This is a genomic window from Dactylosporangium sp. NPDC051485 (assembly GCF_040682015.1).
Taxonomy (GTDB): domain Bacteria; phylum Actinomycetota; class Actinomycetes; order Mycobacteriales; family Micromonosporaceae; genus Dactylosporangium.
This window is the reverse complement of the sequence record NZ_JBFAZW010000015.1, coordinates 57,329-113,164: the sequence shown is the minus strand read 5'-3', so window position 1 is coordinate 113,164 and position 55,836 is coordinate 57,329. Positions and strand designations below refer to the sequence as shown.

The following is a 55,836-nucleotide window of genomic DNA, read 5'->3' as shown; positions in this document are numbered from 1 at the left end:
CGGGCGGGTCAACTGGCTCGCCGCCGCGCTGCTGTCCGGATGGCTCGTCGCGCTCCTGCTGCCGCTGAGCAAGGGCAACACGTGGGGCTGGGGCGCACCACTCACGGTCGGGTTGCTGGCGCTGGCCGTGGTACTGGCGGCGGCCTGGATCACGGTCGAGGTGCGCGCCGGCAACCCCCTCATCGACATGCGCATGATGCGCCTGCCCGCCGTGTGGACCACCAACATCGTCGCGCTGCTCTTCGGCGCCGGGATGTTCGGCGCCTACGCCTTCCTGCCCCAGTTCATGCAGATCCCCTCCTCCACCGGCTACGGCTTCGGCGCCTCCGTCGGCGAGACCGGCCTGCTCATGGTCCCGATGCTGGCCACGATGGCGGTCACCGGCATGCTCAGCGGCCCGATCGCGAGCTGGTTCCCGAGCCGCGCCCAGGTCGTCGTCGGCTCGCTGCTCATCACGGTGGCCAGCGTCGCGTTCGCCTTCGCCCACGAGCACCCGTGGCAGGTCGCCACCGCCGCCGCGGTCTTCGGCGTCGGCGTCGGCCTGGCCTACGCGGCCATGACGAGCCTCATCGTGCACTCGGTGCCGATGGCCCAGACCGGCGCGGCGAGCGGCATGAACGCCAACATCCGCACCATCGGCGCCTCCATCGGCACGGCGATCGTCAGCTCCGTCGTCACCGGCGACCTGCGCCCCGACGGCCTGCCGACGGAGTCCGCGTTCACCGCCGCCTTCGTGGCCCTGGCCGCGGCCGGCGCCCTCAGCGTGGCGTTCGCCCTGCTGATCCCCCGCCGTCGCCACGAGACCCCGGCGACCTCCCCGGCCGTACCCGCACCGGAGCCGGCCGCGGCCCGCTGATCCCACCGGCCTGCGCCACGACGAGCACCGCCGGCAGGTTGCCCCCTGCCGGCGGCCGGTCTCTGCCGGGGCCCGACCTTCTCGGACGTACCGCCCGTCAGTGATCAGCTGCCTCCGCGACGGCGGCCGCGAGGATCGCGGCGAACCTGCGCCGGCCGCGGGACGTGGTCGAGGCCGCCGCGAAATCCGGTGGGACGGGCATCCGGGTGCGGCCTACGATGCCGCGATGGATGCCGCACTCACCGTTCGCCCGGCCCGGGCCGGGGACGCCGCACAGATGGCACAGGTCCATGTGCGGTGCTGGCAGGAGACGTATCGGGGGCTCATGCCGGACGCGGTGCTCGACGATCCGGGCTTCCCCGCCGCCCGGGAGCGATTCTGGACCGTCGTGCTGACCGACGAGCGATACCGCGACAACCGGGCGGCCGTCGCCGAGCGCGACGGCGAGGTGATCGGGATCGCCATGTCGGGCCCGCCCCTGGAGGCCGCGGCGGCGCCGGCGAGGCAGCTGCACGTGCTCTACGTGCGCGCGGCCGACCATGGCACGGGCGCCGGGCGGACGCTGCTGGAGGCCGTCATCGACCCCGCCCAGCCGGCGGCGCTGTGGGTCACCGATCCCAACCCTCGCGCGCAGGCCTTCTACCGCAAGCACGGCTTCGTTGCCGACGGCACGACCCAGGTCGACGACGGCGTGCGGGAGATCCGCATGGTCCGCGACGCGCGGCACCCTCGGTAGCCCAGCCCAGCGCCGGACTCCCACCAGGCGGTACCGGTCCAGCGCTTTTCTCGGTAAAACCTATGTGTAATATAGCTTTTATGTCGACCGGCACATCCGATCCCGGCATCGCGCTCATCCGGGTTGAGGGCGTTGCGTGGGACGAACCGTCTGCGGTGGCGCTGCGCGACGCCATGACCGCGGAGATGCGGCTGCGCTACGCCGACCGGTTCGCGACCCGGGTGGCGGTCGAGGCGGCCACCGTCGCCTACACCTCGGTGGCGTACACGACCGAGGGGCTCCCGGTCGGCCACGCGGCCCTGCGGTGGCACGGGGCCGACCTGGAGCTCAAGCGCATGTACGTCGCCCAGTCGCACCGCGGCCAGGGGGTCGCGGTCGCCCTGCTGGCCGACGTCGAGCGGGCCGCCGCCGACCTCGGCGCGCCGCGCATCATCCTGCAGACCGGGGACCGCCAGCCGGACGCGGTGCGGCTGTACGAGAAGTCGGGCTACACCAGGATCCCGATTTACCCGCCGTACGAGGCGATGACCTTCTCCAACTGCTTCGAAAAGCTCCTGTAACGGGCGTCGATCAGGAGACGATGGTCGGTCAAAGCCTCGCCCGAGCCTTGCCGATCCGTTCAAGCCCTACCTGATCCAACGCGTCAACGAGGTCCGAAAGCGAGCGGCGCCGCGCAGCACCCAAGGCACCGAACCCGCCCGGACCGGCCGATTGGCGGACGGACGTCGTCAAGCGTCACCTCAGCGATCAGAGGCTGTCGCGCCGCGTCCTGCTCCACGTTGGCTTCGCCGGTGAGAACAGGCCCCGTTTGTCGGTGAGCTCGGGTCCCACCCAGCCACCGGCAGGACCGTGCGTTCGTCAATGCAGGACCCGGCCATGATGCCGACCGCCCCAGGGTGGTTCCTCGATGTCGTTGGCTTCCATCAGTGGTGCAGCATGATTGCCACGCCGGCGATCATCAGACCCACGCCGACCACGCCGCCGACCAGACCCACGAGGGCGGTCAGGCGGTGCGGCCAATGACGGGAGGCGCGCCAGGCCGCAACGCCCAAGGCCGCACCGGCCAGGCCGGTTGCCGGAGCCCAATTCCAGCCCGGAAACAGTGGAAGCCAGGCCCAGCCGCCGACCATGGAAAGCGCCGGCAGCAGCCACGGCTGAAGGTCCACCACGCCGGACTGGGGTGGCGGCAGATCCGCGACGAGCCGGGCCAGGTCCGCCTCAGTCCGTGACGCGTAGGCGAGGGAGGCTCGATCCTCGAACTCGGCAAACTCGAGGCGGCCTTCCGCGGCAGCCGCGCCGAGCCGCGCGACGACGGCCTCACGTTCGGCATCCGACACCCGGGTGACGCTCATCAATGCACGGTAGCAGCAGTCCCGTTCGGTCGGGTCGGTCGGCGCTGGTTTGGCCTGCGGCTTGTCGGCCAGTTTGGGGACCACCTCGTTCGGGTGTTTTTCAATGTTCGTGAGTTTCGGACCCGACCTACCGAGGGTTCCTCGCCGAACTGCTCATGGCCGAATGCGACGACCGCGCCCGACGCCGCTGCGAACGCCGGATCAAAGCCGCTGCGTTCCCGCGCGACAAGAGCCTGCGCGCGTTCGACTTCGACGCCAACGGCAACGTCGACCCCGCCACCATCCACACCCTCGCTACCTGCGACTGGGTCAAGAAAGGCATGCCGCTCTGCCTGATCGGCGACTCCGGCACCGGCAAATCCCACCTGCTCATCGCGCTGGGCACCGAAGCCGCCATGGCCGGCTACCGGGTCCGCTACGTCCTGGCGACCAAGCTCGTCAACGAGCTCGTCGAAGCCGCCGACGACAAGATGCTCGCCAAGACCATCGCCCGCTACGGCCGCGTCGACCTGCTCTGCATCGGAGACTTCACCGCCCTCACACCCCTACCCGACTGGATCGGCGCAGGCCCCGTCCCGCACACCCACTGGACGCTGCAAGCCATCCTCGCCCTCGCCGACACCACCCACCACGTCCGCTGGGACGGCGACACGCGCCACCTGCCCGCTGTCGCCGGCATTCCAGCCTCGGCTACCTCAGCCCCGCCGCCTTCGAGAACAGCACCAGCGTCCGGCCGTTGACCGCCCTCAGGGTAGCTTGAGGATCAACACATCGACCCTGTCTGTCGAATCGGGTCAAGCCCAGTTTTGTTCTACGCTTGACGATGGCGGGTCCGGGCTGTGACTTGTCCGAAGAGGCGGCTGTCGGGATTGGGCCGTCCGCGCTGGATTGCAGAGTCGCTCCCGAGTGTCCTCCCGGGCCCGTCGCATCGGTTCGGGCGCGTTTGGCGTCCTGGACCATCCGCTTGTAGACCACGTCGGAGAGGTGCCGTTTGAGCGCCCCCAGCGCCTCCATGGTGGTCTTGCCTTCGGTCAGGCGGCGCCGGTAGTAGACGCGGCCGGGGGTGTCGCGGCGGAGTTGGACGACGGCCATGATGTGCAGGACGCGATTGATGCGTCGGTCGCCGGCTCGGGAGAGCCGGTGGCGTTGCTGGTCACCGGATGACGCCTCGATGGGGGGCGGTGCCGTTCCAGGACGCGAAGTGCGCGGCGCTGCGGAACCGGTCGATGGAGCCGATGTCACCGATGAGCCGGGCGGCCCCGGACGGGCCGATGCCGTGCAGTTCGGTCAGCGTGCTGCCGGCCGCGGTCACGAGCTCGCGTAGGTGCTTGTCCGCAGCCCGGATCTTCTCATCGATGACGGTCAGGTCGTCGATGAGCTCGCGGGCCAGCTGGTGGCGGGTCTGGGCCGCGACGCCGATCGGCGCCGGCGCGGTGCGCAGCAGGTAGCTGGCCTGGCCGCGAGTGAGGAACTTCTTCGCCCCACCGGGGATCAGCTCGAGCAGCAGGTGGTGGATGCGGCTGACGGTCTCGGTCCGGATCCGGCCGAGCTCGTCGCGGCGGTCGACGAGCAGGCGGATGGCGACGGTGGCGTCATCCGCCACCACGGGACGCAGGTTCGGGCGGCGCAGCCCGGCGACAGCCACGCTGTGCGCGTCGACCGGGTCGGTCTTGCGGCCCTGTCCGGTGTCGAACACCCGCACCCGGGCGGAGAGCTTCGCCGGCATGTCGAGGACGGTTTCACCGTCGGCGACCAGCCGCTGGGCGATGTGCCGGCCGATCCCGTTGCAGCCCTCCATCGCCCACACCCGGTCCGGGAACTGTCGGCCGGCCGCGAGCATCGCCTGGTAGCCGTCGGTGTCCGTGCCGTACCGGCCCTGGGCGAGTACCAGCTCGCGTTCGTCGATGACTTCGATCGTGGCCGACCGCTTGTGCGGATCCATCCCGATCACTACACGGCCCATCTGTTGCGTCTCCTCACTCGTACACAGTGGACGTTGTGGGGAGGGCAACGCTACTTTGAGCTGGGCATACCCCTCTTGAGCCACTCCCACGGCGGTGACCGGCGGGCGCACGCCAGATGAGAGTCACACCCAAAGTGCCGTGGACAGCCGCTAGAGAGAGCAACCCGCCGGCCACCTCGACTCAGCCTGGCCGGGCTGAGGTCGTAGATCCAATTAAATAAGTAGCCGCGCTGCGCCTGCTGGCCAGCTGGACCGCCGCCCACGCCCCGGCGGATCCGTGAGCAGCCCTTCCCGCCGACGGTCTCGGGCCTGAACGCGGCGCCGCGCCCGGGGACGGACGCGGCGCCGGTTCACGGGTGCTCACGCCATGGGCACGAAGGCCATGGCGTCGTAGGCGACGTCGGCGCCGGCCGGTGCGCCGTCGTTGCTCAGCAGGACCCGGGCCCCGCGGCCCAGGACGTAGGTGCCGAGGTTGACCCAGTGGTCGGAGCCGAGCGCGCCGTCGGCCTCGGGCCCCTGGTCGATGACGGGGCTGTTGTACAGGGCCTTGTTGTTGGCGACCTTCTGGATGTTGTAGACCGCGGAGGCCCAGGTGCCGCCGTGGCTGGGCTGGTGGGCCCAGATGGTGTAGGTCTTGCTCTGGCCGGGCAGGAGCGGCAGCTCCGGTTCCCAGGCCCCGACGACCTTGTGCTTGGCCAGGGCGCTGCCGGACGCGCCGTGGGTGAACCACATGTGCCCGAGGTACCCGGCGCCGAGCTGGTGCAGGTCGATGTCGGCGTACGGTGCCCCGTCCTGCCCCGCCGGCGACCCGCCGCGCAGCAGGAACTTGCCGCCCAACGTGTTCGTGGGGATGGCGCAGCCGAGGTTGTACTGGCCGGTGTCCCGCAGCCTGTAGACCATGTTGATCTGCACGTTCGGGTCGCGGCCGGTGACCGCGGTGGCGTCGAACGGTGTGCAGCCGGTGGGGTAGGTCCGCACCACGCCCGGCTCCGAGCCGGACCCGGGCAGGTACTGCAGGTTCTCCGTCGTGCACCGGCCCGCGGTACAGTCGGCGAAGTCCATGTGCCCGTGCCACCAGCATGAGCTGTTGACCGCCGGGCAGCCGTTGTTCGCCTGGGAGCAGCCGAACTGCGTGTCGCAGAAGTCGTACAGGCCGGGCAGGGTCACGCCGTAGTGCGGGACCAGGTTGCGGAAGAAGATGTTCGGGTTGGAGCCGAAGGCCGGGTACTTGTAGGCCTGGCTGAACTGGCCGCCCTTGTTCTGCGGCGTCTCGACCCACCCCATGATCCGCTCGGGGTAGCTCCAGCGGTTCGGCGTCTCCGCGTCGGCCAGGGTGTCGCGCAGGAAGCCGTCGCGGCCGGCGCTGTAGTCCGGGTTGGCCGGGTTGTTCAGCCAGCCCAGGCCGAAGTGGCCGCCGCTGTCGGGTAGGTTGCGCTGGTCGTACGTGTGCAGTCCGCTGTTGTACGCCCAAAGCGCGAGGAACCAGTTCTCGATGTAGTCGGCGTTGTCGTTGTTCAGCGTGTCCTTGTACGGGTCGGGCTCGGCGTGCAGCTGGTTCCACTTGCTGACCAGGATGTTCACGCTCGCCGCGATGTTGGCCTCGTAGTCCACGGCCACGGCCACCTGCTGCGGGTGGGTGAACCGGTCGAGGGGGTTGTCGTTGCTGGACATGCCGGTGGTGACCTGGCCGATGCCGTAGCCGCAGTCGGCCTTGTCGTAGTCGATGGTGTTGATGTCGTACGTGCCGTAGTAGCTGGCGATCAGCGGGTTGCCGGTGTCGCCCGGCACCGCGTGCCAGGACGCCTGGCTGAGGTTCGTCTCCTGGGCCAGGATCGCCAGCTCCAGGTTGGCCGGCACCCGCCCGGCGCCGGACACGCTGCCGTCGCCGCGGCGCGCCGAGTCGAGCGGGAACATGCCCTGCGGGCTGTACGCCGGCTGGCCGGACTTCAGGTAGTTCGCCGGGCGGCTCGCGGTGAGAGTGCCGTGCACCGCGTTGTCCACGGCCCACTCGACCTGGTTCGGGCTGGGTTGTAGCGGCTGGACCGTCGGGTCGTTGCGCCGGATCATGCAGGGCGAGGCCGTTGCGGCGGCCAGGCTGGCGCCCGGCCGCTCGGCCTTGCCCGGCGCGAACGCCGCGAGGTCGACGTCGAGCGTCGCGGCGGCGGCGGTGTCGACCTGGGCGGTCGAGTCCACGTGCCCCGCGACCGCGCGGACCTTGAACTGGACCTGCCCGGCGGCCCCGGGGTCGACGGCCGTGAGCGGCTGGGCGGCGGCGGCCGCCGCCTGGCTCGTCAGCGCCTCCTGCACGATCAGGTGGCCCTCGCCGGACACCGTGTCCACCTGCTGGTCCTCGGCGAGGGTGGTCAGGTCCGACGGCAGGCCCGCGGCCTTGCGGACCTGGCCGACCAGCACGTTGCGGCCGCCGCGCAGGCCGAACAGCTGCACCCGGTTGCGGGGACCGGTCGCGGTGGTGGTGAACCTGCCGCCGCCGAAGCGCTGGGCGACCGCCGTCTCGCCGTCGGCCGACACCACGTCGATGCCGCCGCCCGCCGTGGCGCGCACCGCGAACGGCCGGCCCTGCGGACGGCCGAGCGCGCTCACCGAGCCGCTCGCGGCGACCTTGACCAGCTGCCCGGCCACGATGCCGTAGTCGCCGTCGGGTGCCGCCGCTGGCGTGGTGAGCTGGGCGGCGACGTGCCGGGTGCCGCTCACCTTGCCGGCCGCGGCGTCCACGGTCAGCAGGTCGGTGCTGCGCCCGGCCTGGGTGTCGGCGCCGACCGCCCGAGTCAGCAGGGCCCGGTCGCCGGGGCCGCAGGCCGGGTTGAAGTAGGAGAACTGCACCCCGGCGGCGACCGCCGTGGCCTTGCCGGTGGTGGTGTCGACGACGGCGGCGAGGGCGCCGGCCATCATGAGCTTCGGATCGTTGGACGCCTTCACGGGGGCGAACACGACCACGGCGTACCGGCCGGACCCGGTCACGCAGACCGAGCCGCCCCACGGCCCGACGTCGATGTCCGTCGACTTCAGCGTGGCGAGGGTCTGCCAGCCGAATGCGTCCTTCTCCCGGGCAATGTACAGGTGGTAGCCGTCGGCGTCACCGGCCCCGGTGACGACGACGTCGGACGAGGACCGCCACCTGCCGCCGAGCGCGTGGTCGGGATCGGCGATTGCACCCTGGCCGGCGTGGGGCACGGTCGGTTCGGCCTGCGCCCGGCCGGGCAGGAACCCGACGGCCAGGGCCGCGGCCACCGATACGGCGAGGAGGCGCCGCACCGCGGACTGACTGCGCATCGCGATCACCGCCAGCCCGTGCACTGGGACGTGAAGGAGTTGGTGTCGCCCGGATCGGCGACGACCGTCGTGCTCCGGCAGAGCTTCACCGAGTGACCGGCCGAGTTCCACATGTGCGTCTCCAGGGCCCCGTTGGTGGTCACGCCCGATTCGAGAATCTGCTCGGTGCCCCCGTACTCCGGAATGGCGAACAGCGTGCCGTAGATGTCCCCGTCGGGCTCCTGTACTTCACCCCAGAAGGCGTGGCAGCCCGGGCTGTACATGAGCTGGATGGCGATGCCAGTACCGACCACATAGTCGTCCCAGACCAGTTGGTTGGTCGCGCAATCGGTGCCGCTCAACGCCACGTTGTCGCAGGTTGCCTCGAAGCAGTGCGACGGTGTGGCCAGCGCCGGGGCGGCGGGGCCGACCAGGCCGGCCGCCGCGGCCAGGCCGACGACGGCAGCCCAGATCACCAAGCGTCTTCTCACGTGCCCTCCGTAAAAGCTGGGGACGGCCGGGCCCCGAGCACCGGCCGCCACCCATCCTCAGCATTAACATGCATCAATGAAATTGATTCACGGATTCTGATAAAGTTCGGTCCGCCAGCAACCGATCCGGGAGGGCGAATGGCGGTACGCAAGGGACTGATGCTCGCGGCACTGACCGTGGGCACATTGGCGGCGGGCTGCAGCCCGGCGGCGAAACCCGACCCGACCCCCACGACCAATGCGCCGGCCACCCGCGGCTCGACGGGCACGGCCCCGGCCGGCGACGCCGGCGCCTCGGCCGGCCCGGCGGACGGCCTTCCGCACGGCGAGGGCCCCATCCCCGGCATCGCGGCCGACGCGGTCGCCAAGGCATGGTCCGAGCGCTGGCACGCCACGCCGACCCCGTACGAGCAGCTGGGCGCGCACATGACCAGGCTGACGGTCGACTTCCCGGTCGTGCACGGCAAGCTGTACATGGTCGTCGGCCGGCCGAGCGCCGAGACCACCGCCGTGAACATGATCTACTGCGAGGTCAGCGACACCTCACTGGGCATGAATGGGTACATCACCATGACCCGCAAGGCCGCCGAGCAGGTCGTCGCTGGCTGCGCCGCGCCGGCGTTGCAGGACGACGAGCCGAAGCGGGTCACCGACTTCCTGGCCGGCCACGCCCAGCCCGACACGACGCCTTCGTGCGCCCCCGCCCTCAACGGCGCCTGCCCCCGCACGTCGGACCACCAGACCGACCTCGAGCGCTTCCAGCTCGTGGTCCGCACCGGGCCCGAGCACGTCAGCATGTGGCTAGTCGGCCACAAACCCTGAGCGGCGTCGCGCTGCCGATCACGGCGACAATCTCACCGGCGGCCACGCTTGAATCGCCGACCGCTGCCATCCGGGCCGGTCTCGCCTCGAGTACGTGGAACGCCCGTGTGGTCGTCCATCGTTACGAGCACGTCATTGGTGCACCGATCGTCGCTTGTTCCTACAACGGCGGCCTCGGCGCCGGCGGTCGCGGCTTCTGGGCGAGCTGTGGCCGCGCCTCGCCGATAGCCCGGGGTACGACACTTTCGGGGCGGGCAGGAGTGGATGCCCGTCGACGGCGGGGAGCCGGCCCGGGTCGCGCCGCCTCAGGGCGGGCAGGACCAGATTTGCAGCGTCGGGCCGTCGGCCGGCAGGGAGCCGGCCAGGGCCGCGCCGCCGTAGAGGTTGGTCGCCTCCGGGATGGCGATGGGCACCGGGGTGCCGGGGGCGCGGCGGACCAGCACCAGCAGCCGCTCGTCCGCGGTCTCCCGCCAGAAGGCCACGGCGTCGGCGGACACGTGCGCGAAGCGCAGCCCGCCGCCGCGCAGGGCCGGGTGCTTGCGGCGCAGCGAGAGCAGCGAGGCGTACCACGGCAGGATCGCGGTGTCGCGGCGCCAGGGCATCGGGGTGCGGGAGGCCTCGCCGGTGGCGCCGGTGAGGCCGAACTCGTCGCCGGCGAAGACCATCGGGACGCCGGGCAGGGTGGCGAGCAGGCCGGCGGCGACCTCCAGCAGCTGCGGGGAGCCGACGACGGTCGCGATGCGGGCCGTGTCGTGGCTGCCGAGCAGGTTCCAGGAGTGGTTCCACGACCGCCAGCTCATCGTGGCCATGACGGCGCGCATGGCGCGGACCATGGCGGTGCCGTCGCGGCGGGGCACGCCGCCGGGGACGCCGAGGAAGTCGGGCAGGCCGAGGTCGTCGCGGCGCAGCCAGGTCCACAGTGGGCGCAGGAACCCGGCGTAGTTCATGGTGCCCTGCCAGCCGCCGGCGTCGAGGTCCGCCCCGGCGCCGTGGGCGTGCTCGGCGACGAGCAGGCCGTCGGGGCGGGCGGCCCGCACCGCCTCGGCGACGAGGCGGGCGACCTCGAGGGTGAGGTCGTCGGCGCCGCGGCGGCCCGTCATGTTGGCCACGTCGACGCGCCAGCCGTCGAGGTAGCGCAGCCACCGTTTCACGATCGAGTCCGGGGCGGTGACGAAGCGCGAGCGCAGGCGGGCGGAGTGCCAGTCGAGCTTGGGCAGCGAGGGCACGCCGAGCCAGGTCTCGCCCTCGTAGTACAGGTCGGGCTCGTCGAACCACGGGTGCTCGGCGCCGGTGTGGTTGGTGGTGAGGTCGCCGACGAGGCGCATGCCGCGGGTGTGCAGGGCGTCGGCGAGGCGGCGCAGGGCCCGGTCGCCGCCGAGCAGCGGGTCGACGCGGTCGAAGGCGACGGCGTCGTAGCGGTGGTTGGAGCGGGCCGGGAAGAACGGGGTGAGGTAGACGGTGTCGGCGCCGAGGTCCTGGATGTGGTCGAGGCGGCGGGCGATGCCGTCGAGGTCGCCGCCGTAGCACTGCCGGGCCGCGAGCGGGCCGGTCCCGGCGACCGGCTCGTCCCATTCGCAGCGCACGGCCCAGTCCGGGGTGGCCGGCGCGGTGGCGGAGCGGGCGAAGCGGTCGGGGAAGATCTGGTAGACGATCGCCTCGCGGGTCCAGGGGGCCGGGCCGGGGTGGGCGACGAGCCGGAAGTCGGTGTCGTCGGGCACGTCGTGGCCGACGCGGCCGAGCGCGGTGTACCAGTCGCCGTCGACGAGGAACCGGTAGCGGGTGACCGGGTTGCGCACCAGCACGGCGGCACGCCACCACAGCGCGGCGCCGCGCCGCTCGGCGACGGCCGCGGTAAACCGCGGCTCGCCGTCCTCGATCGACCTGACGTGTACGGTGCGCACGTCCGGCGAGGACCGCAGCCAGACGTCCACAGTGGACCCGAGCCGCGGATGCTGGTCCGGCACGAACAGGGCGGAGCCGTCGTGGTGCAGCGTCATCCCTTCACCGCCCCCGCCGTCAGGCCCGACACGATGTACCGCTGCAGGGCCTGGAACACCACGACCGTGGGGATGGCGGTCAGCAGCGAGCCCGCGCAGAACATGCCGAAGTTCGCGTTGCGCTGCTCGGCGACGAGGCCGTAGAGGCCGACGGCGAGGGTCTTCGCGTCGTCGCTGCGCAGGAACACGTTGGCCAGCAGCACCTCGTTGATGGTCCCGATGAAGCCCAGCAGGCCGGTGACGGCGAGGATCGGCGCCACGAGGGGCAGCGTCACCCGGAAGAAGATCTGCGCGTGCCCGGCGCCGTCGATGACCGCGGACTCGTCGAGCTCCTTCGGTACCGTGTCGAGGAAACCCTTCATGAGCCACGTGTTCACGCCCAGCGCCCCGCCGAGGTACAGCAGCATGAGCCCCCACGGCGAGTCGAGTCCCAGCGCCGGGTAGTAGTCGCCGACCCGGGCGAAGACGAGGTAGATGCTGACGACCGACAGGAACTGCGGGAAGGTCTGGATGAGCAGCAGCGACATCAGGCCGACCCGCCGGCCGCGGAAGCGCATCCGGGAGAACGCGTAGGCGGCGAGGATCGACAGGAACACGCCCGCGGCGGCGGCCAGGCCGGCGACGAGGACGGAGTTGAGGTACCACTGCGGGAAGCCGGTCTTCGTGAACAGGGCGGTGAAGTTGCCCAGCCCCGCCCCGGCCGGGACGAGGCCGGTGGAGCTCAGGGTGCCGAGCGGGTTCAGGGCGGCCGAGACCACGAACACGATCGGGAAGAGGGAGAAGGCCACGGCGGCGAGGCCGCACAGATGGCGCCACCAGTGTTTCACGAGTAGACCTCCTCCTGCTTGCGGGTGCGGCGGAAGCCGACGATCGAGACGAGCGCGACGATGGCGAAGATGTAGGTGGTGACGGCGGCGGCGAAGCCGAGCTCGGCGCCGGAGCCGCCGAAGGCGAGCCGGTAGGTGTAGGTGATGAGCAGGTCGGTGGCGCCCGCGCCGGAGGCGCCCGGCGGGAACGGCGCGCCGTCGGTGGTGAGGTAGATGGCGTTGAAGTTGTTGAAGTTGAACGCGAACGAGGAGATGAGCAGCGGGCTCAGCGCCACCAGCAGCAGCGGCAGGGTGACCCGGCGCAGGCGCTGGGCGGGTGTGGCGCCGTCGACGGCGGCGGCCTCGCTCACCTCCCGCGGGATGGCCTGCAGGGCGCCGGTGGCGACGAGGAACATGTACGGGTACCCGAGCCACAGCTGCACCAGGATGACGGCCAGGCGGGCGGTCCAGGGCTCGCCGAACCAGTCGACGTGCAGCCCGGTGATGCGGTTGACGAGCCCGAAGTCCTGGTTGAACAGGTCCCGCCAGACGAGCAGCATGGCGAAGGACGGCATGGCGTACGGCAGCACGAGCAGCACCCGGTAGAGCGACCGCCCGCGCAGGCGCTCGGCGTGCAGGGCGAGGGCGCAGGCCAGCCCGAGGGCGAACGTGACGAGCACCGAGGCGACCGCGAAGCCGAGGTTCCACACCAGGGTCTTCAGGAACGGCCCGGACACCCGCGGGTCGGTGAGGACCCGGGCGAAGTTGTGCAGCCCGACGTTGACCTTCCAGCCCTGCGCGAGGCGCTCGCCGTCCGCCCCGACGAAGGCGCCCTCGGTGCCGGAGGCGACCCATTGCTGCCGCGACACACGATCGGTGATGCAGTCGCAGTCCGGCGAGTAGTACCGCGTCGCCTCGCCGGTGTAGGCCCGCGTCAGCCCCGAGGCCCTGATCGCCCCGCCCGGCGTCGGCACGGTGAAGGCCAGGATCTCGTCGTTGCGCTGCGTGGCCTGCCCGAGGTCGAGCAGCTGGAAGCCGTCCGCCGCGGTGATGCGCCCGGCGGTGACGGCGGCGCCGGGCAGGTCGTGCAGACCCTGCCCGTCGCCCACGAACGCCTTGCCGTCGGAGGACAGCAGCAGGAACTTCAGGCCGCCCTCGTCGAGCGCGACCGACAACGCGAACTGCGGGGAGCCCGGCACCTGCCGCACCGACGCCGACGAGATGGCCGTGATGGCCTCCTGCTTGGTGCCGCGGTGCCCGTCGCCGACGTTGGTGAACGCGGTGGCCACGGTGAGCAGCACCGGCACCACCTGGAAGGCCAGCAGGAACAGGATTCCCGGCACGAGGTACTTCGCCGGGACGGGCCGCGGCGACAGGTAGATCGCGAAGATCAGCCCGGTGACCGCGATGAGGACGGCGAGCCATCCCCACGCATGGGCGGCGGCGAGCGGGAAGGCGGCGTAGAGGGCGAGCGCCAGGGCCAGGCCCAGGACCGCGATCTTCGCGAGCTTCGTCATGGTGCGCTACTTGGCGATCGCGTCGCTGATCGTCTTGGCCGCGCCGGTGAGCGTGGCCGCCGGGTCCGCGCCGCCGACGATCGCCGACTCCGCCTTGCCGAACGGGTCCCACACGGCGGCCATGGCCGGGATGGCGGGCAGCACCGCGCCGCCCTTGCCGGCGCTGAGCCACTTCTCCAGGTCCGGGTCGCTGCCCTTGACCTGGTCCAGGGCCGCGGTGAGGGCCGGCGGGCGCGGGTTGGCCTGGTACAGCGCCACCTGCAGGTCGGGCTTGGTGAGGTAGTTGGTGATGAACTCGCCGGCCAGGGCCTTGCTCTTGCCCTTGCTGGCCACGTAGAAGGCCTGCACGCCGACGAACGGCTGGGCGGGCTTGCCGCCGGCGAAGGGCGGGACCGGGGTGATGTCGTAGTGCAGCCCGGCCTTCTTGATGTCGGCGACCGCCCACGGCCCGGAGATGAGGAACGGCGCCTTGCCGCCGGTGAAGGTGGGGATGGCGTTGTCGCTGTTCACGGAGCGGGTCAGGGCGCCGGCGCCCTTCTCGCCCAGGGCCGCGATCTTCTTGAACGCCTCGATCGAGGCGGGCTTGCCGACGCCGAGGTCGGCCGGGTCGTAGTCGCCGTTGGCCTTGGTGCCGAACAGGTAGCCGCCGGCCGAGGCGAACAGCGGGTAGACGTGGTAGGCGTCGCCGTTCTGGCCGACCTGCAGCGACATGACAGTGCTGACCTTGCCGGCGTCCTTGAGGGCCTTGCCGGCGGCGACGAGGTCCTCGATGGTGCCCGGCGCGGCCGGGGCGAGGTCGGTGTTGCGGATCAGGGCCAGGTTCTCGATCGCGTAGGGCACGCCGTAGACCTGGCCGTTGAACGTGACGGCCTTGACCGCGACGTCGGCGAAGCCGGCCTTCTGCTGCTCGGAGAGCTGGATCGGGTCGATGGTGCCGTTCTGCACCAGGTTGCCGATCCAGTCGTGGGCGCCCACGACGATGTCGGGGCCCTTGCCGGACTGGGCGGCGGTGACGTACACGGTCTGCAGGTCCTTGGAGACCGCCTGGACCTGCACGTCGACGTGGTTGGCCTTGCCGAACGCCTCGGCGAAGGGCTTGAGGGCGGCGGAGCGCTGGTCGTCGGCCCAGATGGTGAGCGTGGCGGCCGGCTGCGTGGAAGAGCTTGCGGGGGTTTTCGTCGAGCTGCAGGCGGTCAGTGACAACGCGACGAGGGCGCACGCGCCCACAGCGCGCAGGGAAATGCGCATGGGGAACTCCCAGGGGGAATGGTGAGACGGCACGGAAATGGGGTGTTGTCGATGCCGGTGGCGCAGACCGTAGCAAGGACTTGCAACAAATGAAAGAGCTTCCAGTTGACTTTCATTTTCGGCGCGCGGCCGCTTACCCTCGTCCCATGGCCATGGACGCACCCCGCGCACGCCTCGCCGACATCGCCCGCCAGGCGGAGGTCAGCGAGGCCACCGTCTCGCGGGTGCTCAACGACCGGCCCGGGGTCAGCGCCGACACCCGCCACGCCGTGCTGACCGCGCTCGACGTGCTCGGCTACGAGCGGCCCGAGCGGCTGCGCAAGCGCAGCGCCGGCCTCGTCGGCCTGGTCACGCCCGAGCTGGAGAACCCGATCTTCCCGCTCTTCGCCCAGGTCATCGAGTCGGCGCTGTCCCGGCACGGCTACACGCCGGTGCTGTGCACGCAGACCCCGGGCGGCGTCACCGAGGACGAGTACGTGGAGATGCTGCTGGACCGCGCGGTGGCCGGCATCATCTTCGTCTCCGGCCTGCACGCCGACACCACCGCCGACCACGACCGCTACCGCAAGCTCATCGACCGGCCGCTGCCGATCGTCATGGTCACCGGCTGGGCCCCCGGCCTGCAGGCGCCCTGCTTCTCGTGCGATGACGCCCGGGCCAGCGAGCTCGCCGTCGATCACCTGGCCTCGCTCGGCCACACCCGCATCGGGCTCGTCACCGGCCCGGAGCGGTTCCTGCCGGTGCAGCGCAAGCTTTCCGGGTACCGCGAGGCGATCCGCCGCCGCGGCCTCGACGAGGCGATCGAGCTGTCGGTGTTCAGCGTCGAGGGCGGGCACGCCGCCGCCGACCGGCTGATCGGCCGGGGCGTCACCGGCCTGGTCTGCGGCTCCGACCTCATGGCGCTGGGCGCGGTGCGGGCGGCCCGGGCCCGGGGACTGTCGGTGCCCGGGGACGTGTCCGTGGTCGGCTACGACGACTCGCCGCTCATCGCGTTCACCGACCCGCCGCTGACCACCCTGCGCCAGCCGGTGCGGGCGATGTCCAACGCGGCCGCCCAGTCGCTCATCGACGCCATCCACGGGCAGGCCAGCCCGCACTCGGAGTACCTGTTCGCGCCCGAGCTGGTGGTGCGCGGCTCCACCGGCATCGCGCCCCGCTGAGACACCCCAACCCCCGCTGCGAAGGGACCACCATGCCCGAAACACCCGACAAATGGTGGCAAAGTGCCGTCATCTACGAGGTGTACGTCAGGAGCTTCGCCGACGGCGACGGTGACGGCAACGGCGACCTCGCCGGCCTGCGCGGCCGGCTGCCGTACCTGCGCGACCTCGGCGTCGACGCGCTGTGGCTGACCCCGATCTTCCCCTCCCCCATGGTCGACGGCGGCTACGACGTGGCCGACTACCGCGACATCGACCCGCTCTTCGGCACCCTGGCCGACTTCGACGCCATGCTGGCCGACGCCCACGCGCTGGGCCTGCGGGTCATCGTCGACCTGGTCCCCAACCACACGTCCAGCGCCCACGCATGGTTCCGCCAGGCCCTGCAAGCCCTTCCGGGGCAGCCGGCCCGGGCCCGCTACCACTTCCACCCGCCGACCGCGCACGACCTGCCCCCGAACGACTGGGAATCCATGTTCGGCGGCGCGGCCTGGACCCGGGTGCCCGACGGCGAGTGGTACCTGCACCTCTTCGACCCCGCCCAGCCCGACCTCAACTGGGAGCACCCCGACGTGCGGGCCGAGTTCGAGTCCGTGCTGCGGTTCTGGCTCGACCGCGGCGTCGACGGCTTCCGGGTCGACGTCGCCCACGGCATGGTCAAGGCGCCCGGCTACCCGCACGCCGGCGCCGCCGACCAGATCGGGCTGCTCGGCCGCCGCCCCCTGCCCTTCTTCGACCAGGACGGCGTGCACGAGATCTACCGGGCCTGGCGCAAGATCCTCGACTCCTACCCGGGGGAGCGCATCGCCGTGGCCGAGGCGTGGGCGTCCACGCCGCAGCGCCTGGCCCGCTACACCGCGCCGGACGAGCTGCACCAGGCGTTCAACTTCGAGTTCCTGCAGGCCGACTGGGCCGACCCGGCGGCGGTGCGGGCCAGCATCGACTCGTGCATCCACGCGGCCGAGGCGGTCGGCGCGCCGACCACGTGGGTGCTGTCCAACCACGACGTGCACCGGCACCCGACGCGGCTGGGCTCCCTCGCCCGGGGCAACGCGGCCGCGCTGCTCATGCTGGCGCTGCCCGGGTCGGCGTACGTGTACCAGGGCGACGAGCTGGGCCTGCCGGAGGTGCTCGACCTGCCAGACGACGCGCGGCAGGACCCGCGCTGGTCGCGCACCGGCGGCGCCGACCCGGGCCGCGACGGCTGCCGGGTGCCGCTGCCGTGGACGGCCGGCGAGCCCGCGCTCGGGTTCTCGCCCTCCGGGGCGGCCTGGCTGCCCCAGCCGCCGTCGTGGAAGGGGCTCGCGGCCGACGTCCAGGCCGGGGATCCGGCGTCCACATTGGAGCTGTACCGCGCGGCACTCGCCCTGCGCCGCACGGTCACCGGGCCGCTGCGCTGGCACGAGTCCGCGCCCGGGGTCCTCGACTTCAGCCGCGACGGGCTGCGCTGCGTGGCGAACCTGTCCGACGCGCCGGTACCACTGCCCGGGGGCTCGCAGGTCGCGCTGAGCAGCGGGAACCTCGCCGGGACGATCCTGCCGCCGGACACCACGGTGTGGATCATTGCAAGAACTGTCAGATCTTCCTGATCATTTCCGCTGCTCAGGGGCCTTGCTCGCCGTACCGTCGCGGGAATTTCTGCAAGGTCCTTGACAGCTGGTTTCAGCCGGTATCACGATCTGCGTCAATCGTTCCTCCGCTACCGCCATTCCGGAGGCCCCTGTGCGCAAACCCCGCCTGTCCCTAACGCCCCTGGCGTCCTCGCCATCGGCGCGCCGAACGCTGTCCGCGGTCGCCGGGCTCCTGCTCGCGGCCGCCGCCCTCGCCGTGCCGCTGTTCTCGGCCAGCCGCAAGGCCGAGGCGGCGACCGGCGCCAACGACGTCATCGCCAACCTGTGGCTGTGGCCGTGGACCTCGGTCGCCGGCGAGTGCACCAACGTGCTCGGCCCGGCCGGCTACGGCGCGGTGCAGGCCGCCCCGCCCGAGGACTCGATCAGCGTCGCCGGCCACCCGTGGTGGGACATCTACCAGCCCGCCGCCTACGACCTCAACAGCAGGATGGGCACCCGGGCCCAGTTCACGGCCATGGTGAGCGCCTGCCACGCGGCCGGGGTCAAGGTGTACGTCGACGCCGTCATCAACCACATGACCGGCGCGAACCAGTCGAGCACGACGGCGTACGGCGGCGCGAGCTTCACGAACAACTACAGCTACCCCAGCGCCGGCTACTCCTCGTCGGACTTCCACTTCTACCCCGCCGACTGCCCGCAGTCCGACAACCAGATCCACGACTACAACAACTCCGCCGAGGTCTGGAACTGCCAGCTGGTCGGCCTGTCCGACCTCAAGACCGGCACGGACTCCGTGCGCACGAAGATCGCCGGCTACCTCAACGACCTCATCTCCGTCGGCGTCGACGGGTTCCGGGTCGACGCGGCCAAGCACATCCCGCCGGCCGACATGGCCGCCATCAAGGGCAAGCTCACCAACCAGGGCGTGTACATCGCCCAGGAGGTCATGCCCGGCGGCTCCGTCGGCCCGGCCGCCTACGAGGGCATCGGCGGCGTCCTGGAGTTCAACTACGCCACGAACCTGCGCAACCAGTTCAACGGCAGCATCGCCAACCTGCAGACGTTCGGCCCGAGCTGGGGCCTGGAGCCCAGCGCCAAGTCGACCGTGTTCGTGTCCAACCACGACACCGAGCGCAACGGCTCGACGCTGAGCTACAAGGCCGGCGCGACCGACACCCTCGCCACCGTGTTCATGCTGGCCTGGAACTTCGGCACGCCGAACGTCATGAGCAGCTTCAGCTTCAGCAACAACGACGCCTCGCCGCCGGCGGACGCCAACGGCTACGTGACCGCGGTGTCCTGCGGCAGCGGCTGGGAATGCCAGCACCGGCAGCGGGCGATCCGCAACATGGTGGGCTTCCACAACGCCACCCGGGCCGACGCGACCGTGGGCAACTGGTGGTCGGACGGCGGCAACGCGATCGCCTTCTCCCGCGGTACGAACGGCTGGACCGCCATCAACAACGGGGGCTCGGCGCTCGGGTCGCGCACGTTCGCCACCGGCCTGCCCGCCGGGGTGTACTGCGACGTCATCCACGGCGACTTCGACGCCGCCGCCGGCACCTGCTCCGGCCCGACGGTCACGGTGGACGGCAGCGGCCAGGCCTCCGTCGGCGTGGCCGCCAAGGACGCGGTGGCCCTGCACGCCAACGCCCGGGTGACGTCGGGTCCCACCGGCTCGCCGACCCCGACCACCTCACCGACCTCCAGTGCCTCACCGAACCCGAGCGGCGTCGCGTTCACGGTCACCGGCGCCCCGGCCGGCAACCCGATCTACCTCGTCGGCTCCGTCGCGCAGCTCGGGTCGTGGAACACCGGATCGGCGATCCCGATGACGGCGAGCGGCTCGTCGTGGACCACGACGGTGCCGCTGCCGGCGAACACGGCGATCGAGTACAAGTTCATCGCCAAGGACTCCGGCGGCAACGTGACGTGGGAGCCGGGCAGCAACCACACCTACACGGTCCCGGCCGGCGGCACGGGCACGATCAACACGACGTGGAACGGCTCGTCGACGAGCAACCCGGCGGTCACCTTCAACGCCAACGTGAGCACCATCTTCGGGCAGAACGTGTTCGTGGTCGGCTCGATCCCGGCGCTCGGCTCGTGGAACACCGGCAGCGCGATCGCCCTGTCCCCGGCGAACTACCCGATCTGGTCGGCGACGCTCACGCTGCCGGCGAACACGTCCGTGGAGTACAAGTTCATCAAGAAGAACCCCGACGGGTCGGTCATCTGGGAGAGCGGCGCCAACCGCACCCTCAGCACCGGCACGTCGGCCCAGACGGTCAACGCGACCTGGAAGTAAGCGCCCGCACGTCCCTCGCCCCCGGCGGCTGCCCGCCGGGGGCGTCCTACGCGGTGGCTGCCCGCACGGGGCGTGCTACGCGTCCGCGGCTCAGGGCTTGCGGGCGACGAGGCCGTAGATGCCGAGGTCGGGGCTGACCGGGCGGGGGTCGGCGGGGTTGTCGGGGCGCCAGTCGGCGACCGGGACGATGCCGGGCTCGACCAGCTCCAGGCCCGTGAGGTAGCTCTGCAGGGTGGCCTTGGAGCGGGCCCGCACGTCGGTGCCGCCGGCGGCGTACATCTTCTCGTAGGCGGCGACGCCCTGCGGGGTGCTGAAGTCCATCGTGCCGTGGCTGAGCACGAGGTGGCTGCCGGAGGGCAGGGCACCGACGAGGCGACGGACCACGGCGGCGACCTGCTCGTCGTCGGGGACGAAGTGCAGGATCGCAACGAGCTGCAGGGCGACCGGGCGGTCGAGGTCGAGGGTGGCGCGCAGCTCCGGGTGCTCCAGGATGGCGTCCGGGTCGCGCACGTCGGCCTCGAGGTAGGCGGTGCGGCCGCGCGGGTCCCCGACGAGCAGCGCCTGGGCGTGGACCATCACGATCGGGTCGTTGTCGACGTACACCACGCGGGACTCCGGCGCGATGCGCTGCGCCACCTCGTGGGTGTTGTCGGGGGCGGGCAGGCCGGTGCCGACGTCGAGGAACTGCCGGATGCCGGACTCGGCGAGGTAGCGCACGGCGCGGCGCAGGAACGCGCGGTTGGCCCGGGCCAGCTCGACCACGGCGGGGAACGCGGCGGCGATCGCGTCACCGGACTCGCGGTCGGCGGCGAAGTGGTCCTTGCCCCCGAGCCAGTAGCTGTACCGCCGGGCCGGATGGGGCACCGTGGTGTCGATCCGCAGCTGTCCGCCGTTGTCCACGAAACGAACCTACCCGATGGACGCGAGGGCATCACAGGCGCCCGCATCCCGCCCAGCGGACCAGCCGGGACGTCTGGGCGGGACGTCGGCGGGACAGTCAGGTGCGGCGGAATGCGTGTACGGACAGGGGGACGAAGAGCAGCAGCAGGCCGGCCAGCCAGGCCACGGTGTGCAGCACCGGGGCAGCCGGCGCAGCACCGCCGACGGTGAGGGCGCGGACCGCGCCGACGGCGGCGCTGACCGGGTTGGCCTCGGCGAAGGCGCGCAGCGGGCCGGGCATCGTCGCGGTCGGCACGAACGCCGAGGAGGCGAACGTGAGCGGCAGGACCCAGATGAAGCCGGCCGAGGAGGCAGTCTCCGGGTTGCGCACCATGAGCCCGACCCAGGCGCTGATCCACGAGAAGACGTAGGCGAAGGCGAGGACGAGCAGGAACGCGCCGGCGAGCCGCCAGGCCGGCCCGGTGGGGCGGAAGCCGACGAGCAGGCCGACGGCGACCATGACGGCCAGGGCGACGACGTTCATGACGAGGTCGGCGGCGGTGCGCCCGAGCAGAACGGCCGAGCGGGCCATCGGCAGGGAGCGCAGCCGGTCCACCACGCCGGCCTTGAGGTCCTCGGTCAGGCCGAGGCCGGTGACGAGGGAGCCGAAGACGGCGGTCTGCACGATGATGCCGGGCATGAGGTAGTTGACGTAGGACAGCGGGCCGGTGTCGATGGCGCCGCCGAAGACGAAGCGGAACAGCAGGACGAGCACGACCGGCTGGACGAGGGTGAACACGACGTACGTGGGGCGGCGCAGCGTCTTGCGCAGCTGGCGCACAGCCAGCACGCGGCTGTCGCGCAGGGCCATGGCGGTCATGCGGAGATCTCCTGCTCGTCGGTGGGGTGGCCGCTCGGGGTCCCGCCGGCAGCGCGGCCAGTCGCAGTTCCGTCGGCGGCGCGGCCGGTCAGGGACAGGAACACGTCGTCGAGGCTGGGCTGGGTGAGCTGGATCGCGGCCACCCGCAGGCCCAGGGCGTCGAGGCGGCGCAGCGCCTCGGCGGCGGCGTCGGGCCGGGCGACCCGCAGCGTGAGCTCGCCGGACGGGCCGTCCAGCGCGGGCGTGGCCCCGGCGGCGCCCAGCCCGGCCAGCACCGGCGGCACCGACGAGGCCGCGGCCGGGTCGGCGAGGCGGATGCGCAGCACGTCGGAGCCGGCGCCAGCCTTCAGCTGGGCCGGCGTGCCCTCGGCGATGACCCGCCCGGTGTCGACGACGGCGATGCGCTGGGCGAGGCGGTCGGCCTCCTCGAGGTACTGCGTGGTCAGGAGCACGGTCGTGCCGGCACCGCGCAGCTCGGCGAGGATCGCCCACAGCTCCTGCCGGGAGCGCGGGTCCAGGCCCGTGGTGGGCTCGTCGAGCAGCAGCACCGGCGGCCGCCCGGTCAGCCCGGCGGCCAGGTCGAGGCGGCGGCGCATCCCGCCCGAGTAGGTGCCGGCCCGCCGGTCGGCGACCGCGCCGAGCGAGAACCGTTCGAGCACCTCGCCGGCCCGGCGGCGGGCCTCGGCGCGGGGCAGCCGGTACAGCAGCGCGACCATCTCCAGGTTCTCCCGCCCGGTGAGCTCCTCGTCGAGCGCCGCGTACTGCCCGGCGAGGCCGATCGTGGCGCGCACCGCCATCGGCTCGCGGACCACGTCGCGGCCCAGCACCCGGGCCTGGCCGCGGGAGGGGCGCAGCAGCGTGGCCAGCACCCGCACCAGGGTGGTCTTGCCCGCCCCGTTGGGGCCGAGCAGCCCGCACACGGTGCCCGCCTCAACCCGCAGGTGCAGCCCGTCGAGGGCCTTGGTCTTGCCGTAGGTCACGCCGACGTCGGCGGCTTCGATGGCCATCTCCATGCCTTATACGTATACCTGTACGTAGAATGGTTTGCCAAGACTAGAGTGGGAAACCGTGCCGAACAAGACGATCTACGTGGCGGACGACGACCTGCCGCTGCTGCAGCGCGCCCAGGAGCTGACCGGGGCGACCCTCTCGGGCGCGATCGTCACCGCCCTGCGCCGGCTGGTCGAGGTCGAGGCGGCCAAGCGGGCCGGGTTCGACGAGATCGCGGTGAAGGTCGGCTCGGGCCGCACCGTGGTGAAGCGGTTCCTGGGCACGGCGCTGGGCGAGTTCCACGCCTCGACCGGCCTCGGCCAGGAGACGTACTCGCTGTTTCGCACCAGCAAGGGCCGCTTCGCCGTGCACCACGAGCAGTCCGAGCTGCACACCCCGGTCGGGCCGAACGCGGAGCGGTCCCGCAAGTGGTCGACCGGCTGGCGGGGCTGGCTCGGCGACTGGTCGCCGGACCAGGCCTGGATGCGGGTGCCCGCGCAGGCCACCTTCACCGTCGTGGACACCCCGGAGGAGCTGGAGCCGCTGCTGCCGCCGGAGCTCTACGCCGTCGCGCTGCAGGTCATCCGCGACGAGCCCGAGGTCGAGGACCTCGACATCTGACCGCCGCGCCCTCAGTCGAGCAGGCCGGCGACGAGCGCCTGCAAGCCGTGGCGGTACGTGTCCTCACCGGCCAGTTCCGGCCAGCGCTCCGCCAGCGAGGACAGCCGCGGGTGGGCGACCGGGTCCAGCCGGCCGAGGAGTTCGGCGTCGCTCGGGCGCCGGGCCGCCCGGACGACGATCTCGCCGGCCGTGTAGTACCAGATCGCGCGGTAGGCGCGCACGGCCTCGTCGGGCCCGAGCCCGCACGCCACGGCCGCGTCGACGATGGTCTCGACGATCCACAGCGCGGAGCCGGCGACCAGGTCGTCCGCGGTGAGCACCTCGACGATCCACGGGCACCGCGCCAGCACGTCGTGCACGGTGGCGGCGGCGGCAACCAGCCGGGCCCGCGGCTCGTCCGGCAGGCACGGGCGGTCGACGCCGCCGGCGTAGTCGTCGAGCAGCAGCAGGAGCAGCTCGTCGCGGTTCTGCACGTGGTAGTAGATGGCCATCGGGGTGGTACCCAGCTCCGTGGCGAGCTGCCGCATCGTGAGCCGTGCGATACCGCGGTCGTCGATCACCCGGCGAGCGGCGGCGAGGATCTCAGGCCGGGAGATCTTCGGCGGGCGCCCCTGCTTGACCCGCGGCCGCGTCGAATCGGACATGATCCGCACATCCTACGAGCAGCCGGCCATCCTTCGGCCCACCCGATCAGCTAGTGACATGGATCGATGGATCTGCTACACCCGGCGCGTGGCTGGACGCGCAGTTCGTGTGACCGCCGGTAGCGTGGGCGACATGGACGATCCGTACGAGCTGTCCCGTTTCGTCGCCGCCCAGGAGCACAGCCACGCCGAGGCCCTGTCCGAACTGCGCGCGGGCGCCAAGCGCAGCCACTGGATGTGGTACGTCTTCCCGCAGGTCGCCGGCCTGGGCCGAAGCTCGATGGCCCAGCGCTACGCCATCCGCTCCCTGGACGAGGCCCGCGCCTACCTCGAGCACCCCGTCCTCGGCCCGCGCCTGCTGGAGTGCGCCGACGCCCTGCTGGCCGACACCACCCACACGGCCGCCCAGATCCTCGGCGACATCGACGCCCTGAAGCTGCGCTCGAGCATGACGCTGTTCGCCCGCGCCGAACCCGCCGAGCGCCGCTTCACCCGGGTCCTGGACCGCTTCTACGATGGCCTGGAGGACACCGAAACGGTCCGCCGCCTGTAGGTACTGGATCGACTACGCTGCGCATAGACGGAGATCCGTAATTTGCGCCGCCGGTTACGGTGAGATGAGCGGAGCCGCACCGGGCCGGGGTTCCGCAACGCATCCGCAACTCGCCACCCACCAGCGCCGAGCAGACCCGGCCGACGCACAGGAGGAGGTCACGCGCACCGGCTCGGCGAATCGGCCAAGACGCCTATCGGCCGAGACGCAGGAGGGGCGCATAGCGGGCGACGTACTCGCGACCGGACAGCGCGGCGATGCGAGCCATCACCGCATCGGTGCCCTCACGGACCGTCCCCTCACCGACCGCGACCGGCGCCCCGAACCGAAACGTCACCCGAGCCCCGCGCACCAGCCGCGGCACCCGGGCATCGATCGGCTGGACGACATCGGTCCCGCTCACCGCGAACGGCACGATCGGCACCCCGGCCTGCCGCGCAAGGCGCACGGCACCGGTCCGCCCCCGGTACAGCCGCCCGTCGGGCGAGCGGGTACCTTCGGGGAAGACGGCGACCAGGCCACCGGCGCGCAGGACGGGCACGGCGGCATCGAACGCGGTGAGCACCGCCCGCCCGCCGCCCCGCTCAACCGGAATCGCACCCAGGCCGGCGACGAGCCTGGCGGCGACCGGGTGGCCGCGGAAGTACTCCGCCTTCGCCCAGAACGCGATGTGCCGGGGCACGACGGCGCCGAGGAACAGCTCATCGGCGACGGACAGGTGGTTGCCGGCCAGGATCGCGCCGCCGCCGGGGATGCACTCGAGGCCGTCGACGTCGGGGCGCCAGGCCAGGCGCAGGAGCGTGCCGGCCGTTGCGCGGGCCAGGCGGTACAGCGGCGGCATGGGGGCCCGCCGCGGGCGCCGGCCGCGCTCGGGTGCGCCGGCCGAGGCCGCCGCCGACGCGCTCCCGAACGGGTCGGGCGACCCTGCCGCCGCGTTGCCGCCCGGCTGGACCCGCGCGGCCGTCGCGCCGCCACCCGGCAGCGCGGGCCGCCCTGACCCTGCCGCGCCGGGTTCCGCCGGATCGGGGCGATCCACCCCTCCCACGCCACCAGCCGGCAGCGCGGGCGGCCCTGACCCCGACGGATCGGGATGATCCACCCCTCCCACGACGCTCGCGGGCGGGCCGAGCCGCTGCGCGGCCGGCGCGCCGGGCAGCCCGACGGGCGCGCCGCTCCCCCGCTGGCGCCTCGCCGCCGACATAGTGCTTTCGGGCGGATTTGCGCTGCTATTTCGTGAAATGTTGGGCACTGGCGCATTCTCCGGGTTTGTTACGAAAGTGTGGGTTATGACGGGCCGGCGTGGGCGGTTACGGCGGCGTCGATCAAGGCGGGCAGGGAGTCGGGGCCGGTGGCCAAGGGCAGGCTGCCCCACCACCACAGCTGGATGATGCCGTGCAGGTTCGACCAGAACGCGCCGGCGGCGACGGCGGGAGCGGCCGTCGGGCGCGCCGCGGCCAGCAAATCGGCCAGGGACTCGAACAGCGGCAGGCTCGTCTCGCGCAGGCCCAGGCGGTCCGAGCGCAGCAGGTCGTGGCGGAACATCAGCTCGTACATGCCGCGGTTGGCCGTCGCGAACTCCACGTACGCGTGCGCCAGCGCCGACAGCCGGGCCCGCGGCGAACCCTCCGCCGGGACCGCGGCCAGGCACGAACCGAGCGACGCGAAGCCCTCCCGCGCGATGGCCGACAACAGTTCCACGTGCGTCGGGAAGTAGCGGCGCGGCGCGCCGTGCGACACGCCGGCACGCCGGGCGATCTCGCGCAACGACACGGTGCCGCCCTCGGCCACCAACTCGACGCCGGCCCGCACCAGACGATCGCGCATAGACACTGTCTACCACGGGACGTAGACAGTGTCTACGGACAAGACTGGAAGCATGCAGCGACCCCTGGAGTCCGTCTGGGACTATCCGCGGCCGCCGCGGGTCGAGCCGACGCCGCGGCACATCGTGGTCCGGCACGCCGGGCGGACCGTGGCCGACTCACGACGGGCGGTCAGGGTGCTCGAGACGTCGAATCCGCCGGTGTACTACATCCCGCGCGACGACGTCGCGGCCCGCCTCGAGCCGTCGCGCACCAGCACGGTCTGCGAGTTCAAGGGCGTGGCCGGCTACTGGGACCTGCACGTCGGCGATTCAGTGATCCACGACGCCGCGTGGGAGTACCCGGCGCCGTCGGCCGGGTACGAAGTGCTCCGCGGGCGGCTGGCGTTCTACCCGGGCAGGGTCGACGAGTGCACGGTCGACGGGGAACGGGTCGTGCCGCAGCTCGGCGACTTCTACGGCGGCTGGGTCACGGCCGAGATCACGGGACCGATCAAAGGCGGCCCGGGAACCCAGGACTGGTAACCAAAGGCCAGGCAACCACAGCAGCGCCACGACACGCCCCGGCCGATGCCGAGAAGTTTGGGCAGCTGGCCGGTCAACGACCGGGGCGTATCGCGTTGCTGCACAGCACTGTGCCAGCCGATCCTGACGCGGTACTGAAACGACGCCCCCTCGCCGCATCAGCCCGGTGGCAGCGTCGCGCCGGCCGGGGTGGCGCACCTCATGCGCGGACCCTGGCGGCCAGCAGCAGCCCGCCGGCCAGGCAGTAGCCGAGCCCGTTGACGACGAGGACCGGCACGACGCCGACGCGGTCGCCGAGGAGCCCGGCCGCGAGGGCCCCGACGAGCATGGCGGCGGCCTCGACGGCGTTGAACGCGCCGAAGACGCGGCCGCGGTGGCTGTCGGCGGTGTGGGTCTGGAAGAGCGTGAACAGGCCGGCGAGCATGAGGGCGCCGGGCAGGCCGACGGCGAGCATGATCGCCACGGCGGGCCACCAGACGGGGGCGAGCGTCGGGTACAGGAAGAGGACGAGGTCGAGGGCGCCGAAGGCGAGCGCGCCGCCGCCGGCCAGGCGGCCCGGGCTCAGGCGGTGCCCGGCGGACGCGGCCAGCAGCCCGCCGGCGATGCCGCCGACGGCCTGGACGGCGACGATGAGACCGTAGATGCCGGGGCCGGCGTGCAGCACGTCGCGGACGAACGGGGCGAGCAGCGTGCTCATGGCGGCCTCCCCGACGCCGGTGACGAGGACGAAGACGAGCAGCAGGCGCAGGGCCGGCTCGGTGGTGGCGTGGCGCAGGCCGTCGGCCCACTCGCGCAGCAGGCCGTGGGTGAGCTCGGCGCCGGGGGCCGGGACGGGGCGCAGGCGCCACAGCAGCGCGGCGGCGGCGAGGAAGCTCACGATGTCGACGGCGGCGAGCAGGGGGATGCCGCCGGCCGCGGCGACGACGCCGCCGGCGAGGGCGCCGAGGAGGCGGGCGATGTCGCGGTTCTGGGTGTTGAGGGCGTTGGCGGCGACCAGGTCCTGGGGTGGGACCAGGTGCGGTACCACGGCGGCCTCCGCGGCGACGAAGAACTGGCTCAGCGCGCTCTGCGTCGCCGTGACGAGGTAGACGATCCACACCTGGCCGGGTTCGTGCACGGCCAGCAGCGGCAGCAGGCCGGCGGCGAGCAGCAGATTGGCCCCGATCATGACCCGGCGGCGGTCCCACCGGTCGGCGTAGACCCCGGCGATCGAGGCGCAGGCCAGCTGGGGCAGCAGGCCGGCCAGCAGCGTGGTGGCGGCGGCGAGGGTGGAGCCGGTGAGCTGGTAGACGGCGTAGGCGAGCCCGGCGCGCAGGATCCAGTCGCCGGTCAGCGACACCAGGCCCGCCGCCAGCAGCAGCCGCAGGCCGGGGTGACGAGCAAGGACGCGCACATCAACCTCCGAACGGGGTCGGCGGCAGCCGCAGGGCGAGGGCGCGCACGTCAGCCCCCGGACGGGGTCGGCGGCAGCGGGGTGCAGATGATGGTGAGGTCGACCGGCCGGGCCCCCTCGGGGCGGGCGGCGGCGTCGCCGAGCCGGCGGCGCTCGACGAGCGGGTCGATGAGCGCGTCGAGGGCGCGGCGCAGTTCGACCATCTCGTCGGCGGTGAGGTACACGAGGCTCTGCCCGATGCCGGTGTTGTCCCGCCAGACCGGCTCCTCCTCGCCGCGGCGGCGCTGCCATCCGGCCAGGTTGCCGGCCGCCCGCTGGACGAGCAGCTGCTCGAGCGCGTCGGCGGCCAGGCCGGCCTCGGCGTCCCACCAGTAGGAGGTGGCGGTGACCCGCCACGGCCGCTCCCGGTTGTCGGCGGCCTCGGCCTGTTCCACGAAGCCGTACTTCGCCAGCTGCCGCAGGTGGTGCGAGGCCAGCGCCTGGCTGACCCCGAGCTCGCGGGCCGCCTGCGCGGCGGTCATCGGGCCTTCGCGCCCGATGAGCTCCCGCAGCTTGAGCCGCAGCGGGTGCGCGAGCGCCCGGATCGCCACCGGATCGGACACCAAAGACATGCTTGGATTCTCGGCCGCGGCGCGAACAGATGTCAAGCACATGCTTGGAATACTGGTCGGGCGGCCGGTGTCTCGGGTCCGCGCCCGGATCGGGGGTATCTTCGGGCGGTGCGGACCGTGACGCGGCAGGTCGCGCTGCGGCGCGGCGATCTGGACGGGGGACAGTGCCCCGTGCCGGACGAGTGCGCCGCGGCACTGCACGACGGCGCGGCGGTGCTGCTGAACCGCCACCCGCAGGAGGCGGTGCTGGCCTCCGGCGTGCTCGAGGGCATCGCGTGGCCGCCCGACCTGCACCCCGGCGTGCTCGTCACCGTGTCCTGGTCGACGGCCCGCAACGAGGTGACGCTGCGCACGACCCCGCTCGAAGAGCCGATGCGGGTCGACGGCGTCGACTACTTCCACGAGTACGACCCCGCGGTCGCCACCCGGGAGTGCCCGCCGGGCACCTCGAACCGGGGGAAGGTGCTGCATGCGGTACGGCGGCTGGGCCGGGTCTTCGACGACGGCAACGCGGTCTTCCCCGAGTCCGAACTGACCCGCAAGGCCGGCCTGGGCCGCGGCACGAGGGGCCTGTTCCTGCTGCGCAACGCCGTCGAGCAGCTCATCCGCGAGGGCTTCGTCACCCGCGTGCCCGGCAGCGTCGACCGGGCCGGCGTCCCGTCCTACCCGGCGGTCGAGGGCGAGGAGCCCGCCGACATGCTCTTCTACGCCCCGCTGATCGAGCCCGCCCCGCCCCCCGGCGCCGAGCCGGGCGAGCGCCGCGAGCACTGGGTCAACGGCTTCCTGCGCCGCCTACCGGAGGGCTCCCAGCCGTCGCCGCGCCAGCGCGCCCTGCACGAGCAGGTCACCGAGGGCGCCGAGGAACTGACCCCCGGCTACACGTTCGTGAAGAAGCACCACCGCAACGGCTGACCTCAGCCCGTGCTGGAGCCGGCCGGCGGGAGGTCCCGGCCCACGCAGGCGGCGGGAGTGACGGCTTCGTCGGGTTCGCCGCCCTCGGTGCCGGTGCGGAAGGTACCCGGGGTGCCGGTGCAGGAGGTCGCGGTGTAGGTGATGCGCACGCCGCCGGCGTCCCAGGCGGGGTGGCTGCCGGTGCGGTCGCTGACCTGGTGCTTGGCGGTGCCGTCGACGTGCATGACCCAGACGGTGCTGTGGTGCAGGTAGGCGATCCGGGTGGCGTCCGGGGACAGGGCGGGCTGGGTGTTGACCCGGTCCCCAGTCACCCGGGTGCCGTCGACGTAGATCGCGCCGTGCCTGACCGACACCTGCGGGGTGGTGGTGCCCTGGGCGTCGGTGGTGCCGAACATGGTGACGAACCCGGCGGCCAGTCCGGTGACGGTCAGTACCTTGGCGAACGTCGTGGTGTGCATCTGTGCCCCCGTGGTGTCGCGCCCGTGTGCCGCGGGGACCATCGGCGCAACCCACCGGCACCTGAACAAATCCCGCCGGCCTGGATCACTTGAGTTCGCCCATAGGCGAACTGATGCACGAGCTGGCCGCCGCCTCGGGCCTCGCCACGGCGATCGTCCTGCGGCCGGACACCTCGTACGGGCTGCTGGGCGCGCTCGCGCTGATGCCGGCGCGGGCACCGCCGAGGGGTGACGGGCCGCGGGGAAGGCAGTGCCGGGGACAGGTTCCGCGGCACGGCGGGCATGTGCCACAGGCGGTCCGCGTCGGCCGCGGGTGCGCGGGTTCGCTCAGATCGGCTGCTCCCACGGCACGAGCGTGTCGAACGCCCGCCCCAGCAGCCGCCGCAGCGGCTCGGCGTGCTCGTGCAGGTAGGGCAGCAGCGGCGCCCCCGGCCGCGGCGGGTCGGGCAGCCCGCCGGGGTCGAGGCGGCACAGCCTCAGCAGCGCGCCGGGCCCCTGCCCGGGGTCGTCGAACGCGGCGAGGGCGGCGCGAAGGTCCGGCGGGTCGGGCGGCACCGGCCGGACGCCGTCCCACCACTCGACCATGATCCAGTCGTCGGGGAACCACTGCAGGGCCTGCCGCAGCAGCTCAGCGTGGGCGGCGACGGACGGCCCGAAGAGCCGGCCGAGGGCGGGCCCGGCGGCGGCGAGGTTGGCCAGGGCCCGCTCGCGCCCGGCCACCGGGGCGCCCGCCTCGACCCACTCCCGCTCGTCGTCGGTCCCGACGGGAGCCGGGCCGTGGCGCACGTCGCCCTCGCGGAACAGGGCCAGCCACAGCAGCGGTACGCCGCCCTCGGCCACCGCCACGATGTGCTGCGCCTCGAAGGCGCCGTGCTGCTCGCTCGGGTAGACCTCCGGCCAGGGGCTGACGCACAGAAAGGCCTTCTCGTCCACCCCTGCACCCTAACGGCGGGGCGTCAGCACTTCGGCGCCGGCGGGAGCGAGGAGGGGCCCGCCGAGGCGACCGGGGCGGGAGACGGCGCCGAGGACTCCACAGTGGACGGCGACGGGGAGTCGGACGGGGACGGGGACGGGCCGCCGTACAGGACCGTCCCGGTGGGCTGGAAGTCCTTCGGGCCGAGGGTGAGGCCGGCGACCGTGGCCTGGTGGCCGTACATGTCGGCGATGCGCAGCGTGACCGGGGACGTCACCGCGCCCGAGGGGGCCGTCCACGTGTTGTCCTCGCCCTGGCGCATCGGGGCGAAGCCGGACGGCGTCTGCAGCTCCACGGTGGACAGCGGGTTGCCGTGGTTGTTCAGCACCGCGGTCAGGGCCGAGTAGGCGGTGCCGCCGGTGAGCTTCACCTGCAGCGGGCCGACCTGCGGGTCGCGGGTGGTGCCGTAGGTGACCGGGATGATGCCGGCGCTGAGCGCGCCGATGCGGGCGAAGGCGCCCTTGCCGAGGTCGATCTTGCCGGCCGGGCAGCTCGGGCACAGGTCCACGACCTGGACGCGGACGGTGCCGTTGGGGCCGGTGACGTCGAGGTAGGTGCCGCAGGCCTTGCCGCCGGCGTACTCCGCCCTGCCGACCGCGGCGTAGAGGCCCTCGGCCGGGGTGCCGAGGTTGCACATGCCGTTGCGGCCGGCCGAGTAGTACGACGCCGAGCCGCCGGCCGCGCAGGCGGCGCTACCGCCGACCTGCGTGAAGAGCACGATGGCCACCACGGAGGCGACGAAGACGGTCACGGCGGGCACGGTCCAGCGAAGGTGGCGGCGGTTCACGCCGCGGATTGTACGGTCTGGTGATCCAGAGACCTGGACCTCCCGTCGCACCCCGCAACGATGCCGATGCACGCGATCACCGAGATCTATGGCGAGCCGGGGCGGCACCACCGGGCAGGCCCTCGCGGTGCTCGCCGCGCGGTTCGGGGCGCGGACCGCCGGGCTCGTGGCCGCGGTCACCAATCCCGAGTACGACCCGTCATACGACCGGCACGAACAGTACCGGGAGCACGTCAGGGCCAGCCTCGACCGGGGGCCGTGGGCGCGGGTCATCAAGGTCTCCGACTTCACCGACAACGGCGTCGGTGTGATCCACACCACGGGGCCGAAAGTGCAGCGGTCGGCAACGAAGTACCGCCCCATGGTGCCGGTGCTGCGCGAACTCGTCGCCCGCCCGGACACCCCGCTGTCGCGTCCGGTGCAGCAGCACATCTTCCGTCAGCTCGACCTCGCCGAGGAGCGGTTCGCGGCCATGCTTGACGGGAGGTAAATATGCGAAGGTATTCATTGTGACGATGGTGGAACTCGCGGTCGGGTGGCTGGCCTCGCACCTGTGGAGCCGGGAGCGGGCCGAGCCCCAGGAGCCGGCCGTCGAGGAGCAGCTGCGCGGGCTCGCCGGGCTGGTGTGGGCGAAGCTGGAGGACGAGCCCGCCCTGGCCACGCTGGAGCGCGAGGCGGCCGGCTCCCCCACCCCGACCGCCGGCACCCGGCGCCGGGTGGTGCGGGCCATCGAGGACGCCGTGTGGACCGACCCGCACTTCGGCGAGGCCCTCGCCGCCGTCGTCGACCGCCTGCAGCCGGTCATGCCCCTGCCGGCCGACTGACGTCGCCGAGCAGGACCGCGCCGCCGTCGCCGGCGGGCCCAGGCTGACCGGCGCAGTGCCGAAGCGCCGCAGCCGGTAGGCGCAGCGGCGCAGACCAGATCCCCGGCCAGCAACGTCTGACCGACGTTGTCCTCGAACCGGGCGCACGCGCTGCACAGCAGGTCGCGGCCGCACTCAAGCAGTGCGGCGGGTGCGCCGTGCCCGCACGTGACGAACCGCACCGTGCTGCAGCGCGGGCGGCGGGCACGCCATCGACCGTGCAGCCGATCGGCGTCACACAACGCCGTAGCCGGGCGCGGCTGGCCAGGTCCCGCCCGTGCGCGACGGCGGCCTCCACGACCGCGCCGGCCGCCCTCGGCGCGGTGTGTCACCGATCTGACGACGCCCCGGAGGATTGACGATTGCGGCTCGGCTATACAGGCGTACAGTCGGCAATACGCACGTATAAGGAGGCGGATGCCATGCCGGAACCGGAATTCGAGGACCTCACCGCACGGGCGCGCATCCGCGACGCCGCGATCGCGCTGTTCGCCGAGCGGGGCGCCGGCGCCACCACGGTGCGCGACATCGCGGAGCAGGCCGGGGTGTCGCCGGGGCTGCTGCGCCACCACTTCGGGTCCAAGGAGGCCCTGCGCGAGGCGTGCGACGCCTACGTGCTCGACCGGCTGGTGCAGATCAAGGAGAAGATGCTCTTCGACAACCCGGGCTTCCTGCCGGCGGTGCACCCGACGGTCGTGCGCTACAACAAGTACGTCACCCGCGCCCTGCTCGACGGCTCGCCCAGCGCCGCGGCGATGTTCGACGACATGGTGCGCCTCAGCGCGGACTGGATCGAACAGCACATTCCCGGCCTGACCAAGGACTACCACAGCTACGCCGCCGTATTCACCGGCATGCAGTCCGGCCTGCTCGCGATGCACGAGCACGTCTCCCGCGCCCTCGGCGCCGACATGTTCACCCCCGAGGGACACGTGCGGCTGGCCGCGGCGCTGATCGACTTCTATTCGCACCCGCTACTCACCCCTGACCTGGCCGCCAAGGTCCAGAGCGCGCTGGACGCGCTGCGGGCCAAGGCAGAAGGAGCATGAGAACCATGACCGAGGCGATCCGCGCAGACGCACTGGTCAAGACGTTCGGGCGCGCCCGCGCGCTCGACGGGCTCGACCTCACCGTGCAGGCGGGGGAGGTGCACGGCTTCCTGGGGCCCAACGGCGCCGGCAAGTCGACCACCATCCGCATCCTGCTGGGGCTGCTGCGCGCCGACGCCGGGACCGCCCGGCTGCTCGGCGGCGACCCGTGGCGCGACGCCACCGACCTGCACCGCCGCCTCGCCTACGTGCCCGGCGACGTCACCCTGTGGCCGAACCTGTCCGGCGGCGAGGTCATCGACCTGCTCGGCCGGCTGCGCGGCGGCCTGGACGCCAAGCGCCGCGCCGAGCTGCTCGAGCGCTTCGACCTCGACCCGACGAAGAAGGCCCGGACGTACTCCAAGGGCAACCGCCAGAAGGTCGCGCTGGTCGCCGCCATGGCCTCCGACGTCGAGCTGCTCATCTTCGACGAGCCGACCTCCGGCCTCGACCCGCTCATGGAGGAGGTGTTCCGGCAGGTGGTCCGCGAGGAGCAGCGCCGCGGCAACCGCACCGTGCTGCTGTCCAGCCACATCCTGTCGGAGGTCGAGGTGCTGTGCGACCGGGTCACCATCATCCGGGCCGGCAGGGCCGTGGAGACGGGGACGCTCGCCGAGATGCGCCATCTGACGCGTACGTCGATCCAGGCCGACCTGGCAACCCCGGTCGACGGCCTGGGTTCCCTGACCGGCGTGCACGACCTGCACACGGACAACGGCACCGTCCGCTTCGACGTGGACAACGCCGAGCTCGACGCGGTGCTGCGCCGGCTCGCCGCGGCCGGCGTGCGCAGCCTCACCAGCCAGCCGCCGACCCTGGAGGAGCTCTTCCTGCGCCACTACGACGGCCACGCCGCCGCGACGGAGGTGGCGAAGTGAGCACGTTCACCGGCACGCGGGCCCTGGCCCGCCTGGCGCTGCGGCTGGACCGCGTCCGGCTCACCGTGTGGGTGCTCGGCCTGTCGGTGATGCCGATGGGCACCGCGGCGAACTACTTCAAGCTGTACCCCACCCAGGCCGACCTCGAGGCGGTGCGCGGGGTGCTCAGCAACCCGTCGCTGGTCGCCATGGAGGGCCCGCTCTACGGGGTCTCCATCGGCGGGCTCACCGCCTGGAAGATCGGGGTGACCGAGTTCATCCTGGTCGGCCTGATGAGCCTGCTCACCGTCGTGCGGCACACCCGCACCGAGGAGGAGACCGGCCGCCTCGAACTGCTGCGGGCCACCGTCATCGGGCGGTACGCGCCGCTGAGCGCCGCGCTGCTGGTCACCACGCTGGCCAATGTGCTGATCGCCCTGCTGACGGCGCTGGGTCTCATGGCGACCGGCCTGCCCGTGGCCGGATCGGTGGCCTTCGGCCTCGCCACCGGCCTCGTCGGCCTGCTCTTCGCCGGCGTGGCGGCCGCCGCCGCGCAGCTCACCGAGAGCGCCCGCGCGGCCAGCGGCATCGCCGGCGCCGTGCTCGGCGGCACGTACCTGCTGCGCGCCGTCGGCGACACCGGCCCGACCTGGCTGAGCTGGCTCGCCCCGACCGGCTGGGGCCTGGCCCTGCGCCCGTACGCGCACGAGCGCTGGTGGGTGGCCGCCCTGTTCCTGGTCTTCGCCGCGCTCTTCACCGCCGCCGGCTACGCCCTGTCGGACCGCCGCGACGTCGGCGCCGGCCTGGTCCCGCCCCGCCCCGGCCCGGCCGCCGGCTCCCCGGCCCTGCGCAGCCCCCTCGCGCTGGCCTGGCGCCTGCAGCGCGGCCTGCTGCTGGCCTGGTGCGTCGCCCTGGCCCTCACCGGCGCGGTGATGGGCGGCGCCGCCCACGGCATCGCCGGCCTCGAGTCCCCCAGCCAGCAGCTGACCGACGTGCTGGAACGGATGGGCGGCAGCGGTGCCCTCACCGACGCGTTCCTGGCCGCCATCTACGGCATCATCGGCATGCTGGCCGCCGCGTACACGATCCAGGCCACGCTGCGGCTGCGCCAGGAGGAGGCCAGCGGCCGCGTCGAGGCGCTGCTGTCCACCCCCGTCGGCCGGGTGCGCTGGGCGGCCGGCCACCTCGTCTTCGCGCTGCTGGGCACCGCCCTGCTGCTCGCCCTCGCCGGCGTCACCGGCGGCCTGGTCTACGGCGCCCAGTCCCACGACGTCGGCGGCCAGGTCGCCCGCCTGCTCGGCGCCGCCATGGTGCAGCTGCCGGCCGCGTGGGTCCTCGCCGGCCTGGGCGTGGCCCTGCTCGGTCTGGCCCCGCGCCTGAGCACCCTGACCTGGGCCGCGCTCATCGTCTCGGTGCTGCTGTTCGAGCTCGGCGCGCTGTTCGGCCTGAACCAGTACCTGCTCGACCTGACCCCGTTCGCCCACGTGCCGAAGCTGCCGGGCGAGGCCTTCACCATCGTGCCGATCCTGTGGCTCACGCTGGTTGCGGTCCTGCTCGGCGCCGCGGGCCTGGCGGGCCTGCGGCGAAGGGACATGCCGGTAACCTAGGCGCAGTGAAGCCCGTGGATTACGACGGACGCCAGCACACCGTCTACGCCACCGGCCGGGCCCTGCCCGGCGAGACGACCCGGACCTGGGCGGAGGCCTTCTCCGCCCGGGCACCGGCGCAGCGCCCCCTGACCGTGCTCGACCTGGGCTCGGGCACGGGCCGCTTCACCCCGCTGCTCGCCGACACGTTCGGCGGCCCCGTGTACGGGGTGGAACCCTCGTCGGGCATGCGCGAGCAGGCCGCGGCGCATCCCGCCGTGCGGTACCTGCAGGGCCGGGGCGAGACCGTCCCGCTCCCGGACAGCACCTGCGACCTGGCCCTGCTGTTCCTGTCCCTGCACCACTTCACCGATCCCCCGGCCGCCGCCGCCGAACTCCGCCGGGTCCTGCGCCCGGGCGGCCGGGTCCTCATCCGCAGCACGTTCAGCGACCGCATGCCGGATCTGCTGTGGCATCGGTACTTCCCCAGCGCCCGCGGCATCGAGGAGCGCACCTTCCCGTCGCTGCCCGCGACGCTGGACCTGTTCGCCGCGGCGGGCCTGGAGTTCGTGGCGCTGGACCGCATCCGCGAACTGTCCGCCCCGAGCCTGGCCGCCTACGCCGAACGCCTGCGGCTGCGCGCGATCTCCACCTTCGAGCACCTGTCCGAGGCGGAGATCGAGCAGGGCCTCGCCGCCCTGGCCACCGACGCCGCCGCCGAACAGGTGCCGCACCCGGTCTACCTGGACTCCGACCTGCTGACGCTCGCGCTCAGAAGGGCAGAGGCTTCGTGTGCAGGATGACGAGCTCGGCGACGGCCCGGGTCAGGGCGACGTAGAGGCGGCTCATCCCGCGGGGCTCGGCGGCGACGATGTCGGCCGGCTCGACCAGCACCACCCGGTCGAACTCCAGGCCCTTGACCTGGCTGACCGGCAGCGCCGACAGCGACTCGGCCAGGTGGTCGGGGGCGATGACCGTGCCGTGCTCGGCCGCGACCGCCTCCGCCAGGTCGTCGACCTCGCGGATCCGCAGCGTGCCGCCGGGGCGGAACGAGCGGGTGGGCTCGATCCCGGGCGGCAGGGCCAGGGCGGCGTAGTCGGCGATGGCCTGCGGCACCCGGTAGCCGGTCGGCAGGTCGAGCGTGCGGACCAGGCGCTTGCCCAGCCGCTGCATCAGCTCCGGCCACGACGCGGCGGCGAGGGGGTGGGTGGCCTGGCCGAGGTCGCCGACGACGGTCATCGAGGCGTGCGCGGCCCGCCGGGCGATCATCCGGCACTCCATCGGCGAGAGGTCCTGGGCCTCGTCGAGGATGACGTGCAGGTACACGTCCTCGGCCGGCTCCTCGGCGGCGGCGACGGGCAGCGGCTCCTCGAGGACCGGCACGTAGCCCTCCTCGCCGTAGGGGTCGAAGCCGTCGGTCCAGCCCGTCACCTGGTGACCCTCGCGCAGGATGATGCCCGCCGCCCAGCGCTGGGCCGCCCAGAAGCCGTTGTGGTCGATCGCCTGGCCGGACTGGGCCAGCGGCGTGGCCAGGCCGGGCGCGAAGAGCTGCCAGCCGTCGTTCAGGCTCCAGCTCAGCACGAACGTCTCCGGCAGCCGGGCGCCGCTGCGCAGCTCGCGGGCCTGCCATTCGGGGATCCGCCGGGCCGCGCGCACGGGCGGGCCGAGGATCTCGGCGAGCTCGTCGAGCAGCGGCACGTCGTCGACCGTCCACTCGCCGTGCTGGGCCGGCAGCACATCCTGCGGGGTCAGCGGCGGCCACCACGCGTCGAGGAACGCGTCGGGGATCTCGCGGCCTTCGAGGAGCTGCGACAGTACCGCCGCGGCCTCCTGACGACCGGCGTTGGGCTTGACGCCCCTGGCCTCGCAGCGCCTGCGGACCTCGGCGCGGGCCCGCGCGAGGTCGTCGGCCTTCAGGGTGCCCAGCCGGTCCGGGGCGCCCGGCGGCGTGTCCCAGGCCAGCTCGGTCAGGGCGCGGACCATCTTCAGGTCGCCCTTGGCGCGGGCCACGCCGGCGGGGTCGCGCCGGGTCGCCACGACCCCGTCGAACAGCTCGCCGAGGGCCCGCAGGTGCACGCTGTCCTCGCCGAGACCCGGCAGGACCCTGCCGATGTACTCCGTGAAGACCGTCGACGGGCCGATGACCAGCACGCGGCCGTCGGCGAACTTGCCGCGGTCGGAGTAGAGCAGGTACGCGGCGCGGTGCAACGCGACCTGGGTCTTGCCGGTGCCCGGGCCGCCCGTGATGAGGGTGACGCCGTGCGCGGGGGCCCGGATCGCCTCGTCCTGCTCGCGCTGGATCGTGGTGACGATGTCGCGCATGTGCTCGCCGCGCTCGCGGGTCAGGGACGCGAGCAGGGCGCCCTCGCCGACCACGCCCTCGACGTGCTCGCCGGTCAGCACGTCGTCGTCGACCCCGGCCACCTTCGGCCCGTAGCAGGTGATGACCCGGCGGCGGCGCACGCCCAGCGGCGCGCCGGGCGTGGCCCGGTAGAACGGCGCGGCGGCCGGCGCCCGCCAGTCCACGACCAGCGGCTCCCGGTCCTCGTCGCGCACCCCGAGCCGGCCGATGCGGAAGGTGTCGTCGTCGTCGAAGTCCAGCCGGCCGAAGACGATGCCGTCCTCCTGCGCGTCGAGGTCGGTCATCGTCGCGGCCGCGCGCAGCACCATGGCGTCGCGCTCGACCAGCCCGGTGCGCGGCCCGGCCGCGGCCCGCCCGTGCCCCTCCGCCTTGAGCTCCCGGGCCTGCTCGCGCATGACCTCGAGCCGCGCATAGACCTTGTCCACGACCTGCTGCTCGATCGCGATCTGCTGTTCCGCCTCGGACACCGTGTTCCCCCCTCGTTGGCCCGTTGAGAATATGCACAGGTCAGAGCCGCAAAATCAGCATCCGGGACGATTTGGCCGACTTGACGGGCCGATATGATGAAAAGGGCGAGGGGGCAGAAAGAAGCGGCTCACGAGGTCTGCTGCACGTGGGCGAGCTGCCCGCCTCGATGGTGATTGACGGCCGGCGATCGGCCGACGGTGGCTCGCATCGGTTCGCGCCGATACTATCGGTGGGCTGCCTACTGAACGGATCGTCCATGTCCATTTGGGTCGCCCCGTGAGCGGTGCGGTGGTCGGGCAGGTCGCCGCGTGTGTGGCGGTGACCGCGATATCCGGTTGGCTGTTTCGGCTGGGCTCAGGGCTTCGGCCGGTTGCGGTTGCCGCCTGGGCGCCGCTGCTGCCGTTGCTCGTGCTGGCACCGAGAGTGCCGTGGTTTGCGGCGGTCGGCGTGGCTGGCGGTGCCTGGTTTCTTGGCCAGCTCGGGTTTTGGTCGTTCTACACCCGCGATGTGCACATGCCCCGTCTCCTGGTGGCGGTGCGGTTCGTCGGTGGTGGTGCGGGGGTGGCGTCCGTCGTGGCGCTGGCGAGGGCGCACCTCGTCGCCGGTCACCTGGGGCTGGCTGCGTTGGCCGTGCCCGTGGCGTGGGTGGCGCTGGAGTTCCTCGTGGCGCTTCGATCCCCGCATGGTGTGTCGTGGAGTGTGGCATATTCGCAGGCGGACGTTCCGGCCGTCACGCAGGTGGCCTCGCTGACCGGGTTGTGGGGCATCACAGCGTTGCTCGCGCTGCCGTCCAGCGTTGCCGCCGCGGTGACGGCGCCAGCGGGGACGGGCGGCGAACGGGTGGCGGTGCTCCTCGCCGCCGCGGCAATCGTTGCCGCCCTCACGGGGTACGCCGTCCGGCGCGGCCGACCGGCCGCGCCCGGAGCGCAGGTGCACGTCGGCCTGGCCGCAGTCGAGCAGTCCGATGGGCCGGTGCCGATCGACTCGCCGGAGGGCGCGGCGCTGGTGTCACGGTACGTCGAGAAGGTGCGTCTGCTCGCCGGTCGTGGGGCAGCTGTCATCGTGTTGCCCGAGGTGATCTTCGCCGTCGACGAAGCCCGGATGGTTGAGCAGCTGCAGCCGCTGGCCCGGGCGGCGGTCGACCTTGGCGTAGACGTCGTGGCGGGAGTGGCCCGCCTGAGCGAGACCGCGTCGGCGAATGTCGCGGTGCTCTTCAGCGCCGGCGGAGAACCGCCAGGCGTGTACCAGAAGCATCACTTGGTACCGGGGTTGGAGGCCGCCTACCGCCCGGGTCGCGACCTGCAGTACCTGCCCGGTGACCGGCGCCTGGGTGTGCTCATCTGCAAGGATCTCGACTTTCCCTCGCTGGTTCGCGCCTACCGGCGGGGCGGGGCGCAGATGCTGCTTGCTCCGGCGTGGGACTTCGTCCGTGACGGTTGGTTGCACAGCCGGATGGCGATCGTGCGAGGCGTGGAGTCGGGCGTCGCGGTGGCGCGGGTTGCCCGCAGTGGCCGAGCCACGGTCAGCGACGCGTTCGGCCGGATCGTCATCGAGGCCGACGCCACGCAGGGCGTGGCGGTCGATGCCAGGGTTTCGCTCGCCGCAGCCACGACCGTCTACAGCCGGCTCGGCGACTGGTTCGGTTGGTGCTGCGTGGCACTCACCGCCCTGATCGCGGCGGCGCCGATCTGACGCTGTCAAGCAGCGTCGTCAGGTCGAGTCCGCCGTTGCCGACCCCACGCTGCTCGATCGGTGGATGCCCGCCACGGCCTGACGCACCGGCCACCGCGTGCCGTCGATGGGGAGGACTCCACAGCGTCTCGCGCCGCGGGCCTACCACGGGTCGTAGCCCTGCGCTTCCTCCGTCACCTGCACGTACTCGTCCACCGTTGCCAGGCGGAACACGGCCGACGCCAGGGCGAAGATCCGCGGCGACACGGCACCGACCTCGGCGGCCAGGTCGCGCAGCAGGCTCGGGTGGCCGGACAGCTCGCGGGCCGGGGCGTCCTCGGCCAGCGCCACCGTCTCGGCCCGCAACGGGTCGACGACCGGCCCGGGGCGCGGCGCGTGCCGGGCGATCCGCAGCAGGCTGGTGAGCAGCACGAGGTGGCGGGTGCGGGTGCCCGGCTCGATCGGGCCGCCCCGGGCCCGCGCGGCCCGCTCCAGCGCGGCGAGGGGCTCGAGGAGGTCCCAGGCCTCGTCGAAGCGGCCGCCCCGCTCCAGGATCCGGGCCTGCTGCACGATCAGGTCGCGGACCCGGGCGTCGTCGCCGAGCGCCGAGGCCCGCCGCAGCTCCTGCTCGCACAGCCGCAGCGCGTCCGCCTTGTGCCCGAGGCGCTCCAGCGCCTCGATCTCCAGGTCGGGCAGCAGCGACCGGTCGTCGCCGCCCCGGCGCTCCGTGATCAGGGCCAGGGCCTCGTCGTACTGCCGTCGCTCGATCATCGCCGCGGCGGCGGGACGGGCCGTGCGCGCCCACTGCTCGTCGCCGGCCCGGGCGCGCACGGCGGGGTCCAGCCGCAGGCCCCTGATGCGGCCGGCGACGTACACCTGCGACTCCGGCGGCAGCTCGTCCAGCACCGCGGCCAGTTCGGCACCGGCCGGCTCGTCCCACCGCGCGTCCAGCTCGTGCGCGGGCCGCGCGAGCATGAGGCGGTGGTAGAGCTCCTCGCGCCGGGCGACCGGCTCCGGGCTGTGCTCGTAGTAGTCCACCGCCGCCTCGTGGATGGCCCGCGCGGCGGCCGGGCGGTCGCGGGCGATGGCCGGCAGCATGATGGCGCGCACGTCGGGGCGGTGCACGAGGGCGCCGTCGCCGTCGGGCGACGGCTCGCACAGGGTCGCCTCCCACTGCAGGGCGCGGAAGATCTGCGCCGCGTCCCCGGCGGTGAGCGGGGCCAGGCCGCAGGGCTCGGCCAGGACCGCCCGGATGACGTCGGGCGTGATGCGGCGCACGACCAGGCCGGGGTGGGCGACCGCGCGGGCGCGCCGGTCCCGGACGTGTTCGAGCAGCCTGGAGTACAGCTGGCCCTGGATGTCGCCCTCGCCGAGCGCGATGAGCCGGGTCGGGTCGGTCCCCGTGCGGCGCAGCACGTCGGCCGCCAGGTGCAGGCTGAGCGGGTTGCCCCGGGTCAGCCGGGCGATGCGCGCGAGCAGCTCGTCGTCGCCGGTGCCAGCGCCGAGCAGGTGCAGCAGCATGACGCTGTCCTCGGGGCTCAGGCCGGTCAGCGGCCACACCCGGGCGGCGTCGAAGCCCGAACGGGGGCGGGCGCGGCCGGCCGCCACCACGCGCAGGCCCGGCACCAGCGCCTGCAGCACGTCCAGGAAGGCCGACAGGTCGCGGGCCACGTACTCGTCGCGGCGGGCCAGTTCCTCGAGGGTGTCGAGCACGAGCAGGAGCCGCCGGCCGCCGAGGATCCGGCCGAGCCGGACCATCAGCTCCTCCGGCACCCGCTCGATGCGCTGGCTGCCGCGGGAGGCGATGTCGGTGTAGCCGTGGCGCCCGGCCGCCTCCTGCAGCCGCGCGCGCAGCCCGGCGACCTGGCCGGCCACCGGCAGTTGCAGGGCGACCTGGCGGGCCAGCTCGTCGAACAGCGACCAGGGCCCGCCGTGCAGCAGCCACGAGCGGTCGAGGCCGGCGTAGCAGACGAGGTGACCGGCGGCGATGCTCTGCTCGGCCAGCCGGGCGAGCACCGTCGACTTGCCGCTGCCGCCGACCCCCTCAACCACGAACGGCGGGGCCGGCTCGCCCCCGGCGTGGCGGGTCAGCGCCTCGATCAGCTCCGCGCGGCCCAGGAAGCCGGACGCGAGCAGGCGCCGCAGCGGGGCGAGCAGTTGCCGCCACTCCAGCAGCGACTGCACCTCGGCGGCGGCCGGCAGGGCCGGGTCCGGGCCGAACCAGCGCTGCAGCTGCAGCACCGCGGCGAGCTCCGCGGTGCCGGCGTCGTCCGGCAGGACCGGGGTGCCGCGCAGGTACCGCTCCATCAGCCGCTGCACCGGCTCGTCCGGCCGCCCGGACGTCTCCCCGAGGGCGGCCAGCAGCTCCTGCCTCGGCGTGCCGCGCAGCACCCGCAGCCGCTCGTCGTCGCGCAGGCGCCACCGCGGGGTGCCGCCGGCGTCGACGACCCGCTCGCAGGTGGCGGCCAGGAAGGCCGCGAGGCGCTCGCCGTCGTCGTGCGGGACGGGCCCGAGCCAGTCGACGTCGAACACCGACAGGACGGCGGCCCGGGTGAGCCATGGCTGCTCAGGCATCGGCGCTCACCCACCGGGTGGTCACGAGGCGTACCACGGACTCCTCCACGAGGGCCAGGTCGGGCGGCTGCGGGCCGGGCCCGAGGATCTCGGCGACGCAGGCGTCCAGCTCGGCGCCGGTGGTGTCGCGGCCCAGGTGGCCGGCGACGTCGGCGAGGAAGCGGCGCAGCACCGCGCCGTCGATGGCCGGGATCTCCTCGACGCGCACCGCGTGACGGCCGGGCAGGCCGAAGGGGTCCAGGCCCGTCACGACCAGGCGGGTGTGCGGCAGTTCGGCGTCCTCGACCCGCGCGATCAGGCCGCGGGCGAGGTCCCGGGCGCTCTGCTGGACGCCGGGGCGGTCGAGGCCGTCGAGGATGATCCAGCGGGTGGCGCCGTCGTCGGGGTATGCGCCGACGAGCCTGTCGAGGAACTTGCGGACCCAGGCGTCGTCCAGCTCGCCGCTCGGCGTGAGGTCCACGTCCAGGCCGAGCTTGGCCGCCAGGGACTCGGCGAACGCGGGGCCGGTGACCTCGCCGGTCCAGTAGTGCGTGGTCACGCGGGCGAACCGGTGGCCGGCCAGGCCGCCGGCCGAGCGCAGGTGCTCCAGCAGCAGCCAGGTGTGCGACTTGCCGGAGCGGGGCGGGCCGTGCACGACCAGCACCCAGTAGTCGGCCCGGGCCAGCTGGCGCAGGCTGGCGCGCAGCTCGTACCGGTCGATGACGGCGCGGACGGTCCGCGGGCCGACGAAGCACCACGCGAACGGGTCGGCGTGGCGGTACCAGCCGGCGCCGGGCGCCTGCTCGAGGCGCCGGTCCAGCTCCCGCCGGAACGCCGGCTTCAGCTCGCTCACCGCGTCGACGAGGGCGCCGAGGCGTCCCTGCTGGAAGGCGTCGGGCACGGCGTGGGTCCAGGCGAGCCACGCGGTGCCCAGCGGGTAGATGCCCGGGTTGAGCCCGGCCCGCTCCAGCGCCAGCGGCACCGCGTCGCCGTAGACCGTGCGGGCCAGCAGGTCGATGAGCAGCTCCGTGCGCGGGTGGCGCAGGTCGGCGTACACCAGGTCGTCAGGGCTGAACACGGCCCACCTTGATGCCGCGGGCGGACAGCCCGGCAAGGACGCGCTCGATGCGCCGGCCCTGGTTGCGGTACGAGATGCCGTACTCCTCGGCGGCACTCACCCAGCGGTGGTGCAGGCCGACCACCCGCCAGTGCCGGTCGAACACCGGGGCGCCCGACGAGCCGGCCTTGGTGTCCGTCCAGTACTGCACCACGTCGTCGTCGACGTGGCGGACCAGGTTGTGGCTCAGGCCGATCATCTTCGGGCCGCCGTCGGGGTGCTGGATGATGAACACGTAGTCGCCGGGCCGCGGCGGCTCGGCGCCGGTCAGGTCGAGCACCGCGGCGGAGGCGGGGGCGGGCGCGGCCAGCCGGACGACGGCCCAGTCGTGCTCGCGGTCGCCCTCGATGGTGTCCGGGGCGCAGGGCACGACCGTCAGCTGGCGGGAGACGCCGGCCGCGTCGAGCTCGTAGTCGAACCACGCCTCCACCGGCCCGGCCGGCCGGTCGCCCCGGCCCCAGTCGTGCAGCACGTGGTGGTTGGTGAGCAGCAGGTCCGGCCCGATCAGGCTGGCCGTGCCCTGCGCCGGGCCGCCCGCGAAGGTGGCGGTGACCCGGCACACCGACCGCGCCCGCTGCAGCCCGACCCCGAGGAACGCGATGCCAAGCAGCGTGTCGACGCCGTCGACGACCAGCCGCTCGTTCCCGGCGAACCCGACCCAGCCGGGCCCCTGCGGGTCGGACAGGCCGTCGGGCGCGCCGGTGCCCGGCTCGAGGACGGGCCGCGGGCCGACCAGCTCGTCGATGCGCCGGCCGAGCGGGGGCTGCCGCCGCCGTACCGCATCCAGCAGCTCGGCGACGAGGTCCTGGGCCCGCGCCTCGGACAGGACGCTGTACCACTGCTGGAACGCGCTGCCGGCGAAGTTGACGGTCGCCGGGTTCATCCCGGAGTCGAGCACCACCGCGAGCACGTCGCCGGGCTGGAACAACACCCGGGCGACGAGCGCGTGCAGCGCCCGCAGCGGCGGGCGGGAGAAGTCCAGCGGATACTCGTCCAGGACACCGCCCACGGGTTTCACGGCGTCCAGCCTCCCATCGTCCCGCGCCGGAAACCACCCCGCCGATCGGCGCTATTTCGCGGGCCGGGACCGGCCCGCACGTCCGCTGTCCATGGTGGACATCGCGAGCAGCGGGGCGCGGAGGCGGCGCATCCGTCTATCGTGTACCACGATGGCGCTGTATGAGCGGCTGCGCGACGCCCTGGGCGACCCCGACCCCGTGGTCCGGCTCGACGCGGCGCGGCGGGCCGGGGAGGCCGGGGACCAGCGGCTGGTCGACGCACTGCTGCGGGTGGCGTTGACCGACGGGGCCGGGGTGCGGGTGGCCGGGGGGCTCGGGGAGACCTTCGAGCGCGTCGGGGACGCGGCGGCGGTGGCGCTCGGGGAGATCCTGGCCCGGCTGGGCGGCATCGACGGGCGGGTCGCCGGGGAGGTGACGGACCCGGAGTACGACGACGACCGGGTGGCGACGCTGCTGTACTACCTCGGGCCCCGCTACGAGCCGCTGCGCCAGCGCCTCGAGGCCCATCCCGACCCGCGGGTGCGGCTGCGGGCGGCCCGGGCCGTGCTGTCCATCAACCGCACGGCGGCGTACGCGGCGAAGCTGCTGGCCGACCCCTCGCCGCTGCTGCGGCTGGAGGGGCTGCAGGTGCCGGCGGGCGTGCGCGACGACGACGTCTGCCTGCGGCTCATGGCAGGGGATCCGGCGCCGGAGGTACGGGCCGGGGCGGCCCTGCTGCTGCGGTTCGCCGCGGTCGGGGTCGAGCCGTTCGCCGCGGCGGTGCGGGGCGAGCGCGATCCGGGGGTGCGGGCGGCGCTGCTGGCCTGCCTGGCGCACCGGCGGCGGGACCCGGTGGCGGTCCGGGCCATCGTCGGGCTGCTCGGCGACGCCACCACCGCGGTGCGCAAGGCCGCGGCGGAGGCGCTGCGCGATGCCGCCGAGCCGGACGTCGTCGGGCCGGCGATCGGGCTGCGGGTGCTGGCCGAGCCCGACGAGGGCGTGCTGGCGGCGTTGCTGCGGTACCGGCCGCTGCTGCGGGAGGCGCCGCAGCTGCGCCCGGTCATCGAGCGGCTGCACCGCTACGCCAACTTCGACGGCGACCGGCACGCGCTGGGCGCGCTGCTGTCGGTGCCGCAGCGGGCCGCCGTCGCCGTGCGGCCCGGCGGCGACGCCTTCCTGCGCGAGGTGGCCCGCCAGGCCGCGGACGCCGCCCCGGCGCCCCAGCCGGGCATGGCCGAGATGGCGGAGGCGGTCGCCGCCCGCGACACGGAGCGGGCGATGACGGCCGGGGAGATGGTCGCCTACCGGGTGGCGCTGGAGGACCCGGCGCACGAGTACCCCGACCCGGTGCGCGGGCCGACGACCGCGGCCCGGCGGGCGCTGCTGCTCACGCGGGCCGCGCACACCCTCGCGGCGCGGCTGCTGGCTGCGGGCGTGCAGCCCCCGCCGGCGGCGCCGGTCGTGCGGCTGCTGCTGCCCGGGGAGGATCCGATCGAGGCGCTGCGCTCGGTGCTCGGCGTCGACGAGTGCCGGCGGGCCCGCAACGTGACGTGGCTGCGGCTGCTCATGCGGCCCGCGGACGAGACCTGGTACCTCGACCAGCTGCGCGCCGCCAGCCCGCAGGACCCGCCGTCGGAACTCGACGTGGCCGACTGGCACCTGGAACTCGCGGTCGCGGCCGCCGAGGGCCGACGCAGCAGGTAGTCACAGCCGGGTGGCGAGCTTGCGCAGGTGGGCGTCCACCTGCGCCGGGTCGTAGCCGCGGGCCACGACGAGCAGGTCCGGCTGCTGCAGCGCGGCGCGGGCCGCGGCCCGCGCCGACGGGTCGTCGCCGAGCAGGGCGTCGGCGGCCTGGCGCAGCAGGCGGTCGACCCGGCCGCGCTCGTAGCCGCGCAGCACGACCGCGAACCCGGGGCCGTCCCCGCGGCGCGCGATGCGGTTGTCGAGGCGGCCGCCGCCGTAGCGCTGCAGGGCCTCGGCGATCTGCTGCTGGGACTGCCTGACCTCGTCGAGCTTGAGCACGACCCGCTCGCCGGGCTCCAGCACGAGGTGCGGGCCGGAGGTGGCCGGCGGGGTCGGCTCGTCGAGCACGACCCGCTCGATCGCGGCCCAGGCGACGAGGGTGCCGTCGCGCAGGGTCACGCCGTCGGGGCCGATGGCGAAGCGGAACGGGCGCAGCTCGTCGCGGGCGAGGGCGGCGCCCAGGCCAAGGGCCAGGACGCCGCCCGCGAGGAAGATGACCGCGCCGAGGGAGCCGCGGGCGCCCCACGCGCACAGCAGGGCGACGACGCCGAAGGCGATGACGACAAGGGCGAGTCCGAGGGACCGCCGCCGGCGCTGCAGCTCCATGCGTCGTCACCTTAGCGGGGCCTACTCCGTGCGCAGGGCCCGGGCGGTGCTGGTGCGGGCCGCCCAGCCGGCCGGCAGCAGGGCGCCGGCCAGGGCGATGGCCAGGCCGCCGAGGGCGAGCGCGGCCAGCAGCGGCGGGTGGTACACGTCCAGGATGTGCGCCGGGAAGCGGGTGCCGGCGGCGTGGCCCATCCGGGGCAGGATCCAGTCGTGCACGGCGATCCCGGCCGGCACCCCGACCAGGCCGGCGAGCAGGCCGATCCCGGCGACCGAGGTGAGCACCATGGCCACGGTCTGCCGCGGGGCCATGCCGAGGGCCTTGAACACGCCGAGCTCGTGGACCCGCTCGCGGGTGTCGAGCACGACGGTGTTGAGCACGCCGAGGCCGGCGACGGCGACGAGCAGCAGGGTGAGCGTGCCGGCCAGGGAGTCCATGGCCACCACGGTGCCGCTGATCTCGCCGACGTTGACGTCGGCCTCGCCGCCCTCGTCCCGGACGAGGTTGTTCAGGGCGGCGGCGTAGGCGCCGAGATCGGTGCCGTCGGCCACGTCGATGTGGTAGGCGCCCTCGCCGCGGCTGGACTCCAGCCGCAGAGCGGCGACCGAGCCGGCGTCGGTGACGATCCGCTGACCGTTGGAGCTGAGGTCGAGGACCTCGCCGACGATGCGGACGGTGGCGGAGCGGCCGTCGTTGGTGATCGTGACCGTGTCGCCGATCTTCGCGCCGTCCCGGTCGAGGAAGGCGGTGGGGACGACGGCCTCGCCGGGGCCGGCGAACCAGCGGCCCGCGATGACCTCGTAGGTGCCCCAGCTTGCGTCGCCGGTGTAGGTGACGATTTCGGTGGTGCCGGTGAGGTTGGCGACGGTGGCGTCGAACTCGTTGCTCTGGAAGTACCGCACGGTCCCGGTCTGCGCCTTGATCGCCGCCTCGACCTTCGCCGCGTCCCAGTGGCCGGGCGGGCCGGAGTACACGATGACGTCCCCGGCGTCGCGCCGGTTCAGCGCGGTCTGCACGCCGCCGACGGACAGGGCCAGGCCGGCGCCGAAGGTGACGCCGAGCGTGCCGAGGGCGACTGCCGCGGCGACGGTGGCCGAGCGGCCGGGGCGAGTGAACGGGGTGCCCAGGCCGAGGCTCACCGGCCGGGGCAGCGGCAGCCGGCCGAGCAGCTGCCGGGCCCGCCGGCCGCGGCCGGGCAACGGGGTGCGGCCCACGGCGAGGGCGTCGATGGTGCGCAGCCGCCCGGCCCGCAGCGCCGGCCCGAACGCGGTGGCGGCGACGATGGCGAGGACGGCCAGCGGTACCGCCGCGGACACCCACCAGTCCAGGTGCGCCGTCCCGGTGCCGAAGGCCTCGCCCTCCTGCCGCAGCACCGGGAGCGCGGCCAGGTTGCCCAGCGCGATGCCGGGCACCGCGCCGGCGGTCGCCGGGACGAGGGCCTGCCGCACGTAGATCCGCACGACCTGGCCGGGCGTGTGGCCGAGGGCCTTGAGGATGCCGATGCGGCGGGTCGCGGAGCTGACCGATCCGCTCACCACGATGCCGATGATCAGCACCGACATTGCCAGGCCGAGCACGCCGAACGCGACGACGAACGGTGCGAAGGTGGCCGCCACCTTCTCCGCATCGGCCTTGACCAGCAGGTAGGAGGTGGCGCCCTGCAGGGCGCCCGGGGGCACGGCGGCGGCGATGGCGGCCCGGTCGGCGTCGATCGCGGCGTCGGTGCCGGCGGCGGAGAAGCGGTACAGCATCTGCAGCCCCGTCGGGTGCAGCGCCGCCACGGTGTCCGGCAACGCCCAGACCTGTGCGGTCCGGCCGATCGAACGGGCCGTGCCGACGATCTTCACGCGGGTGGCGCCGAAGTCGAACTCGTCGCCGACGCCGATCGGCGTCTTGTCCACCGCCCACACGATCTCGCCCGGGCCGGTCGGCCAGCGCCCGGCGACGAGCTCGAGCGCGTCCACGCCGCCGGTGCCGAGGTCCGGCCGGCCGACGACGGTGACGGGTGGCAGGTCGATCCCGGGCGGCAGCCCGAGGCCCTGCGCCTGGGTGACGGTGCGTGGGTGGACTGTCACGATCGGGAACGGTCCGGCGGTCGCGGTGACCCCGGCGGCGTGGGCGGTGGCGGCCAGCTGGCCCGGGGTCACCTTGGCCGGGTCGAACTGGGCGGCGAGGTGGGCGCCGTGCTGGCGGTCGAAGGCCCGGGCGAACGGGGCCGACGAGGCGACGAGCAGCCCGGCGGCCAGCACCGAGGCGGTGACCGTGAGCAGTGTGGTGAGGGCGATGACGACCCGCTTCACGCCGGCACCCCGCTGGCGGCGAGGCGACCGTCGACGAGGGAGATGGTGCGGGTCGCGCACGCCTCCGCGAGGGCCAGGTCGTGGGTGACCAGCAGCAGCGTCTGGCCGTCGCGGTTGAGCTCGGTGAGCAGCTTGCGCACCTCCTGGCCGGAGGCGGTGTCCAGGGCGCCGGTGGGCTCGTCGGCCAGCAGCAGCGGCGGGCGGTTCATCAGCGCCCGGGCCACCGCGACGCGTTGCCGCTCCCCGCCGGACAGCCGGCCCGGGAAGGCCTTCGCGTGCTTCGCGACGCCGAGGTACTCCAGCAGCTCCCCCGCCCGCTGCAGGGCCTTCGGCCGCGGCGTCCCGCACAGCTGGGCCGGCATCAGCACGTTGTCGAGCACGGTCAGGTCGTCGAGCAGGTTGAAGAACTGGAAGACCATGCCGATGCGGCGGCGGCGGTACTGGGCGGACGCCGCCTCCCCCAGCCGGTCCACCCGCACCCCGTCGACCGTCACCGTGCCGCTCGTCGGCCGGTCCAGCCCGGCCACCAGGTTGAGCAGCGTGGACTTGCCGCTGCCGGAGGGACCGAGCACGGCCAGGGCCTCCCCGGCCCCGACCCGCAGGGTCAGCCCGTCCAGGGCGGCGGTCCCGCCCTCGTATCGCTTCGTCACGTCGTCGAACTCGATCAGCATGCGGCGACGCTAGGCCCGCACACGCTGCGTGGTCGTCGCCCGCGCTGCCGGTTTCGGGCGGCCCCGTCATCACTGCGATGTACACACCGGTCGGGACGCGCGGGCGCCGGGCCGTCGGCGAGACTGGGCGGATGGAGGTGCGTGCCGCGACCGCGCGCGGCCGGCGGGCCGCGCTGGCCTGGCTGCGGGTGACGTCGCCGGCCCCGCCGCCGGTGACGGCGTGGGCGTGGGCGGCCGACGTCATCCTGGCGGTGCTGCTCACGATCGGCGCGGTCAACGGCGCCACGGAGCCCTACCTCCAGCCGGACCAGGCCGTGCACGTCCACATCGGCATCGGGGGCCACCCGATCGGCCTCCCTCCGGACGCGCCGGACGCGCCCGACTTCGTCTTCCCGCCGCCGCCCGGCGACGACGACCAGCCGGCCGGGTGGCTGCTGGTCGTGGCCGCCCTGACCGCGCTGCCCCTGGCGGCGCGCCGCCGCTACCCGCTCGCCTCGTTCCTGGTTATCGCGGTGTGCGCGTTCCGGGTGTACCGCATGGACGCCGACCCGACCTGGACGGTGGTGGCGTCGGTGCTCGCCGCCTACAGCGCGCCGGCGTACAGCCGCTACCGCAACCTGGCGCTGGCCTGCGTGGTCGTGGCCGGCGCGCTGGTGCTGGGCTCCAACAGCGACATCCTGCCGGGCCTGCCGTCGGGCCTGGCGATGTTCGTCGCCCTGTCGGCGGTCGGGCTGGGCGCCAACGCCATGCACACCTGGCGGCAGCGGGCCGCCACCCTCGAGCGGGAGCAGGCGGCGGCGACCCGGCTGGCGGTCGACCAGGAGCGGGCCCGGCTGGCCCGGGAGCTGCACGACGTGGTCACCCACAACGTGAGCGTGATGGTGGTGCAGGCCGGCGCGGCCCGCAAGGTGATGGACGCGGCGCCGGAGCTGGCCCGGGAGGCGCTGCTGGCGGTGGAGGCCGGCGGGCGGGCCGCGATGACCGAGCTGCGGCAGGTGATCGGGCTGCTCACCGTCGACGCCGACGGCGCCGACCTGGCCCCGCAGCCGGGCCTGGACCAGATCCCGGCCCTGGCCGGGCGGGTCCGGGAGACGGGGGTGCCGGTCACGCTGAGCGTGGAGGCCCCGGCGGTCTCCCCCGGCGCCGGGCTGGCCGCCTACCGGGTGGTGCAGGAGGCGCTCACGAACGCGGTGAAGCACGCCGCCGGGGCCCGGGTGCACGTCGGGGTGACGGCGGCGGGCGGGGTGCTGCGGGTCGAGGTCGTCGACGACGGCGGCGAGGCGTCGCCGGGCGCGAAGGGCAGCGGGCGCGGGCTCGCCGGGCTGCGGGAGCGGCTGGCGGTGTACGGTGGCACGCTCACCGCCGGGCCCCGGCCCACCGGCGGGTTCCGGGTGGTGGCCGAGATTCCCGTGCAGGAGGAGGGCGGTTGAGCGAGCGGCTGCGGGTCGTGATCGCCGACGACCAGGCGCTGGTGCGCACCGGGTTCCGGATGATCCTCACCGCCGACGGGCTCGAGGTGGTGGCCGAGGCCGCCAACGGGCTGGAGGCGGTGGAGGCGGCCCGGCGCACCCTGCCCGACGTGGTGCTCATGGACGTGCGGATGCCGGAGATGGACGGGCTGGAGGCGACCCGCCGCATCCTGTCTCCGGCCGCCGCCGACCCGCCGCGGGTGGTCATCCTGACGACGTTCGACCTCGACCGGTACGTCTACGCCGCCCTCTCCGCCGGGGCGAGCGGCTTCCTGCTCAAGGACGTGAGCCCCGAGCAGCTGGTGGCGGCCGTGCGGCTGGTCCGGGCCGGGGACGCGCTGCTGGCCCCGGCGATCACCCGGCGGCTCATCGAGCGCTACGCGGTCCGCGACGAGCGCGCCGCCACCCTGCACCGGGACCTGTCCACGCTCACGCCGCGCGAGCTCGAGGTGCTGGCGCTGCTGGCCCGCGGGCTGTCCAACGCCGAGCTGGCCGAGCGCCTGCACCTGAGCGACGCGACGGTGAAGACGCACGTGGCCCGGATCCTGTCGAAGCTGCGGCTGCGGGACCGGGCCCAGGCGATCGTGGTCGCCTACGAGACCGGGCTGGTCACGCCGGGCTCGGCGGGCGGCTGAGGCCTCAGCGGGCGGACAGCTGCACGAAGTCGAGGTCGCCGGCGTAGTAGTCGCAGCCCACCTTCACCTGGTCGCAGGCGGTCTTGCCGCCGATCGACAGCGGCCACGCGTTGGCGATGTAGCCGGTGCGCCCGGCCCGCCGCGCCTCCGTCGTGCCGTCCACGGTCAGCACCACGCCGGGCGAGCCGCCGGACTCGACGCGCTCGCAGCGCACGGTGTGCCAGGCGCCGTCGTTGAGCCGGCTGCGCGAGGAGACGATGATCGACCCGCGGGCGCCGCGGAAGAGGCACTGCACGATGCCGTTGGGGATCTGCAGCTTGAAGTTGCCGCCGTCGACGGTCGCCTGGCCCTTCTGCACGATGTTGCCGAAGCGGTACTGCGTGCGCAGCCGGATCGTCACCGCGTAGTCCCGCCCGCCGGGGTTGAGGTCGCCCGCGCTCGGCACGGTCGCCAGGTGCCGCGGGTGCGTCGGCGGGGTGTCCGGGTCGAGGCGGGTGAACCGGTAGCCGGTCGCGCCGCCGCCGGAGACGCCGGTGATCACCTCGCTGCCGATGGTGCCGTTGAGCCCGTGCCCGGAGCTGTCGAGCATCGTGCGCGCCGCCGGCCCCTCGTTCAGGTCGTAGCGGGCGATGAGGTGCCCGTCGCCGGGCTCGGCCGTGGCGCCGGCCCCGGTGGCGGTGCCCGCGAGGGTCGCGGCGGTGGTGAGGAGTACGGCGGCCATGTGCCGCGACCGTGTGCGCATGCCGTCATCCTAAATGCCCGAATCTTGGGCAATTGTCGACTTTCCCGCAGATGCCGAACCGTTATTTCGCCGGACCTCCTGGCATGATTCGGGCATGGACGCGTCTGCACACCGGGTCGCGCTGGACCGCGGCGAGGTGTCCCTCTCCTGCCTCGTCGCAGGAGCCGGCGGTGGCAGGGCGGTGCTGCTGCACGGCCTGGCCGGCGACGCCGGGGAGCTGCGCCCGACCGCCGAGGCGCTGGCCCGCAGCCACCGGGTGGCGGTGCCGGACCAGCGGGGCCACGGCCGCAGCACGAGGCGCCCGGCCGACGTGTCCCGCCGCGCGTACGCCGCCGACGTCGCCGCCGTGATCGAGCGGCTCTGCGGCGGCCGCCCGGCCGTGCTGGTCGGGCAGTCGATGGGCGGGCACACGGCAATGCTGACGGCGGCGTGGTACCCCCACCTCGTCCGCGGCCTCGTGATGCTGGAGGCCGGCGTCGGCGGCACGGCGCCCGGCGACGAGGACTACCCGGCCCGGCTCGGCGCCTGGTTCGCGGCGTGGCCGGTGCCCTTCGCCGACCGGGCGGCGGCGGTGCGGTACCTCGGCGCGAACCCCCTGGCCGAGGCCTGGGCGGACGCGATGGAGGCGCACGAGGACGGCCTGCGCCCGCGCTTCGACGCCGACGTCATGCGGGCCGCGATCGAGCCGGTGGCGGCGCGGGCCCGCTGGGAGGAGTGGGCCGCCGTGACCGCCCCGACGCTGCTGGTCCGCGGCGAGCACGGCAAGATCCCGGCGGCCGAGGACGCGAGGATGCGCGCCGAACGGCCGGACGCCGCCTACGCCGTCATCCCGGGCGCCGGCCACGACGCCCACCTCGACGCCCCGGATGCCTGGCTGGCCGTCCTGCGCGACTTTCTGGACTCGATCGACTGACCGCGATGTGCTATCAACATCGCCGTGTCAATCAATCACGGGGATGACCACGAGGACGAGCCGCCGGCGCCGCGGCCGTCCAACCGGATCCTGATCGTGTCGTGCGCCCTCGCCGCGGCGATCCTGGCCGCGGCGATCTTCATCGTGCTGGACCGCCGCGGGACCGGCGGGAGCGAGGCGGAGCCGGCCGCGGCCGGCGCGCCGAGCCCGAAGCCGCCACCGGGACCGCCGACGGGCGACGACATCGGGCTGCCGTCGGGCCCCGTGACCGTCGTGCTGGACGGCGAGACCGTCACGCTGCAGCCCGGCCAGATCGGCGCGTTGTCGCTGCCGGTGTCCCTCACCGACTGGGCCGCCCGGCTCCCCCGGCCCGTCACGCTGGCGACCGCGGGCACCACCCGCCACGGCGAGGTCCACCTCGACAAGGCGCTCGCCGTGGTCGAGGTGACCATGGACCACGGCGATGCGATGTTCAAGGTGGACTGCCAGGTCCGCGGCGACAACGACGGCACGCTGCCGCAGCCGGCCCTGGACTTCCTCAAGGCCTGCACGACCGCCACGCTCGCCGCCGGCGAGCCGATCGAGGCTCCCACCGCGCACTGGCTCGCCGACCGCCTGCGCCCGGTCGCCGACCGGCAGGCGCCGGTGAGCTGGAGCTGCGGCTGGCTGCAGGCCCGGCTGATCCTGGACCGCAGCACCGCCGACCTGGAGCTGCAGGCGGCGTTCCCCGGCCCTCCCGCCGACTGCAAGGAGGTCGGCTGGTGAGCCGCTCATCGGTCTACGTCGCGCTGGAGCGCCGCGTGTGACGACACTCTCCGGGCCGCTGCGCGCCTGGGTGGAGGCCGCCGCCGGGTCGCGGGTCGCCGGGGTCCGGGCCCTCACCGGCGGGTACAGCAACGACAACGCGGTCCTCACCTTCGCCGGCGGCGCCGAGCTCGTGCTGCGCCGCTACCTGCGCGCCAACGCCTGCGCGGTCGAGGCGGCCCTGGCCGCCCGGCTGGCCGGGGTCGTGCCGGTCCCCGAGGTGGTGGCGGCGGACCCGACGGGCGAG

At 73.6% G+C, this 55,836-nt stretch carries 52 protein-coding genes and 1 pseudogene (2 of these 53 only partly in view); 25 read left to right on the top strand and 28 right to left on the bottom strand.

The window, feature by feature from the left end:
* From AB0M46_RS11430 to AB0M46_RS11420, 3 genes are all read left to right on the top strand, one after another.
* On the top strand, window positions 1-856 hold the 3' portion of the coding sequence (locus AB0M46_RS11430; protein WP_363334892.1) for an MFS transporter. Its footprint begins 581 nt before the window's first position; only the last 856 of its 1,437 coding nucleotides appear in the window; its start codon lies off the left edge, out of view; it ends in the stop codon at window positions 854-856.
* Window positions 857-1,082: 226 nt separating this feature from the next.
* Complete coding sequence (locus AB0M46_RS11425) at window positions 1,083-1,592, top strand: GNAT family N-acetyltransferase (RefSeq protein WP_363334890.1); 510 nt, start codon at window positions 1,083-1,085, stop codon at window positions 1,590-1,592.
* A gap of 80 nt (window positions 1,593-1,672) precedes the next feature.
* Complete coding sequence (locus AB0M46_RS11420; protein WP_363334888.1) at window positions 1,673-2,152, top strand: GNAT family N-acetyltransferase; 480 nt, start codon at window positions 1,673-1,675, stop codon at window positions 2,150-2,152.
* A 363-nt stretch (window positions 2,153-2,515) separates the two neighbouring features.
* On the opposite strand, the gene AB0M46_RS11415 is transcribed toward AB0M46_RS11420, so the two are convergent.
* Window positions 2,516-2,944 carry a DUF1707 domain-containing protein gene (locus AB0M46_RS11415; RefSeq protein WP_363334886.1) on the bottom strand — a complete coding sequence of 143 codons (429 nt, stop codon included), beginning with the start codon at window positions 2,942-2,944 and terminating at the stop codon, window positions 2,516-2,518.
* A 137-nt stretch (window positions 2,945-3,081) separates the two neighbouring features.
* Here AB0M46_RS11415 and AB0M46_RS11410 point away from each other — a divergent pair.
* Window positions 3,082-3,684: pseudogene (locus AB0M46_RS11410) on the top strand (ATP-binding protein); the annotation flags it as partial.
* On the opposite strand, the gene AB0M46_RS11405 reads toward AB0M46_RS11410, so the two are convergent.
* The 4 genes from AB0M46_RS11405 to AB0M46_RS11390 all read right to left on the bottom strand — a co-directional run bounded on the left by AB0M46_RS11405 (window position 3,635) and on the right by AB0M46_RS11390 (window position 8,668).
* The gene (locus AB0M46_RS11405; protein ID WP_363334884.1) at window positions 3,635-4,186 is read right to left on the bottom strand and encodes a transposase; all 552 of its coding nucleotides are present in this window, start codon (window positions 4,184-4,186) and stop codon (window positions 3,635-3,637) included. The pseudogene AB0M46_RS11410 and the gene AB0M46_RS11405 sit on opposite strands and share 50 nt — an antisense overlap.
* Window positions 4,098-4,907: a transposase gene (locus AB0M46_RS11400; protein WP_363334882.1), complete on the bottom strand. Its 810-nt coding sequence runs from the start codon at window positions 4,905-4,907 to the stop codon at window positions 4,098-4,100. Before AB0M46_RS11400 ends, AB0M46_RS11405 begins: the two co-directional genes overlap by 89 nt.
* Before the next feature lie 360 nt (window positions 4,908-5,267).
* The gene (locus AB0M46_RS11395) at window positions 5,268-8,198 is read right to left on the bottom strand and encodes a hypothetical protein (protein WP_363334880.1); all 2,931 of its coding nucleotides are present in this window, start codon (window positions 8,196-8,198) and stop codon (window positions 5,268-5,270) included.
* A gap of 5 nt (window positions 8,199-8,203) precedes the next feature.
* The gene (locus AB0M46_RS11390) at window positions 8,204-8,668 is read right to left on the bottom strand and encodes a hypothetical protein (RefSeq protein WP_363334879.1); all 465 of its coding nucleotides are present in this window, start codon (window positions 8,666-8,668) and stop codon (window positions 8,204-8,206) included.
* A gap of 138 nt (window positions 8,669-8,806) precedes the next feature.
* Here AB0M46_RS11390 and AB0M46_RS11385 point away from each other — a divergent pair, with 138 nt between their 5' ends.
* A complete protein-coding gene (locus AB0M46_RS11385; RefSeq protein WP_363334877.1) occupies window positions 8,807-9,490 on the top strand; it encodes a hypothetical protein in 684 nt (227 codons plus the stop codon).
* Between the two features lie 305 nt (window positions 9,491-9,795).
* Here the strand turns inward: AB0M46_RS11385 and AB0M46_RS11380 are convergent, their stop codons facing one another.
* From AB0M46_RS11380 to AB0M46_RS11365, 4 genes are read right to left on the bottom strand one after another with little or no spacing between them, the layout of a single operon-like run.
* Complete coding sequence (locus AB0M46_RS11380) at window positions 9,796-11,487, bottom strand: glycoside hydrolase family 13 protein (RefSeq protein WP_363334876.1); 1,692 nt, start codon at window positions 11,485-11,487, stop codon at window positions 9,796-9,798.
* Entirely contained in the window at window positions 11,484-12,314 is an 831-nt protein-coding gene (locus tag AB0M46_RS11375) for a sugar ABC transporter permease (protein ID WP_363334874.1), read from the bottom strand. The genes AB0M46_RS11380 and AB0M46_RS11375 overlap by 4 nt, the downstream gene beginning before the upstream one ends.
* On the bottom strand, window positions 12,311-13,810 hold the full coding sequence (locus tag AB0M46_RS11370; RefSeq protein ID WP_363334872.1) for an ABC transporter permease subunit: 1,500 nt from the start codon (window positions 13,808-13,810) through the stop codon (window positions 12,311-12,313). The genes AB0M46_RS11375 and AB0M46_RS11370 overlap by 4 nt, the downstream gene beginning before the upstream one ends.
* A 6-nt stretch (window positions 13,811-13,816) precedes the next feature.
* Window positions 13,817-15,058, bottom strand: a complete 1,242-nt coding sequence (locus AB0M46_RS11365; RefSeq protein WP_363334870.1) for a maltose ABC transporter substrate-binding protein — start codon at window positions 15,056-15,058, stop codon at window positions 13,817-13,819.
* A gap of 152 nt (window positions 15,059-15,210) precedes the next feature.
* On the opposite strand from AB0M46_RS11365, the gene AB0M46_RS11360 reads away from it, so the two are divergent.
* The 3 genes from AB0M46_RS11360 (at window position 15,211) to AB0M46_RS11350 (ending at window position 20,097) form a co-directional block, all read left to right on the top strand.
* Window positions 15,211-16,218 carry a LacI family DNA-binding transcriptional regulator gene (locus tag AB0M46_RS11360; protein WP_363334938.1) on the top strand — a complete coding sequence of 336 codons (1,008 nt, stop codon included), beginning with the start codon at window positions 15,211-15,213 and terminating at the stop codon, window positions 16,216-16,218.
* A gap of 32 nt (window positions 16,219-16,250) precedes the next feature.
* Window positions 16,251-17,807 (top strand): glycoside hydrolase family 13 protein, encoded by a 1,557-nt coding sequence (locus AB0M46_RS11355; RefSeq protein ID WP_363334868.1) that lies wholly within the window; start codon window positions 16,251-16,253, stop codon window positions 17,805-17,807.
* 133 nt (window positions 17,808-17,940) lie between these two features.
* The gene (locus AB0M46_RS11350; RefSeq protein ID WP_363334866.1) at window positions 17,941-20,097 is read left to right on the top strand and encodes a carbohydrate-binding module family 20 domain-containing protein; all 2,157 of its coding nucleotides are present in this window, start codon (window positions 17,941-17,943) and stop codon (window positions 20,095-20,097) included.
* A gap of 90 nt (window positions 20,098-20,187) precedes the next feature.
* Here the strand turns inward: AB0M46_RS11350 and AB0M46_RS11345 are convergent, their stop codons facing one another.
* The 3 genes from AB0M46_RS11345 to AB0M46_RS11335 all read right to left on the bottom strand — a co-directional run bounded on the left by AB0M46_RS11345 (window position 20,188) and on the right by AB0M46_RS11335 (window position 22,869).
* Entirely contained in the window at window positions 20,188-20,997 is an 810-nt protein-coding gene (locus AB0M46_RS11345; protein WP_363334864.1) for an SAM-dependent methyltransferase, read from the bottom strand.
* A gap of 97 nt (window positions 20,998-21,094) precedes the next feature.
* Window positions 21,095-21,856: an ABC transporter permease gene (locus AB0M46_RS11340; protein WP_363334862.1), complete on the bottom strand. Its 762-nt coding sequence runs from the start codon at window positions 21,854-21,856 to the stop codon at window positions 21,095-21,097.
* Window positions 21,853-22,869, bottom strand: a complete 1,017-nt coding sequence (locus tag AB0M46_RS11335) for an ATP-binding cassette domain-containing protein (RefSeq protein WP_363334860.1) — start codon at window positions 22,867-22,869, stop codon at window positions 21,853-21,855. The genes AB0M46_RS11340 and AB0M46_RS11335 overlap by 4 nt, the downstream gene beginning before the upstream one ends.
* A 55-nt stretch (window positions 22,870-22,924) precedes the next feature.
* On the opposite strand from AB0M46_RS11335, the gene AB0M46_RS11330 reads away from it, so the two are divergent.
* A complete protein-coding gene (locus tag AB0M46_RS11330; RefSeq protein ID WP_363334858.1) occupies window positions 22,925-23,467 on the top strand; it encodes an EXLDI protein in 543 nt (180 codons plus the stop codon).
* A gap of 11 nt (window positions 23,468-23,478) precedes the next feature.
* Here AB0M46_RS11330 and AB0M46_RS11325 read toward each other — a convergent pair whose 3' ends face one another.
* Window positions 23,479-24,111, bottom strand: coding sequence for a TetR/AcrR family transcriptional regulator (locus AB0M46_RS11325; protein WP_363334856.1), 633 nt, complete (start codon window positions 24,109-24,111; stop codon window positions 23,479-23,481).
* 133 nt (window positions 24,112-24,244) lie between these two features.
* On the opposite strand from AB0M46_RS11325, the gene AB0M46_RS11320 reads away from it, so the two are divergent.
* Entirely contained in the window at window positions 24,245-24,664 is a 420-nt protein-coding gene (locus tag AB0M46_RS11320) for a DUF1810 domain-containing protein (protein ID WP_363334854.1), read from the top strand.
* Between the two features lie 193 nt (window positions 24,665-24,857).
* Here the strand turns inward: AB0M46_RS11320 and AB0M46_RS11315 are convergent, their stop codons facing one another.
* A complete protein-coding gene (locus AB0M46_RS11315; protein ID WP_363334936.1) occupies window positions 24,858-25,505 on the bottom strand; it encodes a lysophospholipid acyltransferase family protein in 648 nt (215 codons plus the stop codon).
* A gap of 443 nt (window positions 25,506-25,948) precedes the next feature.
* Entirely contained in the window at window positions 25,949-26,488 is a 540-nt protein-coding gene (locus AB0M46_RS11310; RefSeq protein WP_363334852.1) for a TetR/AcrR family transcriptional regulator, read from the bottom strand.
* A gap of 52 nt (window positions 26,489-26,540) precedes the next feature.
* Between AB0M46_RS11310 and AB0M46_RS11305 the strand changes: the two genes are divergently transcribed.
* On the top strand, window positions 26,541-27,011 hold the full coding sequence (locus tag AB0M46_RS11305) for a DUF427 domain-containing protein (protein ID WP_363334850.1): 471 nt from the start codon (window positions 26,541-26,543) through the stop codon (window positions 27,009-27,011).
* 199 nt (window positions 27,012-27,210) lie between these two features.
* Here the strand turns inward: AB0M46_RS11305 and AB0M46_RS11300 are convergent, their stop codons facing one another.
* A complete protein-coding gene (locus AB0M46_RS11300; protein ID WP_363334848.1) occupies window positions 27,211-28,404 on the bottom strand; it encodes an MFS transporter in 1,194 nt (397 codons plus the stop codon).
* A 50-nt stretch (window positions 28,405-28,454) separates the two neighbouring features.
* Window positions 28,455-29,015 carry a helix-turn-helix domain-containing protein gene (locus AB0M46_RS11295; protein WP_363334846.1) on the bottom strand — a complete coding sequence of 187 codons (561 nt, stop codon included), beginning with the start codon at window positions 29,013-29,015 and terminating at the stop codon, window positions 28,455-28,457.
* 108 nt (window positions 29,016-29,123) lie between these two features.
* Here AB0M46_RS11295 and AB0M46_RS11290 point away from each other — a divergent pair, with 108 nt between their 5' ends.
* Window positions 29,124-29,927, top strand: a complete 804-nt coding sequence (locus AB0M46_RS11290) for a hypothetical protein (protein WP_363334844.1) — start codon at window positions 29,124-29,126, stop codon at window positions 29,925-29,927.
* 2 nt (window positions 29,928-29,929) lie between these two features.
* Here the strand turns inward: AB0M46_RS11290 and AB0M46_RS11285 are convergent, their stop codons facing one another.
* The 3 genes from AB0M46_RS11285 to AB0M46_RS11275 form a co-directional block, all read right to left on the bottom strand.
* Window positions 29,930-30,427 carry a hypothetical protein gene (locus AB0M46_RS11285; RefSeq protein ID WP_363334842.1) on the bottom strand — a complete coding sequence of 166 codons (498 nt, stop codon included), beginning with the start codon at window positions 30,425-30,427 and terminating at the stop codon, window positions 29,930-29,932.
* A 285-nt stretch (window positions 30,428-30,712) separates the two neighbouring features.
* The gene (locus tag AB0M46_RS11280) at window positions 30,713-31,318 is read right to left on the bottom strand and encodes a hypothetical protein (protein WP_363334841.1); all 606 of its coding nucleotides are present in this window, start codon (window positions 31,316-31,318) and stop codon (window positions 30,713-30,715) included.
* A 23-nt stretch (window positions 31,319-31,341) separates the two neighbouring features.
* Window positions 31,342-32,145: an expansin EXLX1 family cellulose-binding protein gene (locus AB0M46_RS11275; RefSeq protein ID WP_363334839.1), complete on the bottom strand. Its 804-nt coding sequence runs from the start codon at window positions 32,143-32,145 to the stop codon at window positions 31,342-31,344.
* Window positions 32,146-32,233: 88 nt separating this feature from the next.
* Between AB0M46_RS11275 and AB0M46_RS11270 the strand changes: the two genes are divergently transcribed.
* From AB0M46_RS11270 to AB0M46_RS11245, 6 genes are all read left to right on the top strand, one after another.
* Window positions 32,234-32,635: a hypothetical protein gene (locus AB0M46_RS11270; protein WP_363334837.1), complete on the top strand. Its 402-nt coding sequence runs from the start codon at window positions 32,234-32,236 to the stop codon at window positions 32,633-32,635.
* Window positions 32,636-32,654: 19 nt separating this feature from the next.
* Complete coding sequence (locus AB0M46_RS11265; RefSeq protein ID WP_363334835.1) at window positions 32,655-32,969, top strand: hypothetical protein; 315 nt, start codon at window positions 32,655-32,657, stop codon at window positions 32,967-32,969.
* A 461-nt stretch (window positions 32,970-33,430) separates the two neighbouring features.
* Window positions 33,431-34,057, top strand: a complete 627-nt coding sequence (locus AB0M46_RS11260) for a helix-turn-helix domain-containing protein (protein WP_363334833.1) — start codon at window positions 33,431-33,433, stop codon at window positions 34,055-34,057.
* A 5-nt stretch (window positions 34,058-34,062) separates the two neighbouring features.
* Window positions 34,063-34,974: an ABC transporter ATP-binding protein gene (locus AB0M46_RS11255; RefSeq protein WP_363334831.1), complete on the top strand. Its 912-nt coding sequence runs from the start codon at window positions 34,063-34,065 to the stop codon at window positions 34,972-34,974.
* Complete coding sequence (locus tag AB0M46_RS11250) at window positions 34,971-36,560, top strand: ABC transporter permease (protein ID WP_363334829.1); 1,590 nt, start codon at window positions 34,971-34,973, stop codon at window positions 36,558-36,560. The genes AB0M46_RS11255 and AB0M46_RS11250 overlap by 4 nt, the downstream gene beginning before the upstream one ends.
* Window positions 36,561-36,565: 5 nt before the next feature.
* A complete protein-coding gene (locus AB0M46_RS11245; protein ID WP_363334827.1) occupies window positions 36,566-37,342 on the top strand; it encodes a class I SAM-dependent methyltransferase in 777 nt (258 codons plus the stop codon).
* Here AB0M46_RS11245 and AB0M46_RS11240 read toward each other — a convergent pair.
* Window positions 37,311-39,368, bottom strand: coding sequence for a UvrD-helicase domain-containing protein (locus AB0M46_RS11240; protein WP_363334826.1), 2,058 nt, complete (start codon window positions 39,366-39,368; stop codon window positions 37,311-37,313). The genes AB0M46_RS11245 and AB0M46_RS11240 overlap by 32 nt on opposite strands.
* Before the next feature lie 277 nt (window positions 39,369-39,645).
* Here AB0M46_RS11240 and AB0M46_RS11235 point away from each other — a divergent pair, with 277 nt between their 5' ends.
* Entirely contained in the window at window positions 39,646-41,061 is a 1,416-nt protein-coding gene (locus tag AB0M46_RS11235; protein WP_363334824.1) for a nitrilase-related carbon-nitrogen hydrolase, read from the top strand.
* A 141-nt stretch (window positions 41,062-41,202) separates the two neighbouring features.
* On the opposite strand, the gene AB0M46_RS11230 is transcribed toward AB0M46_RS11235, so the two are convergent.
* Genes AB0M46_RS11230 through AB0M46_RS11220 form a run of 3 tightly spaced genes read right to left on the bottom strand, consistent with a single transcriptional unit; the run spans window position 41,203 to window position 45,728 of the window.
* Window positions 41,203-43,614 (bottom strand): AAA family ATPase, encoded by a 2,412-nt coding sequence (locus AB0M46_RS11230; protein ID WP_363334822.1) that lies wholly within the window; start codon window positions 43,612-43,614, stop codon window positions 41,203-41,205.
* On the bottom strand, window positions 43,607-44,671 hold the full coding sequence (locus AB0M46_RS11225) for a hypothetical protein (protein WP_363334820.1): 1,065 nt from the start codon (window positions 44,669-44,671) through the stop codon (window positions 43,607-43,609). The genes AB0M46_RS11230 and AB0M46_RS11225 overlap by 8 nt, the downstream gene beginning before the upstream one ends.
* Window positions 44,658-45,728, bottom strand: coding sequence for a serine protease (locus AB0M46_RS11220; protein ID WP_363334818.1), 1,071 nt, complete (start codon window positions 45,726-45,728; stop codon window positions 44,658-44,660). Before AB0M46_RS11220 ends, AB0M46_RS11225 begins: the two co-directional genes overlap by 14 nt.
* Window positions 45,729-45,879: 151 nt before the next feature.
* On the opposite strand from AB0M46_RS11220, the gene AB0M46_RS11215 reads away from it, so the two are divergent.
* A complete protein-coding gene (locus AB0M46_RS11215; RefSeq protein WP_363334816.1) occupies window positions 45,880-47,412 on the top strand; it encodes a hypothetical protein in 1,533 nt (510 codons plus the stop codon).
* On the opposite strand, the gene AB0M46_RS11210 is transcribed toward AB0M46_RS11215, so the two are convergent.
* Genes AB0M46_RS11210 through AB0M46_RS11200 form a run of 3 tightly spaced genes read right to left on the bottom strand, consistent with a single transcriptional unit; the run spans window position 47,413 to window position 51,026 of the window.
* The gene (locus AB0M46_RS11210; protein ID WP_363334814.1) at window positions 47,413-48,057 is read right to left on the bottom strand and encodes a hypothetical protein; all 645 of its coding nucleotides are present in this window, start codon (window positions 48,055-48,057) and stop codon (window positions 47,413-47,415) included.
* Between the two features lie 21 nt (window positions 48,058-48,078).
* The gene (locus AB0M46_RS11205) at window positions 48,079-50,355 is read right to left on the bottom strand and encodes an FtsX-like permease family protein (RefSeq protein WP_363334812.1); all 2,277 of its coding nucleotides are present in this window, start codon (window positions 50,353-50,355) and stop codon (window positions 48,079-48,081) included.
* Window positions 50,352-51,026 carry an ABC transporter ATP-binding protein gene (locus AB0M46_RS11200; RefSeq protein ID WP_363334810.1) on the bottom strand — a complete coding sequence of 225 codons (675 nt, stop codon included), beginning with the start codon at window positions 51,024-51,026 and terminating at the stop codon, window positions 50,352-50,354. The genes AB0M46_RS11205 and AB0M46_RS11200 overlap by 4 nt, the downstream gene beginning before the upstream one ends.
* Before the next feature lie 131 nt (window positions 51,027-51,157).
* On the opposite strand from AB0M46_RS11200, the gene AB0M46_RS11195 reads away from it, so the two are divergent.
* Window positions 51,158-52,456, top strand: a complete 1,299-nt coding sequence (locus AB0M46_RS11195) for a sensor histidine kinase (RefSeq protein WP_363334808.1) — start codon at window positions 51,158-51,160, stop codon at window positions 52,454-52,456.
* A complete protein-coding gene (locus AB0M46_RS11190) occupies window positions 52,453-53,130 on the top strand; it encodes a response regulator transcription factor (protein ID WP_363334806.1) in 678 nt (225 codons plus the stop codon). Before AB0M46_RS11195 ends, AB0M46_RS11190 begins: the two co-directional genes overlap by 4 nt.
* Before the next feature lie 4 nt (window positions 53,131-53,134).
* Here AB0M46_RS11190 and AB0M46_RS11185 read toward each other — a convergent pair whose 3' ends face one another.
* Entirely contained in the window at window positions 53,135-53,872 is a 738-nt protein-coding gene (locus AB0M46_RS11185; protein ID WP_363334804.1) for a LamG domain-containing protein, read from the bottom strand.
* A 94-nt stretch (window positions 53,873-53,966) separates the two neighbouring features.
* Here AB0M46_RS11185 and AB0M46_RS11180 point away from each other — a divergent pair, with 94 nt between their 5' ends.
* The 3 genes in view from AB0M46_RS11180 to AB0M46_RS11170 are tightly spaced (at most 37 nt apart) and all read left to right on the top strand, a layout consistent with a single transcriptional unit that may run on beyond the window.
* A complete protein-coding gene (locus tag AB0M46_RS11180) occupies window positions 53,967-54,785 on the top strand; it encodes an alpha/beta hydrolase (protein ID WP_363334802.1) in 819 nt (272 codons plus the stop codon).
* Window positions 54,786-54,809: 24 nt separating this feature from the next.
* Window positions 54,810-55,550, top strand: coding sequence for a hypothetical protein (locus AB0M46_RS11175; protein ID WP_363334800.1), 741 nt, complete (start codon window positions 54,810-54,812; stop codon window positions 55,548-55,550).
* 37 nt (window positions 55,551-55,587) lie between these two features.
* Window positions 55,588-55,836 carry the beginning of a phosphotransferase gene (locus tag AB0M46_RS11170; protein WP_363334798.1) on the top strand. It continues 678 nt past the right edge of the window, so only the first 249 of its 927 coding nucleotides appear in the window; the start codon lies at window positions 55,588-55,590; its stop codon lies off the right edge, out of view.

Coding starts and splice junctions, on each gene's coding strand:
- AB0M46_RS11425 (WP_363334890.1), top strand. CDS start 1,083: ATGGATGCCGCACTCACCGTTCGCCCGGCCCGGGCCGGGGACGCCGCA.
- AB0M46_RS11420 (WP_363334888.1), top strand. CDS start 1,673: ATGTCGACCGGCACATCCGATCCCGGCATCGCGCTCATCCGGGTTGAG.
- AB0M46_RS11415 (WP_363334886.1), bottom strand. CDS start 2,944: ATGAGCGTCACCCGGGTGTCGGATGCCGAACGTGAGGCCGTCGTCGCG.
- AB0M46_RS11400 (WP_363334882.1), bottom strand. CDS start 4,907: ATGGGCCGTGTAGTGATCGGGATGGATCCGCACAAGCGGTCGGCCACG.
- AB0M46_RS11395 (WP_363334880.1), bottom strand. CDS start 8,198: ATGCGCAGTCAGTCCGCGGTGCGGCGCCTCCTCGCCGTATCGGTGGCC.
- AB0M46_RS11385 (WP_363334877.1), top strand. CDS start 8,807: ATGGCGGTACGCAAGGGACTGATGCTCGCGGCACTGACCGTGGGCACA.
- AB0M46_RS11380 (WP_363334876.1), bottom strand. CDS start 11,487: ATGACGCTGCACCACGACGGCTCCGCCCTGTTCGTGCCGGACCAGCAT.
- AB0M46_RS11370 (WP_363334872.1), bottom strand. CDS start 13,810: ATGACGAAGCTCGCGAAGATCGCGGTCCTGGGCCTGGCCCTGGCGCTC.
- AB0M46_RS11365 (WP_363334870.1), bottom strand. CDS start 15,058: ATGCGCATTTCCCTGCGCGCTGTGGGCGCGTGCGCCCTCGTCGCGTTG.
- AB0M46_RS11360 (WP_363334938.1), top strand. CDS start 15,211: ATGGACGCACCCCGCGCACGCCTCGCCGACATCGCCCGCCAGGCGGAG.
- AB0M46_RS11355 (WP_363334868.1), top strand. CDS start 16,251: ATGCCCGAAACACCCGACAAATGGTGGCAAAGTGCCGTCATCTACGAG.
- AB0M46_RS11340 (WP_363334862.1), bottom strand. CDS start 21,856: ATGACCGCCATGGCCCTGCGCGACAGCCGCGTGCTGGCTGTGCGCCAG.
- AB0M46_RS11335 (WP_363334860.1), bottom strand. CDS start 22,869: ATGGAGATGGCCATCGAAGCCGCCGACGTCGGCGTGACCTACGGCAAG.
- AB0M46_RS11325 (WP_363334856.1), bottom strand. CDS start 24,111: ATGTCCGATTCGACGCGGCCGCGGGTCAAGCAGGGGCGCCCGCCGAAG.
- AB0M46_RS11320 (WP_363334854.1), top strand. CDS start 24,245: ATGGACGATCCGTACGAGCTGTCCCGTTTCGTCGCCGCCCAGGAGCAC.
- AB0M46_RS11315 (WP_363334936.1), bottom strand. CDS start 25,505: ATGCCGCCGCTGTACCGCCTGGCCCGCGCAACGGCCGGCACGCTCCTG.
- AB0M46_RS11310 (WP_363334852.1), bottom strand. CDS start 26,488: ATGCGCGATCGTCTGGTGCGGGCCGGCGTCGAGTTGGTGGCCGAGGGC.
- AB0M46_RS11305 (WP_363334850.1), top strand. CDS start 26,541: ATGCAGCGACCCCTGGAGTCCGTCTGGGACTATCCGCGGCCGCCGCGG.
- AB0M46_RS11295 (WP_363334846.1), bottom strand. CDS start 29,015: ATGTCTTTGGTGTCCGATCCGGTGGCGATCCGGGCGCTCGCGCACCCG.
- AB0M46_RS11285 (WP_363334842.1), bottom strand. CDS start 30,427: ATGGTCCCCGCGGCACACGGGCGCGACACCACGGGGGCACAGATGCAC.
- AB0M46_RS11270 (WP_363334837.1), top strand. CDS start 32,234: ATGGCGAGCCGGGGCGGCACCACCGGGCAGGCCCTCGCGGTGCTCGCC.
- AB0M46_RS11260 (WP_363334833.1), top strand. CDS start 33,431: ATGCCGGAACCGGAATTCGAGGACCTCACCGCACGGGCGCGCATCCGC.
- AB0M46_RS11255 (WP_363334831.1), top strand. CDS start 34,063: ATGACCGAGGCGATCCGCGCAGACGCACTGGTCAAGACGTTCGGGCGC.
- AB0M46_RS11230 (WP_363334822.1), bottom strand. CDS start 43,614: ATGCCTGAGCAGCCATGGCTCACCCGGGCCGCCGTCCTGTCGGTGTTC.
- AB0M46_RS11215 (WP_363334816.1), top strand. CDS start 45,880: ATGGCGCTGTATGAGCGGCTGCGCGACGCCCTGGGCGACCCCGACCCC.
- AB0M46_RS11210 (WP_363334814.1), bottom strand. CDS start 48,057: ATGGAGCTGCAGCGCCGGCGGCGGTCCCTCGGACTCGCCCTTGTCGTC.
- AB0M46_RS11200 (WP_363334810.1), bottom strand. CDS start 51,026: ATGCTGATCGAGTTCGACGACGTGACGAAGCGATACGAGGGCGGGACC.
- AB0M46_RS11195 (WP_363334808.1), top strand. CDS start 51,158: ATGGAGGTGCGTGCCGCGACCGCGCGCGGCCGGCGGGCCGCGCTGGCC.
- AB0M46_RS11185 (WP_363334804.1), bottom strand. CDS start 53,872: ATGCGCACACGGTCGCGGCACATGGCCGCCGTACTCCTCACCACCGCC.
- AB0M46_RS11180 (WP_363334802.1), top strand. CDS start 53,967: ATGGACGCGTCTGCACACCGGGTCGCGCTGGACCGCGGCGAGGTGTCC.